Origin of the sequence: Pseudarthrobacter sulfonivorans (genome assembly GCF_014712225.1) — a bacterium.
Taxonomy (GTDB): Bacteria; Actinomycetota; Actinomycetes; order Actinomycetales; family Micrococcaceae; genus Arthrobacter; species Arthrobacter sulfonivorans.
Genome location: NZ_JACXBW010000025.1, coordinates 1 through 48,282, shown reverse-complemented (window position 1 = coordinate 48,282; position 48,282 = coordinate 1). Strand labels below are relative to the sequence as shown.

The window sequence follows — 48,282 nt, the reverse complement described above, 5'->3', positions numbered from 1 at the left end:
TGCGGGGTGCTTAGGCGAGGACTGCCAGTTTGTTGTTCATCCGGCCGAACAGTGCGCGGTCCACCGAAATGCGGCCGGCGCCGGTGAGGGCCAGCGCCAGGGCGGCTGCACCCAGGAGCAGCACGAGTTCGTACCCGCCCTTGTCGGCGTAAACGCCGGCGGCGGCGTGTACCAGGAAGAGGGCGCCGATCATGTCCACGGCCAGCAGGGCCGCAACAACGCGGGTGAGTACGCCCAGGATGAGGGCGATGCCGCCGGCCAGTTCGAGGCCTGCGACCAGGGGGGCGGTCAGGTTGGCTGCGGGCACGCCCATCTGGGCAAAGGCGGCCTGGGTGCCCGCGATGGTCCACTCGTTGAACTTCTGCCAGCCGTGGGCGGCAAAGAGGAAGCCGAGGGCGACGCGCAGGATGGTCAGGGCGGAGGTGGTAAGGCGTGACTGGTTCATGTTTCGAGTGTCCCGCACGATTGGTTGAAGTGTCAACCAATCCGGGGCTTTTGTGTTCTTTGTCATGACTCGGGGCGTCACGGAAGCCGGGCACCCATGCCAGGCCCGCCGTTAAGCTGGCAGTGTGCCGAACCAATCCTCCGTTGCTGCCGCGGTGCGCCCCGCCAGCCCCGCCCGGGACATTCTGCGCCTGGCGGTCCCCGCGTTTGGTGCGCTGATTGCCGAGCCGCTCTTCCTGCTCGCCGATTCGGCCATCGTGGGACATTTGGGTGTTGCGCAGCTGGCCGGAGTGGGGCTTGCCTCCGCGGTGCTGCACACCGCCGTCGGCCTGATGATCTTCCTCGCCTACTCCACTACCCCTGCCGTGGCCCGGGCAATGGGCCGCGGCCAGTTGGCCAAGGCCCTCGCCGCAGGGCGCGACGGCGTCTGGCTGGCTTTGCTGCTGGGGATTGTCCTGGCAGTGGCAGGGTTTTGGGCCGCCGAACCGCTGGTAACCCTGATGGGGGCGGAAGGAGACGTGCGGACTTTCGCCGTGGACTACCTGCGCTGGTCCATGCCCGGCCTGACGGCGATGTTGCTGATCTTCGCGGGAACGGGGGTCCTCCGCGGGCTTCAGGACACCAGGACGCCGCTGGTGGTGGCCACGGCCGGGTTTGCCCTGAACATCCTGCTTAATCTGTGGCTGGTCTATGGCCTCGGCTGGTCGGTAGCCGGCTCGGCGATCGGCACCAGTGTGGCGCAATGGGCCATGGCTGCCGTCTATCTGGTGATGGTCCAGCGGAATGCAGCCAGGCACGGCGTCAGCCTGATGCCCGATTGGCGCGGCATCCGGAAAATGACCCGCGTCGGTTCCTGGCTGATGCTCCGGACGCTGAGCCTGCGCGTCGCGATCCTTGCCACGGTCTTTGTGGTCACGGGCCAGGGTGCAGTCAACCTCGCTGCACATCAGCTGGCCATGACCATTTTCTCGTTCCTCGCTTTTGCCCTCGATGCCCTCGCGATCGCCGCGCAGGCCCTGATCGGCAAGGAACTGGGGGCGTCAAACCCGGCGAACGCACGGCGGCTGACACGCACGATGATCCGCTGGGGTACCGGTTTCGGCGTTATTACCGGGGCGCTGCTGGCCGTCGCGGCACCGTGGGCAGGGGCGCTGTTCACCTCCGACGCCGGCGTCCAGTCCGCCCTGATGTACGCCTTGTGGATCCTGGCGGCCGGCCAGCCCGTCGCCGGGTACGTTTTTGTCCTGGACGGGGTGCTGATCGGAGCGGGCGACGCCAAGTACCTGGCGCTGGCGGGGGTGGCGAACCTCGCCGTCTATACCCCGCTGTTGGTGGCCGTGGCTGTAGCCGGCGGATCTTCGGTGGCAGGTCTCGCGTGGTTGTGGGCGGCTTTTGCCGTCGGCTACATGGCCGCCCGGGCCGTGACGCTGGGCCTTCGCGCCCGGTCAGACCGCTGGATGGTGCTGGGTTCGCCATAGGACCCCGGCCCACTAAACTGGACCGGTGAACCAACCACTGACCCGTGCCGATACCGCCGGAGACACCGCACAGCAGGCTGACCTGTGGAAGCCCGTATTGCTCCGTTCCCTCGCCGCACTGGCATTCGGTGCCCTGACCGTCTTCTGGCCTTCGCCGTCGGTCCAGGTCATGGGCTGGGCGGGCGGGCTATACCTGCTGGCCACCGGCCTGCTGTTGCTCTGGGGGATCCCGAAGGCGGGCTACACGCGGGACCGGATGCCCGGCAAGATCCTCTCCGCCGCAGGGGCTGCCCTGACAGGCGCGGGCGCTGCGGTGGTATTGCTGCATGGAGACAGGGTCTTCGGCGTGGTCGCAGCCCTGGGCCTCGGCGTGGCTGGAGCTGTGGAGCTTTATTGCGGTATCCGCTACCGCACGCGGCACGTGCTGGCCCGCGACTGGATCGCTTCCGGCGTCATCGGCCTCGGCACGGCCGCGGCTCTCCCCTTCTTCATCAGCCTGGGAGCCCACGCCCTGCTGGGTGTCGCCGGTGGCGGTGCCATCATCTCGGGCGTGTTGTGGGTCCTGTCCGGCCTGACCCTGAGGCACGATGCCCGGGGCGCCTCCCGGAAGCCGTAAACTAGAAGCAGACCGTTCTACCCGGCGTAGAAAATCTGCCGGGCGGGGACACTCAATACATTCGAAACCAGCAGGCCGATCCGGCGTGGCTGTAGGAGGAAATATCGTGGCAGACCAGCAACCAGGCAAACCGCGCAAGCTGCGGACCTCGGTGAAGGGGCCGCTGATGTTTTCCGCGTTCTGGGCCGTCCTCGCCTTCGTATCGGTGTTGATTTTTGCGTCCGGCGGCAGTGCCAAGTCCCCGCGGTTCGATCTTGCCTTCACCGGCGCGGGCATCGCTTTCATTGTCACGCTGGTGATAGCGGCCATGCTGTCCATGAGTTACAAGGAAAACGCCGAACACCTGGGCAAGGGCTCCGGCGTCAATCTCAGTTCGGCCAAAAAGCCTTCGCACGGATTCGGCGGCTCCGGAACACCTAACCCGCCAGCTTCACACGGCGCCCCTGACGACAAGGATCCCCACCAGGCTCCCTGACGTCGGCTGCACTCTCCGGGTCGTGCACGACGGCCTCGATATCCGCGGACGACGGCATCTCCGCGATGTGGTGCGCCAGTCTCAGGGCCAGGCAGACTGCGGTGAAAGTCGGGTTCGCCTCCGCTGAGGTTCGGAGAACGCTGCTCGATGCGATAAAGAGGTTGTCGACGCCGTGGACGCGGCAGTCGCCGTCGACCACACCGTCGGCTGGAACCGCGCTCATGCGGGTGGTGCCGATATGGTGGAAGCCATCGATCGCCTGCTCCCAGACGGCGGCGGCGCGGCCCGCGGGCGGGTAGAGGTACTCGATGCGGCCCCGGCCGGCGCTGCGGAGGCGCTCGTCGAGCACCTCATGGAAACGCAGCACCGAGTCGACGTCACGCTCGGTGTAGCGGAAGTCGATCTCAAGGCTCGGCGTGCCGTCTGCGTTGCGGCCGCCGTCGAGGCGCACCCTGCTGTCGGGGTTGGCGACCTGCTCAGAGTGGTAATGGATGGCGTACGTTCCGCCCGGGTTGCGCAACAGGAAACCGGGCTTGCGCACCTTCGACAGATAGCGGCGGCGAAGGATGTCGGCAGAGTCCACGGTCGCGCGGACCGGGCCCCGCAGGACGTTGACAAGGTGCGGCCAGTAGCGGCGCGGCGCCGGCCCGATGTGGCGCAGACGGATGCCCTCGGCCAGGATGCGACGGCCGACGGGGGCCAGGGCCAGCGCCAGGAAAACTGCCGACAGCGTGGCGTTGCGGTGCCGGTAGTCGTAGAACGGCGGGTTGTCCAGATAAAAGCTGCAGTTGAGCAGCTTATGCTCCTGGAGCGACTCCGCAGGGAGCGAGAAGCGGCGCCGGACGTAGCTGTCGTGCTCGTCGAGCCGAAAGTCCATGTCGGCGATGTCGGCGGGGTCGGTGAGCACCACGTTCGCGATGCTGCCGGTGGCGTGGCCCATATAGTAGCGGCCCAGCGGACCGTCGATACCGCCGAATGCCGCGGGTTGCCCGCGCTGGGCGTCAAGCAGGAGGCGCAGCGTCTCCATTCCACCTGCGGCAAGCACGTACCTATCGGCGCGCACAATGCCCGGCGGGCCGTTGGACAAAATGCGCAGCCCCTCCACAGTCGTCCCGTCGGCGTCGAAGGCCACTCCGACGACGGGCGCGTCGCACAGGAGGTCGATCAAGGGATGCGCGGCCACCAGCGCCGCCAGGCGCGGGCCGAGCTTGGGCTGGCGTGCCCACCGCTCCAATTGCGACATCTTCAGGTCGCCCAGACCTTCCCAGCCGGGTTCGTCGGAAGTGAACCCGCCCGCGCCGCAGTCGAAGTACTCCTGGGCCTTTGCCCGCCATGGTTCGATGGCCGAGAAGTCGATGGGCCAATCAGAATCGGGCACGAAGTCGCGCTGCTCGAAGTCAACGGACTCGTAGGTCACGCAGCGGCCGCCCCACATCCACGAGGCACCGCCGACGCCGACGCGGGTGGTCTGCAGCTCAGGCGCGTGACGATCGGGATCGACGATGGAGTCGTTGCGGCGGCGCCCCGGCGGCTTGTCACGCCGGCCGGTGTCCTCGCCGCCTGCGTCGAGCAGCACCACGCGCAGGCCGGCTTCGGCCGCTTCCAGCGCGAACGAGAGGCCGACGGGGCCGGCTCCGACCACGCACACTGCATAGTTCGTGCCCTCGGAGGGTAGGGTGCCGGAATTCATCGGGTGGCCGCCGTCGTGTGCGCGGGCTGGCTGGCCGTCCCCGGAAGGGTGGACGAGGGGGGCGCCCCTGGCGCCCGCGTCGACGTGTCCTTCTCCCATTGCTGCGTGCCGGTACCCACCATGGGGCGTGACTGGAACCGGGCCGCCGCGGCCAGCGCGGTGTAACACAGTGCGTCGAGCGCAGACGGGAGGCCGCGAATCGTGCCGAGCAGTGCCCGGCCGCGGCCCTGCGACCCGGGGTCGGCAGTAGCCAGCTCGACGTAGCCGCGGCGGTGCCTGCGCAGAATCTGGAGCAGAGCGGCCGTCGTCCGCGGTGCCTGCACACGTGCGGGGACCGTCTCCACGATCGTCTTCTCACCCTCCGCGAAGAGGCCGTCAAACCAGGAGTCATCGGCAGTGACTTCGGGGAAACCAGCGAAGCGTACGTGCCCCGCCTCCGAGACCGCGTACAGGCCCGCGCCCCAGAGGCGGGTGGCCTGCTCGGGAATGCGCGCGCGGGCGCGGTAGTAGGAACGCACGGGGAAACTCGCCCCGCGGGTGTCGACGATGGAGGATGGCCGCGACGCGAGCGGGGCGCCCGGGCGCGAGAGCTCGCGGAAGACGGCTTCGACGGCTGACGCCTCGACCTGGATGTCGGCGTCGAGGTACAGCCGCGGCCAGCGCTCCGTCGCGCTGTCGCCCATGTTCATGGCGGCCGGCTTGGACCCGATGGGCGAATCAAGCACCGTCACACCCGGGTAGCGGCGGGCGACCTCGGACGTGCCGTCGGTGCAGCCGTTGCAGACCACGATGATGTCTACCTCGGACGACGATAGGAGGGGGAGGAGGCCCTCGAGCGTGCGTGCGATGACGCTCTCCTCGTTGTGGGCCGGGATGATGACGGCGCCGGCGGAAACTCCGCCCGCGGGGGGAAATGGATCGGTCACGGTGCGGCCTGTCTCTTTCCGGATGGACGGTCGATGGGCAACAGGAAGGCGAAATTTGTGGTGATCAGCGAAACAGCCTGTCCACCCCAGTGTCGTTCCCGTCCCATCAGGTCGTCCCGAGTACCGGGTACCCGAAATGTTGCAGAGCCGCTACGTGCTGTGATGCCCGGTACTCAAAAAAGGCCGGACCGGCATGCTAGGCAGATGCAGCCTGCCTTGCCCGGTACGCCGCGACATGCGCGCGATTGGCGCAGTTCCCGGTGTCGCAGTACCTCTTGGACCGGTTTCGGCTCAGGTCCAGCACCACGGCGTCGCAGTCGTCCGCCGCGCAGACCAGCAGGCGGTCCATTTCCTTGCTTCGAATGACGTCCACCAGCGCCATGGCGGCCTCCGTGCCCATCCTCTCTGCCAGTGGGGCCTCCCTGGTGGTGGCGTGCAGATGCCAGTCCCAGCCGTCGTGCTTCATCAGCTGGGGCAGCGCGTTGGCCTCGCGCAGCAGCCGGTTGACGCCAGCCACGCAGGTGTCCTCGTCAGCAGTCCACAGCGCCGTCAGCCTGCCGCGCAGCTCGTGTACGCTCGCCACTTCCGCGCCATTGCGGGTCCGGGACCCGCTGAACCGCTCCGCGTTTAGGAAGCGGTCCAGGTCGGCCACCGTGGCTAAGGATTCGCGTCCGTTCGCCGCCGTGTTGATCAGGTTGACCACCGTGCGCAAGGCAACTTCGGTGTCAGGGGCAAAGACCATCTTGACTCCTTACTGAAACCCGGCGTAATGTCAGGACCATTACCCCACTTTACTCCTGACAGGAGGCGCCGGTGTCCGCCGCCCTCAACCCCGCAGCAGTGCGGGGATTCCTTGGCTCCGGCCTGGGGATCGCACTGTTCTCGTCTGCCGTCTTTGGACTCTCCGGCTCCTTCGCCAAAGCGCTTCTGGAGTCCGGCTGGTCACCCGGTGCGGCCGTGACCGCCCGCCTGACCGGCGCCGCGCTGATCCTGGCCATTCCGGCGGTCCTTGCCTTGCGGGGACGGTGGCACCAGCTAAGGGACAACTGGGTCACCATCGCGCTTTTCGGCCTGATCGGAGTGGCCGCCTGCCAGCTCTTCTACTTCAACGCCGTGGCACGCCTCTCTGTGGGGGTTGCGCTGCTGCTTGAGTACCTCGCCCCGGTGCTCATCGTGTTGTGGATCTGGGCAGCCAGCCGCAAACGGCCGCGGGCCTCCACTATCGGCGGAACCGTGCTGTCCCTCGCAGGCCTGGTGCTGGTACTGGACCTCACCGGTGCAGTCAAGATCGACGTCGTCGGGGTCCTCTGGGGGCTGGCCGCTGCCGTGTGCCTGGCCATCTACTTCTTCATCACGGCGAAGGAGAACGATGCGCTGCCGCCCCTCGTCCTGGCATCCGCCGGGCTGCTGGTGGGTGCGGCGGTGATGTGGCTGGCCGCGGCCACGGGGCTGCTTCCCATGGCTTTCAGTACTGCGGACACCCGGCTCGGCCCCTGGATTGCGCCATGGTGGGCTGCCTTGGCCGGACTGGTCATATTGGCGACTGTCCTGGCCTACGTTTCCGGCATCATGGCTGCGCGCGCGCTGGGCTCCAAAGTGGCGTCCTTTGTCTCGCTGACCGAAGTGCTGTTCGCCGTGATCTGGGCCTGGCTGCTTCTGGGTGAGCTGCCCGGCGTCATTCAGCTTCTGGGCGGTGTGCTTATTGTTGCCGGCGTAGTCCTGGTGCGGCTCGATGAGCTGCGCTCCGGTGCTGCCGTTCCCGCCGGCGTGGCCGCGCCGGTGGATCACGCGAACGACGTCGAGCCGGTTCCCTGAGTGCCGCGGCAATAACTGAGTGCCACTTCGCTGACTGAGTGCCACACCGTTAGCAGCCGCGCCGTTAACGCCCGAGGGCCCGGACAGTGTGTCCGGGCCCTCGGTCAAACAAGGCCGGCCTAGCGTGAAGCCTGGTCCTGCTCGCTGGCGTTCCTCGTGGCCTTCTGGCCGGCATCCTTCAGCGCCTGGATGACCTGGTTCAGGGCACTGGTGTGGGTGCCGGACCATTCGCTGCGGAAGTGCTTCGCGTCCGGGCCCTCCCAGACGGTGCTGTCCAGCAGGCGGGTGAGGTTGCTCCGCTGCTGCTCGATCTCCGAAGCACCGGCCTGCAGCTTCGTGCCAAGAGTCCTGAGCTGCTCTACATCTGCGCCCCAAATAGCCATCAGTTTCTCCTCATAAGTAGTTGGATCCGACCCGGGTCGGCATCCCCAGCGGCCCCCGGCTCATCCGGAAGATCCATTGCCCCAAACCTATCCCGGCCCCCGGAAACCCGTCGATGGGCACTGCTGCCCATGCACCACTCCCCATCAGCGTGGACCCTCGGACAGCACGTGACGGGGGTCGATTCCAGGCGCTCCAGAGCCTAGCATGGCCGTATGTGCCGGAACATTCGAACCCTCCACAACTACGAACCGCACGCCACCTCCGAGGAAGTGCACGCAGCCGCCTTGCAGTATGTCCGCAAGATCAGCGGGAGCACCAAGCCGTCCAAAGCCAATGAGGATGCCTTCGAAGCCGCAGTGCACGAGATCGCGCACATCACGCAGCACCTGCTGGATTCGCTGGTGACGCATGCGCCTGCCAAGGACCGCGACGAGGAGGCGGCCAAGGCCAGGGCCCGGGCCGCCGTCCGCTTCGGCACGGCCTAAGCGCTGCTACCTGGTTGGGCCCGGCGCAGCCTACTTGCCGAAGCTGCGCAACCGCAGTGAGTTGGCCACCACCAGGACCGAACTCGCGGCCATCGCCGCGCCGGCAAGCATCGGGTTCAGAAGACCCAGGGCTGCCACCGGAATGCCGATGGCGTTGTAGAAGAACGCCCAGAACAGGTTGGTTTTGATGGTGGCCAGAGTCCGCCGGGAGAGTTCGATCGCCTGGGCCACCTGGCCAAGGTCATCGCCCATGACGGTGAGATCCGCCGCTTCAATGGCCACGTCGGTGCCTGAGCCCATGGCGATGCCGAGATCGGCCTGTGCCAGCGCGGCGGCGTCGTTCACGCCGTCGCCGGCCATGGCAACGGTTGCACCGCCGGCCTGGAGCTTCTTTACCGCCTCGACTTTTCCGGCCGGCAGCACACCTGCGTAAACATCATTGGAGGGAATCCCGACGGCGGCGGCCACCTGTGCGGCCACTGCAGCGTTGTCCCCGGTCAGCAGGACGGGCCGCAGTCCCAGGTTCTTCAGCCGTTCGATGGCTGCCGCCGACCCCGGCTTGATGGTGTCCCGCAGGCTGATGATGCCGGCGGGTACGCCGTCCACCGCAACCCAGATGGCCGTGGCACCGTCCGCTTCCGCGGCAGCCAGCGTTTCCTGCTGCAGTTCGGAGATGCTGACGTCATTCGCAGCCAGCCAGCCCGTACGGCCGGCAACGATGGCGCGCCCTCCCACGGTTCCCGAGACTCCGCCCCCCGGTGCGGAACGGAAGTGGTGGACGGCGGGAAGCCGCCCGCCGTCGTGCCTGGACTGCGCCTGCCGGGCCGCTGCAGCGATGGCGTGGGCGATGGGGTGCTCCGAGGCGGCCTCGACCGCACCGGCGAGCCGCAGCACGTCCCTTCGCTGGTGGCCGTCAAACGCCGAGGTGCCATCCACGGAAAGCTTTCCGCTGGTGACGGTGCCGGTCTTATCGAGCAGGATGGTGTCCACGGTCCGGGTGTCCTCGAGGACCTGCGGGCCCTTGATCAGGATGCCCAGCTGGGCGCCGCGTCCGGTTCCGGTGAGCAGGCCCACCGGCGTGGCGAGCCCGAGTGCGCAGGGGCAAGCGATGACCAGGACCGTGACCGCGGCGGTGAAAGCGGCCCGAAGCTCGGCAGGATCAATCGCCGGGCCGCTGAAGAGGAGCCACAGCCCAAACGTGAGCACTGCGATGACCAGCACGACAGGAACAAAAACGCCGCTGATCCGGTCAGCCAGCCGCGCAATGGGGGCCTTGCCGGTCTGCGCCTGGGACACCAGCCGCGCCATCTGGGCAAGCGTGGTTTCTGAACCCACTCTGGTAGCCCGGACCAGCAGGCGGCCGGAGGTGTTGATGGTGGCGCCGGTGACCTTGCCTCCCGGCCCCACCTCCACAGGGACGGACTCGCCGGTCAGCAGGGAAGCGTCGACGGCGGAGCTGCCGTCGATCACCACGCCGTCGGTGGCGATTTTCTCACCGGGCCGGACCACCACGACATCCCCCACGCGGAGCTGATCTGCGGGGAGCTTATGCTCGGAGCCGTTGCGCAGGACGGTGGCGTCCTTGGCGCCAAGGTTGAGCAGTGCCTTGAGCGCGTCGCCGGCCTTCTGTTTGGCGTTGGCTTCGAGGAACCGGCCCAGCAGCAGGAAGGTGGTGACCACGGCGGCCACTTCGAAGTACAGGCCACCGGCCTCCATCCCCTCCATGCCCGGGTGCTCGGTCATGCGGGGGTCCAGCGCCAGCTGCCAGACGCTGAAAAGGTACGCGGCTGCGACGCCGATGGAGACGAGGGTGTCCATCGTGGACGCAAGGTGGCGTGCATTAACGGCGGCGGCGCGGTGGAAGGGCCAGGCCGCCCAGCTGACCACCGGGAGTGCCAGCAGGCCGGCCACCCAGCCCCAGTCGGGGAACTGCAGGGCCGGGATCATCGAGATCAGGAGGACTGGGACGGCCAGCACCGCGGCGAGGATCAGGCGCGGCCTCAGTTGCGCGGCGGCGCCGTCGTGGGCCATATGGTCACCACCTTGCGCGCCGCCTTCGGCGCCCTGCTCCGCGTGCTCGGTCGTTCCTCCCTTAGACGCACGCTTCCGCATGCCACCGGAGTCGGCGCTGTGCCCGTCCTCCGAACCGCCGTATTGCCTCTGGTCGTGATCGGGGGCGTGCAGCTTCTGCGCGTCGTGACTGTGGGTGGGGGAATGGCGGACTCTTGCCTTGTAGCCGGTGGCGTTGACTGTGTCCACGATTTGCTGGTCTGTGATGTTGGCCGGAACGGTGACGTGGGCGGACTCCAGGGGGAGATTCACGGAGGCTTCCACGCCGTCGAGCTTGCCGAGCTTCCGTTCCACGCGGTTCACGCACGACGCACACGTCATGCCCTCGATGTCCAGTTCAACAACGCGGCTGTCCGTCTGGTTCAGTAGGTGCTCAGTGCTCACGGTTTGATAGCCCGATCTGGGTGGTTACGCGTCGTTGGCCACAACCAGGTAGCCGGCCTCGGCCACGGCTTCGCCGATCTCGGCCGGCGACAACTCCTCGCTGGAGGTGATGGTGACGGTGGAGATGCCCCCGGCGTTGAGGTCGACGTCGACCCCTTCGACCCCGGCGAGGGACTCAATTTCTTCACTGACGGAGGAAATGCAGTGACCGCAGGTCATGCCGGACACGCTGACGGTGGTGGAGACGGTGCTCATGGTTGCTCCTTCATAAGGGCCGGTATAAGGGCCGGCGGGTTGGCCGGGCCCTGGTTGGCTGGCTGGTTAGCGGCGGTGGTGTCAGCGCAGAAGGCGGCCAATGGCTTCCGCCGCCTCTTTGACCTTGACGTCAATCGCTTCCGCCCGCAGGTCAGGGTCAGGCTCGGCGGCGGCTCCCACCACGCAGTGCCCGATGTGTTCCTCCACGAGCCCGAGGCTCACGGCGTGAAGTGCCTTGGTGACGGCGGAAACCTGGGTAAGGATGTCGATGCAGTATTTGTCCTCATCCACCATCCGGGCGATGCCGCGGACCTGGCCCTCGATGCGTTTGAGCCTTCGCAGATAGGCGTCTTTGTTGGCGGTGTAGCCATGCGGCAGCGCGGACTCGGGGCTCGCATGGCCTGGGGCGGTTACCTGTGGGGATTCCATGGATACAATTTATACCCCCAGGGGGTACTCACGCAACTACCCCCTGGGGGTATGCCGGCCTGGTTTCGACACAAAAAAGCTCCGGAGTGCGTTATTGGGGGATACGCACTCCGGAGCAGCCTTTGGGCAGATCTGCCCAGCCCGATGGCCGGATCTCTCTGCTTGAACCAGCTTACTTGCCGGTATGGCTATCCGCCACCACCTCGAATAACTACTTTCGCTTTATTATCCCGGCCGCCCCAGCGGCGGCGCCCACAGGTGCCTCCGGACGCCTCCAAAGAGCTATTCACGGTCCTCGTGCGCCGGCCTCCGGTAGGGGACCACCAGTACGGGCCTGCTCTGGTGATGGGTCAGCCAGAGGCCCACCGAACCGTTGAGCATCTCGGAGATCCGGTGGGACAGGCCGCGTTCGGATGTGCCCACGATGATCATGGGGACGTTGCTTTCCTGGGCGAGCCGGGCGAGGGCGCGGGCAGGGTCGCCCGCGAGGGTGCGCAGGGTCCATTCCACGCGTACACCGTCCGTTCCGGCATTCGCCACCGTTCGTTCAATGGCGGCCTTAATGCCTGTGGTTACCGCCAGGATGTCCTCGTTGTCCTGCCCCGGGTGGAGCGACAGACGGTGGGCCGACCGACCGGGATCCCATTCCACCAGGTAGCTGGCTTCGTCGACGTAGGCGCAGAGCAAAGGCGCCGACAGCCTTGCCGCAAGCTTGGCTGCCGTTGTCAGCACTTCCGGATGCTGATTTGGCATTACCCCCACCAGGAGCGGGGGCGGGCCACTGAACCGTTCAGGAGTCATAACCCCATTTTGTGCCCGGCGGCGGTCCCTGAACAGGCCCCGCCGTACCTTGCCGGCCTGATCGGCGCGCGCGCATCAGCATTGCGGAAGCAATGAATGCATGCCGCCCAGCTTCCGGTACTTTGCCAGCCGTTCCGGCAGCAGCCGGTGGATCCCGGCGTTGGAGAGGGTGGCGAGTTCGTATTCGATGGCCTGCCCCATGCGCGTGCAGAAGGCTTTCGGCTCGAGGGACGCGTCGGGGCGTTCGTCCACGATGTGTTCGATGAGCCCGTGGGCGTGCAGCGAGGCGACGTGGACGCCCTGGGCTGCGGCCATGGACGGTGCGTAGCCGGTGTTCCGGTGAACGATGGCACTGGCGCCCTCGGGGGGCAGCGGTGAAAGCCACGCATGCTGGGCCGCGATGGTGCGGTCCGCAGGCAGGAGCGCCAGGGCGCCTCCGCCCGCGCCCTGGCCCATCAGAACCGAGAGGGTGGGCGAGTTCAGCCCGATGAGGTCGTGCAGTGAGCGGGCGATTTCGCCCGCGAGTCCTCCTTCCTCGGCTTCCTTGGAGAGAGCCGCGCCGCTGGTGTCGATGACCGTGAGCAGGGGAAGCCCGAGTTCCTCGGCCAACCTCATACCGCGGCGTGCCTCACGAAGAGAGGCCGGCCCCATCGCAGTCTGCTGCGATGGCCGGGGCCGGGTGTGGCCGATGACCACGCAGGATTCCTGGCCGAAGCGGGCCAGGGCAAGTTGCAGGCCGGGGTCTTTCTCGCCCTGCCCGGTGCCGTTGAGGGGCAGCACGTCCCTGGCGCCATAGGCAAGCAGTTGGCGCAGGTCCGGCCGTTTCGGATTGCGGGAAACGCCGATGGATTCCCAGGCACCGGCGTCGGATGGTGTGACCGAAAGGGTCCGCGGTGGCTCGAGCCGCGCGTGCGGGCCGGTGATCAGGATGCTGAGTGCGCGGTCAACGACGTCGGACAGTTGCGACGGCGGGACCACGGCGTCGATGAGGCCTTTGTCGAAAAGGTTCTCGGCGACCTGGACGTTCCCGGGGAAGGGGGTGCCATTGATGGCCTCGTAGACGCGGGGGCCGAGGAAGCCCAGCAGCGCACCGGGTTCCGCGACGGTGATGTGGCCGAGGGACCCCCAGGACGCCATGACGCCGCCCGTGGTGGGGTGCCGGAGGTAGACAAGGTAGGGCAGTCCGGCCTGGCGGTGGGCTCGGACGGCCGCGCTGATTTTCACCATCGACAGGAAGGCGATGGTTCCTTCCTGCATGCGGGTGCCTCCCGAGGCCGGGCCCGCCAAAAGCGGCAGGCCTTCAGCCGTGGCGCGTTCGACGGCGGTCACGATACGTTCGGCCGCGGCGAGGCCAATGGAACCGGCAAGGAAGCGGAATTCACTGACGATGACAGCTACCCGGCGGCCGCGGATGTGGCCCTCGCCGGTGAGGACGGATTCGTCCACACCGGTTTTCGCCCGTGCGGCCGCCAGCTCCTCCCGGTACCCCGGACCGGGGTCAGGGTCCACAACGGGGGCATCCCAGCTCCGGTACGTGCCAGGATCGATCACCGCGGTGATGAGTTCGCCGGCGTCCAAATGCTTGGCTTTCTGCTCTGTCAGCATGTTCAGTTCCTCCCCAGTCCGGTTCCGGCGGCGACAGCGCCGGCCGCTGGTCCAGGTGCGCCCGCCGGCACCAGCCCGAGCCACTGCCGGATCTGCTCCCCGTCCTGGTTCAGGAGCGGCGGCGCGGTGTGGGCTGTCAGCGTTGTTTCCGCCGTGTCGGCAGCGCTGAAGAACCGCAGCGGCGGCCCAGGCAGGCTCACGGTGCCGAGGATCTGATGGTCAACGTCGATCACGAGCCCCTGTGAGTGGACCTGGTCCCAGGCGTAGACCTCCGCCAGGGTGCGGACCTTGCCGGCCGGGATGCCGGCGTCGTTGAGTTTGGCGAGCAGCGGCTCGGCCTCAAGGCCGGCGAAGGCCTGCTCCACCTCCTCGATGACTTTCGCGCGGTTGCGGACCCGGTCCGCGTTCGTGGCAAATTCCGGCTGTTCGGCGTCGATGCCGAACGTGGACGCGAACGAGCGCCAGAGCTTCTCGCTCCCCACGCTGATCTGCACCTGGCCCTGTCGGCAGCGGAACAGACCGTAGGGGGCGATGGAGGGATGATGGTTGCCCTGCGCCTCGGGGGTCTCGCCGGCGACCGTTGTCCTGGTGCCCTGGAAGGCATGAACGCCGATGAGCGCCGCGAGCAGTGAGGTCCGGACGATCTGGCCCTGCCCGGTGCGTTCGCGCTGCAGCAGGGCGGCGAGGGTGCCGAACGCCCCGTACATCCCGGACAGCAGGTCGGCGATGGGGACACCCACCCGCTGCGGGTCGTCCGGCCCGGACCCCGTCAGGGACATCAGGCCGGCTTCACCCTGCAGGATCTGGTCGTAGCCGCTGCGGCTGGATTCCGGGCCGTCGTGCCCGAAGCCGGTGATGGACAGGATGACCAGTGCCGGATTGAGCGCATGCATTTCCGCTGCGGAGAAGCCGAGCCGGTCCAGGACTCCCGGGCGGAAGTTCTCGATGACAACGTCGGCGCGTTCCAGCAGTTCGCGCAGGACTGTCCGCCCGTCGTCGGCCTTCAGGTCCAAGGCGATGGATTCCTTGTTGCGGTTGCACGACAGGAAGTACGTAGCCTGCGGATCGTCCTCGGGACCAACAAACGGCGGACCCCAGCCTCGGGTGTCATCCCCGGTGCCGGGGTTTTCGACCTTGATGACCCGGGCTCCGAGATCGGCCAGCATCATGCCGGCGTGCGGTCCGGCGAGGGCGCGGCTCAGGTCAACCACGAGGTACCCCGACAGCGGGCCGTCGGTCTGGGTAATCGGTTCGGTGCTCATAGCGGTAGTCCTCTGTTAGCGGTGTGGGGCTGGTCGTGAAGGCGGCGGGCTACATCCAGCCGGGAACCACCATGACCAGCCAGGCGATCGCGGGTCCTACGGCGACGACGATGCCGCTGTAGGCCAGGATCTGTTTGTAGAACTTGTCCTTGTCCACGTCCTCGGGGGCGTTGGCGAGTACCAGGGCGCCGTTGGTGGAGAACGGGGACACATCCACGATCGTGGACGCGACGGCGAGGGCGGCGATAACCCCAACGGCGCCGATCTCTCCGCTGGCCAGGAACGGCACCGCCAGCGGGATGAGGGCCGCCAGGATGGCGGTGGAGGAAGCAAACGCAGAAACCACGGCGCCGATGTAGCAGATCAGCAGGGCGGCCAGAAGCGGCATGCCCAGCTGGGTCACGCCTGCCGATACGAACTTGATGGTGCCCGCCTCTTCCAGGACGCCCACGAAGGTGAGCATGCCGCAGATGAGCAGGACGGTGGACCAGCTGATCTTGTTCACGGCGCCCTTTTGGGCCGCGGGGGAGACGAGGGCCAGGATGATGGCGATAGTGATGGAGACGAAGCCAACGTCAACTTTGAAGCCGAGGGAGATGACGGCGAGGGCGATCAGGCCCGCGACGGTGACGAGCTGCGGAACCGAGGCCCGGGCGCCGTGGGGTTCCCGGGCGCCGGTCGTGGAGGAGCCGGCTGAGGCCGTTGCCCCGGATCCGGTTGAGGTGCCCTTCGACGAGACGCCGGCAGGGGAAATGTCAGATCCGGAGCCTTGCAGGGTGACGCCGGCTGCGCGGGCGCCCAGACTGACTGACATCCGCTTGGTGGCGGCCTGTTCCACCAGGCGTCCTCCCCGGGTGGAGAGCAGTTTGCTCCCGCCGAGGACAATGAACAGGACCAGGGCGATTGCAAGATTGAAGAAGAAGCTGGCCAGGAAGATCGCCATGGGACTGGCTTCCAGCTCCGTCTTGGCCAGGATGCCGTTGACAGTGACGCCGTAAACCGCGATGGGGGAGAAGCCGCCGGCCTGGGCGCCGTGCACCACCATCATGCCCATCATGAGCGGGTTGATTTTATGCTTGGCAGCAAAGCTCAGCGCGATCGGCGCAATGATGGCGACGGCGGCCGGGGAGAGAGCGCCCACCGCCGTGATGACCGCCGTAATAGCGAACATGACCCAGGGGATGAGCGCTACACGGCTGCCCACCATCCGGACGGCACCTCTGACTAAGAGGTCAATGGTGCCGTTGTTCTGCGCAATGGCGAACAGGTAGGTCACGCCGACGATGGTCAGGAAGAGGCCACCCGGGAAATTGGCGAGGATGTCGGCGGTGGACATCCCCAGCACGACCGTCCCCAGCAGGAAGGCCCCGGCGAACGCCAGGGCCCCCATGTTGAGGGGGAGCACCGTGGCCAGCAGGAACATCGCGGCCAGGATGATGATGGAAAGAACGGGAGCGGACATCTTTGTGCCTCCGGATCGGAATGGGTGTGAAGTGGCTCACTGGCCTAGCCTCCTAGACACTAGGTGTCTTTGTCAATAGTCATCAAGTACTCTTGCCTTGAAGGCCTTGTGAAAGGAAACGCGGTGCCCAAACGGTCAGCAGCACAACAGATCTCCCGAGTCACCCGGCCACGGCTCTACGAACAGCTCGTGGAACAGCTCACGGAGTACATCGAGGCAGCCCAGCTTGCGCCCGGCGATACGTTGCCGGCCGAGCGTGAACTTGCCGAGCGCCTGGGCGTCTCGCGTGCAACACTCGCCCAGGCTCTGGTGGCGCTGGAAGTACTCGGCGTGATTGACGTCCAGCACGGGACCGGTGCGGTGCTCGTTTACCGCCCGAATGTCCCGTCTGTCATCAGGGGCCTGCGTGAGCACAGCAGCCGCCTTCCGGAGATCGTGGAGGCTCGGAGCACACTTGAGGTGAAGCTGGCAGAGCTGGCCGCACTCCGGCGCAGCGCCGAGGACATGAAAGCCATCGACAAAGCGCTCGAAGTCATGGCTGAAGAGGTTGCCTCGGGGGCACGTGGCGCGCACGGCGACGAGCTGTTCCATCAGGCCGTGACCGCAGCCGCACACTCCGCCGTCCTGGCGCAGCTGATGTCATTCATCGCCGGAATGGTCCTGGAAACCCGCCTCGAGTCCCTTGGGCAGCCGGGCCGTCCTGAGCAGTCCCTTGCGTCCCACCGCAAGATCGCCGACGCCATCAGGGTCCAGGATTCCGCTGCTGCGGCTGCGGCAATGCTGGAGCACATCGACCTTGTTTCCGACGTGGCCCTGCTAAAGAACGGCTGAGTGTTAGCCGGTCAATCCGCCGGCTATGCGGCGGCGGGCGACGCCGAGACCACCACGTTCTTCCCCCAGGGATCTTCGGTGTAGCAGCTGATGAGCACAACGCGATTGGGCACCATTTCCCAGATGGGGCTGTCTTTGAGGCCGGCCTTGAGATAGGTGGTGACGGTGTCCACGCGGTAGCGGATGGTGCCGGTTGCCGTGACGACGCTGAACTCGTCGCCTTCCTTCGCGCCGGAGCTGAGGTGGTTGAACGGTGCGTCCCGGTCTTCCCAGCTGTGCCCGATGATGTAGGTGGTGTTGCCCGAGCCGTTGCCCGGAACTCCGAAGGGTGTCAGCCAGTACCCGTCCATGGTGGACGGGGGCACTACAGTGCGGCTGGCCGCCGCTGCGGCATCCGGTTCGAGCGGATGGACCGCGGTATCAATTGCAGCCGCCGGGTAGAGGATGCGAAGCGGCGCCGAAGCGTCCGGGAGGGCCGGTCCCGCGGCGGCTGCAACTGGCGTGGGGCCGGAAGGGGGTGCCGCGCTGCTGGCTTGTTCCGTGGACGACGGCGGTGCAACCGATGGTGCCGCAATTTCGGCAGCGCGGACACCTGCACCCCCGTGGTTGCCGGCGTCCGGATGGCTGAGTACAGGGCCGCCAAAGGTCAGGGACAGGAACCCCAGGACACCGCACAGGAGGATGGCGAGGTCCCCCCGGTTCAATCCGCTGACCCGGTTCCATTTGGAAGTGCGCAAAAGGCGTCCGCGGGCGTTATGCCGGCCAGGTTGCTTCCGCATGATGGTCCTTCCGTGCAGGGTGGTCACGACGCTGGTCAGGTGCAGTTGGTCGGGAGAACGGTGAGGGCGCCCCGCCGGATCGGGCGGGACGCCCTCAATGGAGTCCTCGGACGCTTGGGCCGCGTCAGCCCGCCGTCGGCGATTCTGTCCGGGACCTGCGCCGGACCGAAACCACGGCGCCCGCACCCAGCAGTACCCCCAGCCCGGCCAGCCATGTGGTGCCGCCCTCAGTTCCGCCTACGGCCGTTTGCGCGTTGAAGCCCTGGTTGGTGCCGCGGCTGACAGCCGCCGCCGGAACCTTGGCGACTGCACCCTGAGGGGCGGCAGCCTGGCCGGCCGGTGTCTGCGCAGCCGGCGTCAGAGTGACCGGGGTTACAGGCACCGTGGGCGTAACCGGGGTTTCAGGCACCACTGCTGGCTGCTGTTCGGCAGGCGGCTGTTCCTTAACGGGCGGCTCTTCCTTGACAGGCGGCTGCTCATCCACAGGAGGCTCCTCCTCGCCAGGAGGCTCCTCATCCACGGGGGGCTGTTCCTCGGCCGGCGGGGTAGTAGGGCAGTACTTGGCGTAATCGGCTTGTCCTGCAACAGTCCAGTTTTGTCCCCACTTCAGCACGGAATTGGGCGGCACAATGTCCGCCGTTTCGAGCCTGTGGCTGCCCAGGGCGTTAACGCTGATGAACGTGGCTACGTAGGGGTTGGCCGCACTGCTGGTGGCGTGGCAGACGAGGACTTTTTTTGAGTCCGTGTCTGTGTCCGTCCCCGCCAACGCCGGCGCGGAGACCGTGAGCAATGCCAGCCCTGCGATCCCCAAGATTGGTAAGGCTCGTTTCATGATGTTCTCCCCAGACTGTTGTGAAACGGACCATGACAAGGGGACGGCAGCGTCCTTGTTCCCAGTTACATGGTCAGCTTGCTTGTGACTTCAGGCTAGGGCCGCGGGCGGGTGCGGGTCCTGAGTAGCGTGTACTCGACTTTGCAGGCCATTGACCTGCGCCGATACCTGCCCCTACGCGGAAACGACAGTGCACTACCGGAAGCGAACACTCGTGCCGGTGCCGGTAACCGGCACCCTTGAACGGCGACTTGCCCGCGCCTAACGTTGAGTCATAGGAAAGGTGCGTGACGGGCATGGAAATTTACATGTGGTGGCTGGACGTAAACCTGGATACCAAGGAATGGCTGCGGGAGAACCTCCGCGCGGAGGAGCTTCCACTGCATGTGCTGCAGGGCATCGCCGAAGCGGGCGGCCCGCATCCGGGGACTGCCGTTGCGGTCCTGGCAGAGGCAGATTGGGATTTCATCGAGACGCAGTCGGAATTTGTCGACTGAGCGGCCGCCGCGTCAGTCCAGGTAACTCCACATAGCCAAACTATTGCGGGCTCCGGGCGGGGGTGGTTGCATGGGGTGCATGGCAACCGCAGCGAGCTTTGTTCTGGCGATCGGCACCAAAAAGGGCCTTTGGTTGGCTACCAGCCAGGACCGGCAGCGCTGGTCCTTCTCCGGCCCGCACTTCCTGATGAGCGAAATACCCAGCATCGGCATAGACACCAGGGATGGCAGGACCCGGATCATGGTGGGCGTCAGATCCGAGCATTGGGGCCCCACGGTGGCGCACTCCGATGACCTGGGCGCCACGTGGTCTGAGCCCGAAAAGGGCGCCATCACCTTTCCCGAAGACACGGGCGCGGCGGTGGAACGGATCTGGCAGATCTACCCCGACGCAGAGTCGCGGCCCGGCGTGGTCTGGGCAGGGGCGGAGCCCATTTCGGTTTGGAAGTCCACGGACGGCGGCGAGCACTTCGAGCTCAACCGCGGGCTCTGGGACCATCCTCACCGGAGCGAATGGGGCGCCGGCTACGGCGGCGCAGCAGCCCACTCCATCGTGGTGAACTCCGCGGGGGACAACGTCCACATCGCCATGAGCACAGGAGGCGTGTACCGTTCGCTCGACGGCGGCACCTCCTGGGAGCCCCGGAACAGGGGGATCTCGGCCTACTTCATGCCCGATCCCAACCCCGAGTTTGGGCAGTGCGTGCACAAGATTGCGGCCGACGCCGGCGTCGAAGGCCGCCTGTACGCGCAGAACCATCACGGCGTGTACCGCACGGACGATAACGGCGAAAACTGGAACTCCATCGCCGAAGGCCTTCCGGCCGACTTCGGTTTTGTGATGCTGACGCACCCCCGCCGGGAAGGGACCGCCTGGGTAGTGCCGTTGAAGGCCGACGGCGAGCGGATCCCGCCGGAGGGCAAGCTTGCGGTCCACCGCACGGACGACGCCGGCGCCACCTGGAAACGCCTGGATTCCGGGCTGCCCACCAGCGAATACAACAGCGTGCTGCGCGACGCCGCCGCGGTTGATTCCGCTGAACCGGCCGGCGTCTACTTCGGCACACGCGGCGGCACGGTCTATGCCAGCGCTGACGAAGGCGAAACGTTCACCGAGGTGGCATCCCACCTGCCGGACGTCCTGTGCGTCCGGGCGGCCCTGATCACTGATGCGGCGCTGCCGGTTCCGGAAACGGCAGCGGCCCACGGTGCCTGACATCAGTGTGGTGCTCCCCAGTGTGCTGCAGTCGCTGGCCGGCGGGCAGTCCATCCTGACTGCGCCCGCCGAAGGGCCGTTGACCGTGGGGAAGTTGCTCGAAACGGTGACCGGGGACTACCCGGTGCTCGCCCGGCGCCTGCGGGACGAAACCGGGGCACTCCGCCGCTACGTGAATATTTACGTGAACGGCGACGAAGTGCGCAGGCTCCAGGGTCTGGAAACCGAGGTGGCCGCTGGTCAGGAGGTGCTGGTCATCCAGTCAGTGGCCGGCGGCTAGCCTCAGGCGACCCGCCACACGCTGCATTCGTCCGCATTGATGGCTTTCCGCAGTCCGGTGTGCCGGTCCATGATCCACACGACGCCGATGCCGGGCGCGGTTTCCTGCACTCTGCCGCGCCGGATGACCACATCGTCGTAGTTCGGGCCCACCGACAGGCGGGCTTCGATTTCGTCGCCGCGGTGGAGTTGGTCCAGGGCGCGGACCCGGGTCACATGGGCTTTGGCTTCCTTCAACATGGTGGCCTCCTGGCTGGAGCTGGTGCCTGCACTTGCCGGCACTTCCAGTGTGGCTGCGCATTGTTGCGGAAGGGTTTCCTGATGGTTATGGCCCTGTTAGTTCTCTGCACCGGTACGGTTTCGGTGCCGCGGCAGGATGGTGGGCAGGATTGCGGCCGATGCGGAGCATCAGGCGCATAGGGTGGTTGCATGGAAATCGCCGGCGGGATCTGGACTGTCATTCTGGGCGCGGCGGCAGTGGCCCCGCTGGCCACATTTGGCGTTGTCCTGGTGGCGTACCTGACCTACCGGCAGAAATCGCACGCGGACAAACGCGACCAGTGGTGGAAGCGCGCCCAGTGGGGCATCGACTCGGCCCTGGACGATGCCGATCCGCAGAGACGGCTGGCCGGGATCAAGGTCCTCGTCCAGCTCATTGGCAGCGATCTTGCCACGCCGGAGGACGCTGACCTGATGAGCTCACTTGCCGTGGGCATCCAGGACCAGGAGCTCGACCGGCACGAGCTTGCGCACACACTGCAGGAGGGCGTGATCCCGGGGACGCGCCCCGGGGCCCGGCAGGGTCCCCGTCACGAAGTGCGGCTTGGCTCCCGGGGCAGGACGGCAGTGGTGGATTCGGTGGCGGCGGCCCGCATACTCCGCGAAGCCGAACTGCTCCTCGCCGCTGACGTGCGGCGATCTCAAGCCTAGGCCTACCGCCGGCGCGGCCGCCGGGCAACAATGTTGCCTATGAAACTTCCCGTCATGCCTCCTGTCCCGCCCATGCTCGCCAAGGCCGTCAGCGGCGTCCCCGACGGCGAACTGAGCTACGAACCCAAGTGGGACGGCTTCCGGTCCATCATTTTCCGTGACGGCGACGACCTGGAAATCGGCAGCCGCAACGAGAAACCCATGACCCGCTATTTTCCCGAGCTCGTGGTTGCCCTGAAGGAGAACCTGCCGCCACGGTGTGTGGTGGACGGGGAGATCATCCTGGTGGGGGCCTCCGGTCAGCGGCTGGACTTCGACGCGCTGCAACAGCGCATCCATCCCGCCGCCAGCCGGGTGAAAATGCTGTCCGAGCAGACGCCTGCCAAATTCGTGGCCTTTGATCTGCTTGCCCTGGGGGACGAGGACTACACCGGACGGCCCTTCGCGGATCGTCGGGCCGCGCTCGAAAAGGCGCTCGCCGGCAGCAAGGCTCCCGTCCACGTCACCGCCGCGACCCGGGACAAGGCCACCGCCGAACAGTGGTTCCAGCAGTTCGAGGGCGCCGGCCTGGACGGGATCGTGGCCAAACCGCTGGGGGGCACTTACCAGCCGGACAAGCGCGTGATGTTCAAGATCAAGCACGAACGCACCGCCGACTGCGTGGTGGCCGGTTACCGGGTGCACAAAAGCGGGCCGGATGCTATCGGCTCGCTGCTGCTCGGCCTCTACAAGGACGACGGCGGCCTGGCCAGTGTGGGGGTGATCGGCGCCTTCCCAATGAAGCGCCGGCAGGAACTCTTCGAACAGCTCCAGCCACTGGTCACTGACTTCGATGACCACCCCTGGGCCTGGGCCAAGCAGGCTGAAGGCGAGCGGACGCCCCGCAACGCGGAAGGGAGCCGGTGGAGCGGGGGCAAGGACCTGTCCTTTGTGCCGCTGAAGCCGGAACTTGTGGTGGAGGTCAGGTACGACCATATGGAAGGTGAGCGCTTCCGGCACACAGCCCAGTTCTCCCGCTGGCGGCCGGACCGGGATCCCGAATCCTGCACCTACGCCCAGCTGGAGGAACCAGTTAACTTCGACCTTGCCTCGGTGCTGGAGACCGGCCGGCCGTAGGCACCCAGGGGCCCCGCCGTCGAACGTTTTGCTGCCGGAGTAGCCCATTTTAGGCAAAGGAGAGCCCGCCACTCGGGGGAATGGCGGGCTTTCCGGTGTCAAAACGGGGCTGGTGCGTTACTTCAGACCGAGCTGCTTGGTGGGGACCTTGAAGGTCTCCTTGGCCGTCAGGGCGGAGACCGCCGCGATACCGCAGATCACGGCGGTGAAGATGCTGATCTGGACCCAGCCGCCGGGCTTGATGCCGCCCATCGCGGCCACGATGGCCGGGGCGAAGCCTGCCATTAGGAAGCCCAGCTGCGTGCCGATCGCCAGGCCGGAGAACCTGACCTTGGTGCTGAACATCTCGGCATAGAAAGACGGCCAGACCGCGTTGGAGGCCGCGTAGCCGAAGGAGAAGAATCCGATGGCAGCGACGAACATCAGCGGGATGCTTCCGGATTCCAGGCTGAGCAGGAACACCGGGGTGAGGATCGCGCTGGCCACGGCACCGTAGACGAAGACCGGCTTGCGGCCAATCCTGTCGGCGAGCATGCCGAAGAGGGGCTGGGTGCCGAGTGCCACCAGGTTGGCGCCAACTACGAGCCACAGGGTGGTGGTGCCGTCAACGCCGGCGACGGTCTTGGCGTAGCTGATGGCCAGGGTGCCGAACACTGTGGAGACGGCGGCGATGAACGCGCAGGCGATAACGCGGAGGACGTCGCGCCAGTGTCCCTTGAGGAGATCCGCAACGGGAAGCTTGGAGATCTGGGCCGTCTTCTGGGCTTCCTCGAAGGCGGGCGGTTCGTGCAGGGTGCGGCGGATGAAGAACGCAACCATAACCACGACGGCGCTGAGCCAGAACGGGATGCGCCAGCCGATGCCGTACTTGATCTCGTCCGGGAGGGCCAGGACGGGGATGAAGACGAGCGCTGCGAGGATCTGGCCGCCCTGGGTGCCGGTGAGGGTCCAGGAGGTGAAGAAGGAGCGGCGGTTGTCCGGTGCGTGCTCCAGGGTCATCGAGGAGGCGCCGGCCTGCTCGCCGGCTGCGGAGAGGCCCTGGCAAAGGCGTGCCAGCACCAGCAGGGCCGGAGCCCACCAGCCCACGGTGTTGAAGTCGGGGAGGCAGCCGATCAGGAAGGTCGAGGCGCCCATCAGCAGGAGCGTGAACATCAGGACCTTCCGCCGGCCCACCCGGTCACCGAAGTGACCGAGGATGACGGCGCCCACCGGCCGTGCCACATAGGCAAAGCCGAAGGTGGCGAAGGACATGACGGCCGCGTTGGCGCCGGCGTCCGGGAAGAACACCGTGGGGAAGATCAGTGCCGCCGCAGAACCGAAGATGAAGAAGTCGTAGTACTCGACGGCGCTGCCGAGGAAGCTGGCGAGGGCTGCTTTCTTTGGCGTCCCGGCCGGGGCAACGGTGCCCGGCCCGGCGGACGGAAGTGTCTGGCTCATTGTGTTCCTTTGATGTGACGACGTTGTCGCGGATGGATCTGGGAAGCGCAGCCGCACCTGCCTGTTGCGGCGGAGCGGTGCGGCTGGTGTCCGTGGAAAGACCCGGACCAGTAGCCACATGGTGGGAGCTACTTGTGCGATATAGCAATGATGGCTGTGAGCACAGTCACTTGTCAAGAAAATAATCACCATCTAGAAATAGTTCCCACGATGTGGCAACATCAAAGGTATGAGTGTGAACCAAACCACAGCGGACGATGACGTTGCCGCCGAACTAAAACCCAAGGGCGACCGCACCGACATGGTGGGCAAGGCCCTGGGCCTGCTGGTCCTCCTGGGGGATGAGCCCCGCGGTGCCAGTGCCGCCGAGATCTCCCGCCGCGCCGAGCTTCCCTTCAGCACCACCTACCGCCTGCTGGGCTCCCTGACGCGGGACGGCTTTGTGGACTACGAGCCGGACGGCCGCCGCTACCACCTGGGCCTGCGCATCTTCCAGCTCGGCCAACGGGTGTCACAGCATCACGGCTTCGCCGGCGCGGCCATGCCGGTCCTTCGCCGCGTGACCGAGCAGACGGGGGAGGCCACCATCCTCAGCGTCCGTGACGGGCACCATCACCTGACGGTCAACAAAGTGGACGGTCCGCAGATGTTCCGCGTCACGAGCGACCCCGGGCATCTGGGCGCCCTGCACGCCACCGCGGTGGGCAAGGCCCTGGTGGCGTTTGCCGAGGATGCGGAGCGGGAAGCCCTGATCGAGGAACTGGAACTGGAACCGCTCACCGGGCACACCATCACGGACCGTGCCGTCTTCCGCGCCGAAATGGACCTGGTCCGGCGCCAGGGTTATGCCGTGATGGATGAGGAAAACGAGAACGGGATGCGCGCGGTGGCCGTGCCGCTGCTCAACTCCCAGGGTCACGCCTTCGCCTCGCTGGCCACGGCTGTCCCCGTGTTCCGGCTCAGCATGGAGGCCCTGCTGGCGCACGTTCCGGTGCTTCGGGATGCCGCCGCCGAACTCGCCGCGCGGCTGCCGCAGCGGTAAAGCAACTGCGCAATTGTTCGCATGTAGAACAAGCGTGCGATAAGTGAACATCTACTGTACTGTAATCCCTATCACCTGGCCCGCCGCGTCCGCCTTGAGCGCCGCCGCCCGTCACGTGCCGTATCAAAGGAGCTGCCCGGATGAGCAATCGAACTGAGTCCTACCTTGTGGGACTGGTCGGCGACGGCGTTATGCCGTCACTCACTCCTCCCATGCACGAACGCGAAGGCGATGTCCAAGGCCTGCGCTACCTCTACCGCCCCATCGACCTGCTGGAGCTCGGACTGTCCGGCGACGCCGTCGGGGATCTGCTCAAAAGCGCCCGCAGCCTCGGTTTCAACGGGCTGAACATCACCCATCCCTGCAAGCAGCTGGTCCTCCAGCACCTGGACGAGGTCTCGCCGGACGCCCTCCGGCTCGGCGCCGTCAACACCGTGGTGATCGAGGACGGCCGCTTCATCGGCCACAACACTGACTTCTCCGGCTTTGCCGCCGCCCTGGCTTCCGGGCTTCCGGGCGCGCGGCTGGACCGCGTGGTCCAGCTCGGCGCAGGAGGCGCCGGGTCCGCCGTCGCCTACGCCCTGCTCACCGCCGGCGTGAAGGTCCTGGACCTGGTGGACACCGACGCCGCCCGTTGTGAGGCACGTGCCGCAGAGCTGGGCGGCTTCTTCCCGGACCGCACCATCACACCGCGTACGACGGCGGAGCTGCCGCAGCTGATGCCGCTGGCCGACGGCCTGGTGCATTGCACGCCGGTGGGCATGGCCGCCCATCCGGGCGTTCCGCTGGACCTGGACCTGCTCGAATCCCGGCACTGGGTGGCGGATATCGTCTACCGCCCCATCGAGACCGAGCTTGTCCTGGGTGCCCGCGCCAAGGGCTGCGAGGTCCTGGACGGCGGCCGCATGGCCGTGGGCCAGGCGGCGGACTCCTTCCGGATCTTCACCGGAATGGAAGCCAACGCGGAGCGCATGCGCGGCCACTTCCTGGAGCTCGTGGCCCAGGAAGAGGTGGCTGCCTGATGCGCACCGGAATCGCCACAGTCTGCCTCTCCGGCACGCTCAAGGAAAAGATGCAGGCCTGCGCCATCGCTGGCTTCGACGGCATCGAAATCTTTGAGCAGGACCTGGTCACCTCACCTGTGACGCCCGAGGACGTCCGAAAGATGGCGGCAGACCTGGGCCTCACCCTGGACCTCTACCAGCCGTTCCGCGACTTTGACAGCGTGTCCGAGGACCTCCTCGCCGCCAACCTCCGCCGGGCCGAAGCCAAATTCAAGCTCATGGCACGGCTGGGCATGGACACCATCCTGGTCTGCTCCAACGTGGCCACCGCCAGCATCGACAGCGACGACCTCAGGGCTGAGCAGCTCGGCCGGCTAGCTGCGCTGGCCGGGGACCACGGCGTCAAGGTTGCCTACGAAGCTTTGGCCTGGGGCAAGTATGTCAGCGACTACGAGCACGCCCACCGGCTGGTGGAAGCCGTGGACCACCCCAATCTGGGCACCTGCCTGGACTCCTTCCACATCCTCTCCCGCAACTGGGACACGGCCCCCATCGAAGCCTTCACCGCAGAGAAGATCTTCTTCGTCCAGGTGGCGGACGCCCCGAAGCTGTCCATGGACGTGCTCTCGTGGAGCCGGCATTACCGGGTGTTTCCGGGCGAGGGCCAGTTTGAGCTGGCCAAGTTCATGGGCCACGTGGTCCGTGCCGGGTACAGCGGTCCGGTGTCACTGGAAATCTTCAACGACGTCTTCCGCCAGTCGGACGTGGAGCGTACGTCCGTTGACGGCATGCGCTCGCTCATCTGGCTGGAGGAGCAGAGCGCCAAATGGCTGGCGGCGAACGCGCCGGCTCTTGCCGCTGCGGGCGCCGGCGCCGGGAACGATTCCGGTGCGCCGGGCACACAGGCGCCCGCCCGCCGTCGTTATCCGATGGAACTGGCAACGCTCCCGCAGGTGGCCGAACCGGCAGGCTACAACTTTGCCGAGGTCAAGGCCGCCGACACCAAGGGCCTGGAATCAGTCCTGGGCCAGCTCGGCTTTGAGTTCAACGGCCGGCACCGCACCAAGGACGTGCAGCTGTGGACCATGGGCCACGCCCGCGTGATCGTCAACGAGGCATCGCCGGCCGCCGACAAGGCCGCGGACGCCTCACCTGCCATCGCCGCGTTGGGGTTCGACGTCGACTCCCCGGTGATTGCCTCCGCCCGGGCCCGGCAGCTCAAGGCCCCCGCCGTTCCGCGCAAGAGCCAGGCCAACGAGGAAGTGTTCCAGGGCTTCGCCGCGCCGGACTCCACCGAGATCTTCCTCTGCCAGGGCAGTCCCGACGGCACCGCCGCGTGGACGAGCGAGTTCGGTGAAGGGCTGGAGGTGCCCGAGGCCGCGGCGAGTGCAGTGATCGACCACGTCAACCTGGCCCAGCCCTGGCAGCACTTTGACGAGGCCGTCCTCTTCTACACCAGCGCCTTGGCCCTGGCGCCCCAGCCCTTCGCGGAGGTGCCCAGCCCCACCGGTCTGGTCCGCTCGCAGGTGATGGTCACCGAGGACCGCTCCGTGCGCCTGGTGCTCAACCTGGCGCCGCTCATCCAGCAGGATGGTGCCTCTGGCGACGCTGCCGATTCCGACGGCGGACGCTGCGGGCAGCGGAAAACATACCAGGAACACATTGCCTTCGCCGTGGATGACCTGGTGGCCACCGCCCGGGACTGCAAAGCGCGCGGACTGGAGTTCCTGGAGATCCCGGCGAACTACTATGAGGACCTGGATGCCCGGTTCGGCCTGGCACCGGAGTTCCTGGCCACGCTGCAGGAGCTGAACCTCCTCTACGACAGGGATGACGACGGCGAATTCCTGCACTTCTACACCGCCACCGTGGGCAGCGTGTTCTTCGAAATGGTGGAGCGCCGCGGCAACTACGACGGCTACGGGGCGCCCAACGCCCCGGTCCGGCACGCAGTCCAGTACGACCTCCTGCACCGCCGCTAAGAAACAAACCCGACCTGAACAAAGCCAAACCACCAAAGCAACCACGAAAGGAGCCAGCCGTGCCGCAAGACATCAGCACTAAACAGCCTGAGACCGACGAGCTCGTACCGGCCGCCGAACCCCACGCCGCGCACCTCCCCCTGGACCGCGCCATCGAAACCCAGGCCGATCTCAGTGCCGAGATCAACTCCCTGGGTGAGGCCTACGCCCGGGCCCTCAAGGACGGCGCCGCGGCCGAAACCCAGCCCCGGCTGGACTATGCCCCCTACCGCAGCAGCATCCTCCGCCACCCCACCAAGAGCCTTCACCATGCGGACCCGGAGACCATCGAGCTGTACTCGCCGGCTTTCGGGCACCAGGACGTGCACGCGCTCGAAGCGGACCTGACCATCCAGCACAACGGCGAACCCCAGGGCGAGCGGATCATCGTGGCCGGCAAGGTCCTGGACGGCGACGGCCGCCCCGTGGCGGGCCAGCTTGTGGAGATCTGGCAGGCCAATTCATCCGGCCGCTACATCCACAAGCGCGATCAGCACCCGGCGCCGCTGGATCCCAACTTCACCGGCGTGGGCCGCTGCATCACCGGCCCGGACGGCTCCTACAAATTCACCACCATCAAGCCCGGCGCCTACCCGTGGAAGAACCACCTCAACGCCTGGCGCCCCGCGCACATCCACTTCTCGATGTTCGGCACCGAGTTCACCCAGCGCATCGTCACCCAGATGTACTTCCCGGGCGACCAGCTGTTCCCGCTGGACCCCATCTACCAGTCCATCGTGGACCAGGACGCCCGCGACCGCCTCGTGGCCAATTACGACCACGACCTCACCGAGCCCGAGTGGGCCCTGGGCTACAACTGGGACATCATCCTGACCGGTTCCAAGCGGACCTGGACTGAAAACGAAGCGCTGGGCGCAGCAGGAGACGAGGAATAACGTGACCACCACCAAACTTGTTGCCACCCCCGGCCAGACCGTTGGCCCGTTCTACGGCTACGCGCTGCCGTACGAGAAGGACAACGAACTCCTGGCACCCGGCTCGGCCGGCTCCATCCGCCTCCAGGGCACCGTGTACGACGGCTCCGGCGAAGCGATCCCGGACGCCATCCTGGAGATCTGGCAGCCCGACGCCGACGGCAGGATCGTGCAGCGGACAGGCTCCCTGGTCCGCGACGGCTACACCTTCACCGGGTGGGGCCGTGCCGCCGTGGGCAACTCCGGCGTGTACACCTTCACCACCGTGAACCCGGGCCGCACTGAACAGGTCCCCGGAAAACCAGCAGCCGCACCGTTTATTTCCGTGGCCGTCTTCGCCCGCGGCCTGATGAACCGGCTGTTCACCCGCGTTTACCTGCCCGAGAACGAGGAAGCCCTCGCCAAGGACCCGCTGCTCAGCTCGCTGGACCCGGAACGCCGGAAGACGCTGATCGCCCGCCGCGACCCCGATGGCGGACTGACGTGGGACATCCGTTTGCAGGGTGAGGGCGAGACAGTCTTCCTGGACTTCCAGTGAGCGCCGCCGCCCTGGAGTCCGCAAGCGCGGCCGACGGTGACGTCGGCCTGCTGAGTCCCGTCTCGGCGTCGCCCCTGGTGGCGTCGCTGACCGGCGACAGGGCTGTGCTCGCGGCGATCCTCGCCGTCGAGTCCGGCTGGGCCGCGGTGCTGGAGAAGGCAGGGCTGGCACCTGCCGGGTCCGCCGCCGTCGTGGCTTCCGCCGCGGAAGCGGGCCGCTATGACGCAGCAGACATCGCACTCCGGGCCCAGGGCGGCGGCAACCCTGTTATCCCCTTGCTGGCTGACCTGCGGAAGCAGGTTTCGGCGCTGGATGCGGCCGGCATCGGCGCCGGGGAGGCCGTCCACACCTCGCTGACCAGCCAGGACGTTCTTGATACGGCACTGATGCTGATGGCGCGGAACACTGTGAAGGCGCTCCTCGGCGACCTGAAAACCACGACGGCGGCGCTTGCCGCCCTGGCGGAACAGCATGCGGACACGCTGGGCGTGGGCAGGAGCCTGACCCAGCACTCCCTCCCGTTTACGTTCGGGCTGCGGGCGGCGCAGTGGTTCCACGGCGTGGCCGCCGCAGGCCGACAGCTGGAGAGCGCCACGTTCCCGGTGCAGTTCGGCGGGGCCGCCGGAACCTTGGCGGCCGGAACCGTGCTGACCGCCGGCGCATCCGCCACCCCTTTCACCCTGGCCGATTCCCTGGCCAGACAGCTTGGCCTGGCCACTGCCCCCGCACCCTGGCACACGAACCGGCTGGCAGTTACGGCCCTCGGCAATGCGTTGGCCGCCGTGCTCGGCGCCGCGGGCAAGATCGCCACGGACGTCCTCTTTATGAGCCGGCCCGAAGTAGCCGAGCTCGCCGAACCGCGCGCTGCGGGCCGCGGCGTATCCTCCGCAATGCCGCAGAAGCAGAACCCGGTGCTGTCCGTCCTGATCCGCAGCGCCGCCCTCCAGGCTCCGCAGCTTCTGGCCCAACTGCACCTGGCCACCGCCAACTTCAACGACGAACGCCCGGACGCCGCCTGGCACACCGAATGGCCGGCACTCCGGCAGCTTCTTCGACTGGCTTTGGGAGCGGTCGGCCACCTCCGCGAACTGGCCGAAGGCCTCCAGGTTTTTCCGGTTGCCCTGCGCCGCAACCTCGAACTGGCCGGACCGTTGCTCCTGGCCGAAGGGGTGGGCGCCGCCGTCGCCCCGCTCCTGGCGGAGAAGGCCGGCCGCACGGGCAAGGAGCAGCTGCAGGACGTGGTGGACATGACCCTTGCCGCGCCTGCTGCGGAGCAGGGTCCGACCTACCGGCGGCTGCTCCGCGAGGCCGTTCCCGCGGGCGCGCTCACCGATCTGCGCCTCGATGAACTTCTTGACCCCGCGAGCTACCTCGGCCAGGCATCCGAGATCTCCCGGCGCATCCTGGCCGAGTTCCCTGACTTCGCCCCAGCCCTTGCCGTGTCTGCCGACCCGGCGTCATCAGTAACCCCCGACCGGAATGGAGCCAACCGTGGCTAAACCAACCCTGAAGGCAGTTCTGCTTTCGCCCCAACGAGCCCTCGGCGAACGCCCGCTCCTCGTAGTGGGTCCCTCCCTGGGCACCTCCTCAGCTGCCCTGTGGAGCGGTACGGCGGCGCTGCTGGCCAATGAGTACGACGTAGTGGCCTGGGACCTGCCCGGCCACGGCGTGTCGCCGAAGGCCGCCGAGACCTTCGACGTCGCCGGCCTGGCGGATTCGGTGGTGGATCTGGTGGACTCGATCGCCCCCGGCGAGTCCTTCCACTACGCCGGTGTCTCGCTCGGCGGGGCCACCGGCCTGCAGCTTGGCATCAAGCACGGCGAACGCCTCAAGAGCCTCTCCGTGCAGTGCTCCGGCGCCAAAATCGGCACCCCGGAAGGCTGGCTGGAGCGCGCGGAACTGGTGCGCGGCCAGGGCACGCCCGTGGTCATCCAGGGCTCGGCGGAACGCTGGTTCGCACCGGGATTCATGGACCGCGAGCCCGAGCTGAGCAGCCGGCTCCTGCACTCCCTGCGCGACGCCGACCGCTTCAGCTACGCGTTCTGCTGTGAAGCTTTGGCAGCCTACGATGTGCGCGCCGAGCTCGGCAGCATCTCGGTCCCCACCCAGGCTGTGGCGGGGGTGGCCGATACTGTTGTGCCGCCGTCGTTCGCGGAAGAAATCGCTGCCGGCATCACCGCCGGGGGAGGCACGGCGAACGCCGTTTCCCTGGAAGGTGTGGCGCACCTGGCCCCCGCGGAGGCACCGGCCCACGTTGCCGAACTGCTGCGGAGCCTCATCACCTGGACTGAATCGCGGGGAGCAGCCAAGTGAGCAGGCTCAGCAGCGCTGAACGGCACGGCGTGGTCCAGCCGGACGCCAGCAGCCAGGAGATTTACGACGGCGGCATGGTGGTCCGCCGCGAAGTGCTCGGCGCCGCGCACGTGGACCGGGCCAACGCCAACAAGGATGAGTTCACCGAGGACTTCCAGGACATGATCACGCGGATCGCGTGGGGCGGCATCTGGACCCGGCCCGGCATTTCCCGCCAGATGCGCTCCGCGGTGACCATCACCGCCATGGTGGCGCACGGGCACTGGGAAGAGCTGGCCATGCATATCCGCGCGGCCATCACCAACGGCCTGAGCAGGGACGAGATCAAGGAAATCCTGCTCCAGACGGCCATCTACTGCGGCGTCCCCTCCGCGAACACAGCATTCAAGACCGCGCAGCAGGTCTTCCGCGACCTGGACGCCGCCACAGACACCCCCACCGACGCACCCGCACCCAACACCCCGCCCAACTAGGTAGCAGCAGATGTCGTTATGAGCCCTCAAAACGACATCAACTGCTACCTAGTTGGGACCGCACGAAATTAAGAGGAGCACCATGAATCAGGCTTTTGTGTACGCCGCCGTGCGCACCCCGTTCGGGAAGTTCGGCTCCGGCCTCGCGGCCGTCCGTCCGGATGACTTGGCCGCGCACGTGATCAGGGAATCCGTGAAGCGCGCGCCGGGGCTGGACCCCGAGCGCATCGACGAGGTCGTGTTTGGCAACGCCAACGGCGCCGGCGAGGAGAACCGCAACATTGCCCGCATGGGCACCCTGCTCGCGGGCCTGCCGGTCTCGATCCCGGGGACGTCCGTTAACCGGCTCTGCGGGTCATCCCTGGACGCCGCGATCATCGCCTCCCGCCAGATCAACGCCGGCGACGCCGAGCTCATGCTCGTCGGCGGCGCCGAATCCATGTCCCGGGCACCCTGGGTGCTGCCCAAGACGGAAAAGCCCTACCCGGCCGGGGACATGACCCTGGCTTCCACCACCCTGGGCTGGCGCCTGGTGAACAAGGCCATGCCCAAGGACTGGACCATCTCCCTGGGCGAGGCCACCGAACGGCTCCGCGAGAAGTACGGCGTCACCCGCGAAGCGCAGGACGAGTTCGCCGCGAACTCCCACAACCTCTCCGCCGCCGCCTGGGATGAGGGCTTCTACGACAACCTGGTCACCCCGGTCCCGGGCACCGACCTGGTCCGCGACGAAAGCATCCGCGCCGGCTCCTCCGCGGAGAAGCTCGCCGGGCTCAAGACCGTGTTCCGTGCCGAGAACGGCACCGTCACCGCCGGGAACGCCTCCCCGCTGTCCGACGGCGCCTCCGCAGCCTGGATCGGGAGTGAGAACGCTTCGTCCATCCTGGGCCTGGAGCCGCTGGCCCGCATCGCCGGCCGCGGCGCGCACGGCAACGATCCCCAGTTCTTCGGCTACGCCCCGGTGGAGGCCGCGAACAAGGCCCTCGCGAAGGCGGGCATCGGCTGGGACCAGGTGGGCGCCGTCGAACTTAACGAAGCGTTCGCCGCCCAGTCCCTGGCGTGCATCAACGCCTGGGGCATCGACCCCGCCATCGTGAACGCCCATGGCGGCGCGATCGCCATGGGCCACCCGCTCGGCGCGTCCGGCACCCGGATCCTGGGCACCCTCGCCCGCTCCCTGCAGGCCTCCGGGCAACGCTGGGGCGTCGCCGCGATCTGCATCGGCGTGGGTCAGGGCCTCGCCGTCGTCCTCGAAAACGTCACCGCCGGCACCGGCACTGGAAAGGCATAACCATGCTGAATTTTGTTGATTCCGTCAACGAGGCCGTAGCCGGCATCAAGGACGGCTCCACCGTGATGATCGGCGGGTTCGGCAATGCCGGCCAGCCGTTCGAACTGATCGACGCCCTGATGGACTGCGGCGCCAAGGACCTGACCGTGGTGAACAACAATGCCGGCCAGGGCGATCAGGGCCTGGCCCTGCTGATCAAGGAAGGCCGGGTCAGGAAGATGATCTGTTCCTTCCCGCGGCAGTCCGACTCATGGCACTTCGACGCCAAGTTCCACGCCGGCGAGATCGAACTGGAGCTCGTCCCGCAGGGCAACCTCGCCGAGCGGATCCGCGCCGCCGGAGCTGGCATCGGCGGGTTCTTCACGCCCACCGGCTACGGCACCATGCTGGCCGAGGGCAAGGAAACCCGCATCATCGACGGCCGCGGCCAGGTGTTCGAGACACCCATCCACGGCGACGTCGCGCTGATCAAGGCCCTGAAGGCCGACGGCGTGGGGAACCTCGTGTACCGCAAGACCGCCCGGAACTTCGGCCCCATCATGGCAGCCGCCGCCAAGCACACGGTGGTCCAGGTGTCCGAGATTGTCCCCACCGGCGGACTCGACCCGGAAAACGTCGTCACCCCCGGAATCTACGTCAACAGCATCGTGAAGGTGGCCTGAGCATGAGTACCGCAACTTCCATCCAGACCAGTGACAAGCCCCTGGGCCGCAATGACCTTGCCGAGCTCGTGGCCCGGGACATCAAGCCCGGCTCGTTCGTGAACCTCGGCATCGGCCAGCCCACGCTGGTGTCGAACTACCTCAAGCCGGAGCAGAACATCACGCTCCACACGGAGAACGGCATGCTTGGCATGGGTCCCGCGGCGGAGGGTGACCAGATCGACGGCGACCTCATCAACGCCGGCAAAATCCCCGTCACCGAACTCCCGGGCGCATCCTACTTCCACCACGCCGATTCGTTCGCGATCATGCGCGGCGGCCACCTGGACATCTGCGTCCTCGGCGCCTTCCAGGTCTCGGCCACGGGCGACCTTGCCAACTGGCACACCGGCGCCCCTGACGCGATTCCCGCCGTGGGCGGCGCCATGGACCTGGCCACCGGCGCCAAGGACGTCTTTGTGATGATGACGCTCCTGACCCGTGAGGGTGCCTCCAAGATCGTGGACGCGTGCACCTACCCGCTCACCGGCGTCGGCTGCGTTACCCGCGTGTACACCGACAAGGCCGTCTTCCTCACAGGGCCCGACGGCGTCACCGTCCGCGAGACCTTCGGCTGCACCCTTGAGGAACTCCAGGAACTGGTGCCCGTCCCGCTGAAGGCCGCAGCCTAATCACGTTGCGGGGCCCGCACTACGTTCCCGGGCGGCATCCCGGGGAGCAGAAGGGGCCCCGCAGTCGGTGGTAGAGCCTCCACCCCCCTCTAGGATTGGTAACCATGACCAACGCACCGGCAGCTGCACGCACCGCTCCGCAGGCGAGCGACCAGTACGTGCAGTCGCTGGCGCGCGGCCTGGCCGTCATCCGGGCCTTCGACAACGACCACCCGGTGATGACCCTCACCGAGGTGGCGGCCCGGACCGACCTGACCAGGGCCACCGCACGCCGGTTCCTGCACACCCTCGTTGAGCTCGACTATGTCCGGACCGACGGCAAGACGTTCGCGCTCACGGCCAAGGTCCTGCAGCTTGGCTACGCCTACCTCTCCGGGCTGTCCCTGCCCCAGCTCGCCCAGCCGCACCTGGAGGAACTCTCCCTCAAACTGGGCGAGTCCACCTCGGCGGCCGTGCTGGACGGCACGGACATCGCCTACATTGCCCGGGTGACCACGCGCCGGATCATGAACGTCGGCATCACGGTGGGCACCCGGTTCCCCGCCTACGCTACCTCCATGGGGAGGGTGCTGCTTGCCGCCCTGCCGCCCGACCGGCTCCAGGCCTACCTTGCCGCCGCGGAGATCAAGCCGCTGACGCCGCGGGCGCTCGGAACCGTTCCGCAGCTGACGGCGGTGCTGGACACTGTCCGGGCCCAGGGCTGGTGCCTGCTGGACCAGGAGCTTGAGTTGGGGCTGATGTCCGTGGCGGCTCCGGTCTACGACGGCCCCACCAAGGTGGTGGCGGCCGTCAATGTGTCGCTGCAGGCCCAGTCCGTGGCGGCCCGGCCGGACCCGGAAGCGTACCTGGCCTCGGTTGCGCAGGAAATTGTGGCCACGGCCAAGCTCATCTCGGCGGACCTGACCGCGAGGCGGTAGCCCGGCGGCGCCGAAGCCCGGGCGCCCGCACAGCCCGGCGCTGAACGACCGGCCATCCGAACGGCCAGCGCCAAATGAGTGCATATCCCGCCCGGGGGGTCATAGACTCGAGCCAACTACGTCCGTAAGGGAGCTGGCGGTTGAAACTGGGCATACCGCGGGAACGGCATGAGGGTGAGCGCCGTGTTGCCGCCACACCGGAAACGGTCAAGCAGTTGGCGGGGCTGGGCCTTGAAGTCCTGATCGAAACGGGCGCCGGGGCCGCCGCCGGCCACCCCGACCACGAGTACGCCCAAGCCGGGGCCCGAATCGTCCCCAACCTCGATCCTGCTGACCTGGACGTCCTCGCCCATGTGCGGCCCTTGGAACCCGCGACGGCGATGGCCCTGAAGAGCGGCGCCGTCACCGTGGGCCTGGCCTCGCCGTCGTCCGAGCTGGCCACGGTGCAGGCGCTGGCGGATGCCGGCGTCACGTCGTTCGCCCTGGAACTGGTGCCCCGCATCTCCCGCGCCCAGTCCATGGATGCGCTCAGTTCCCAGGCCCTGGTGGCCGGCTACCGCTGCGTGCTGGAGGCGGCCATCCGGTTTCCGCGGTTCTTCCCGCTGTACATGACCGCGGCCGGAACCGTCCCGCCCGCCCGCGTGCTGGTGCTCGGCGCCGGCGTCGCGGGGCTGCAGGCCATCGGCACCGCGAAACGGCTTGGCGCCCGCGTTTCCGCCAACGACATCCGGCCCGCCTCCGCCGACGAAGTGGCGTCCATGGGCGGCACGTTCATCAAACTGGACCTGGAAACAGCGGAGGCTTCGGGCGGTTACGCCCGCGAACTCAGCGCAGACCGCGGCGCCCTGCAGCGTGAACTCCTCGCCCCGCACGTCGCCCAGGCCGATGTCCTGATTACGACGGCGGCGGTCCCCGGCAGGCGCGCACCGCTCCTGGTGAGCCGCCAGATGGTGCAGGGCATGCGCCCCGGTTCGGTCGTCGTCGACCTCGCCGCGGAGTCCGGCGGCAACGTGGAGGGTGCCGTTCCCGGCGAGGACATCCTGGTGCCCACCGCCGACGGCCACGGCCACGTCACCCTGGTAGGGCTCAAGGACGCGCCGTCCGCGATGGCCTCGGACGCGTCCCGCCTTTACGCGAAGAACGTGGCCAACCTGCTCGCGCTGATGACCCGCGACGGCACGGTGGCCCCCGATTTCGACGACGACGTGATCGCGGGTGCCTGCCTCACGCACGACGGCGCCGTGCGGCATCTGCCCACGGCCGAGGCACTGGCGGCACTCATCCCGGCACTGCCCGACCATGCGCCGAGGATCCAGAACGAGGTCCCGGACATCGGCGTCCGGATGGAAGCCGCAAATTACGACGGCATGCAAACCGAAGGGGGAATCTGATGGACGGCATGAGTCTGCTGACCGTCACGGTGCTGGCAGTGTTTGTGGGCTTCGAGGTGGTCTCCAAAGTTTCCAGCACACTCCACACGCCCCTCATGTCCGGAGCCAACGCCATCCACGGCATTATCCTGGTGGGCGCCATCATCGTGGCCGGCCAGGCAGCGGACCCGGGGATTCTTGCCGTGGCGCTGCTGGCCGTGGTGCTGGCCACCGCCAACCTGGTGGGCGGGTTTGTGGTCACTGACCGGATGCTGCTCATGTTCCACGGCCGGAAGGAAGCCGTGCGTACCGGAGCCGCGGGAACAGCCGCCGGAGCCAAGGAAGAGGGAAAATGAGCCTCCTCGATCCGGTCTGGACTTCACTCCTTTACCTCGCCGCCGCGGTGTTTTTCATCCTGGCCCTCCGCGGCCTCAGCTCTCCCCGCACCGCCCGCCGCGGCAACCTGATCGGCGCCTTCGGGGCGCTGCTCGCCGTCGTCACCGTGTTCCTGTCGGCCAGGCTGGAGAACATCCCCTGGATCGTCGGTGCCATCGCGGTGGGAACGGCGGTGGCCGCCCCCGTGGCCCGGCGCGTGAAAATGACGCAGATGCCCCAGCTGGTTGCCCTCTTCAACGGCGTGGGCGGCGGTGCCGCAGCGCTTGTAGCGCTTCTGGAACTCGGCCACAACGAAGACCCCTGGGTACGCCTTGCCATCGTCTTCACGCTCCTGGTAGGGGCCGTGTCCTTCGCCGGATCGGGCGTCACGTTCGCCAAGCTCCAGGAACTGATGACCACCCGCCCGGTGGTGTTCCCCGGCCTCCCTGTGGTGATGGCGGCGGTGCTGCTCGCCGCGGTGGGCACCGCCGTCGCCGTCGTCCTCACCGGCTCCCTCGCGCTCGCGGTGCTGCTGATGGTGCTGGGACTCGTTGCCGGCGCACTGCTGGTGCTGCCCGTGGGCGGGGCCGACGTGCCAATCGTCATCTCCCTCCTGAACGCTTTCACTGGCCTTGCGGTGGCAGCGTCCGGCGTGGTGCTGGGCAATGTCCTCCTGGTGGTTGCGGGCACGCTGGTGGGTGCCTCCGGCACCATCCTCACGCGGGCCATGGCTGCGGCGATGGGCCGCAGTGTGGCGGGCATCCTGTTCGGAGCCTTCAAGGGAGGTTCGACGGCTGGATCCACCGCCGTCAGCGAACGTCCGGTCAGGTGCTCCAGCGCGGAGGACGTGGCGGTGCTCCTGGGCTACGCGCAGCGGGTCATCATTGTGCCGGGCTACGGCCTGGCCGTGGCGCAGGGCCAGCACACCGCAGCGGAGCTGGCGCTGGCCCTCGAATCACGCGGCATCGTCGTGGACTTTGCCATCCACCCCGTGGCCGGCCGGATGCCCGGGCACATGAACGTGCTCCTGGCCGAAGCCAACGTGCCATATGAGTCGCTCAAGGAAATGGGTGAGATCAACCCCGAATTCCGGACCGCAGACGTGGCGCTGGTGGTCGGCGCCAACGATGTGGTGAACCCGGCGGCGAAGACATCCTCCGGCTCGCCCATCTACGGGATGCCCATCCTGGAAGTGTCCGACGCCCGCCAGGTGATCTTCCTGAAGCGCTCCATGCGTCCCGGCTTCGCAGGGATTGAGAACGAGCTCCTGTACGAACCGCAGACGTCCCTCCTCTTCGGCGACGCCAAGGATTCACTGGCCAAGGTGCTCGGCGCCGTCAAAGCCTTGTAGCAAGTAGCCTTTCCATAGGCATATTCAACTTCACCGAAGGACACCCATGACTGCCAACGGCTTCACGGACCTCAAACGGCCGGCCATCATCGTCAATCCCGCCAAGCCGGTGGAGGTTGACGTTAAGGCACTCGCGGCCAAGCACTGCTCCGAGAACGGCTGGGGCGAGCCCATCTGGCTCGAGACCACCAAGGAGGACCCGGGCGTCGGCCAGGCGAAGGAGGCACTCAGGCAAGGGGCCGACGTCGTTATTGCTGCCGGCGGCGACGGTACGGTGCGGTGCGTGGCGGAGGTGCTGGCCGGCGGGGACGTGCCCATGGGGCTGCTTCCGTTCGGCACGGGCAATCTCCTGGCCCGCAACCTGGGGATGGACGTCACGGACTTTGACGGCGCCATGGCCGGGGCTCTGGCGGGAACTGAGCGGAAGATCGACGTAGTCCGTGCCCGCCGCAACGACCCCGACAAGGAGCAGCTCTTCCTGGTGATGGCCGGAGTGGGCTACGACGCCACCATCATGGCCGACACCAACGAGGACCTTAAGGACAAGGTGGGCTGGCTTGCCTACGTGGACGCCGGGATCCGGAACCTGCCCGGCAAGCCGGTGAAGGCCACCATCGTGATCGACGGCAAGGACGTGGTGCACCGCGGCATCCGCAGCGTCATGGTGGGCAACTGCGGCAAGGTCCAGGGCGGGCTGGAGATCTTCCCCGACGCCAAAATGGATGACGGCCTGCTGGACGTGGCGGTGCTGGCCCCGCAGGGGAAGCTGGGTTGGTTCTCCGTGATCGCCGGCATGATCGGCAAGGGCCGGGGCAAGGACACCTCCGTGGAGTATTACCAAGGCAAATCCGTGGAAATCACGCTGGAACACAACGACGACTACCAGCTGGACGGCGACCACGAGGGCGAGGGCAAACACGTCGCAATGACCATCGAGCCCGGGGCGCTCACCATCCGCCTGTAGCTCTGCCCAACTGGGTAGCAGCAGATGCCGTTTTGACGGCTCAAAACGGCATCTGCTGCTACCTACATGGGGGAGGCGGGGGCCGGGCGGTGGGCCAGGATTTCAGCGAGCTCGGCGAGCCGGTGGGCGCGCGCTGATTCGGCTGGGGTGAACGGCTCGCCGGGACGGGCAAAGGTGATGGGCCCATGCCAGGCGGTCGGGACCTTGAGGACGGTCCCGGCGTCGGGCGTTTCCACGGCTGCCTCGGCCGGCGTGAGGATCCTCGCGCGCAACAGCTCGGCCACAGCGAGCGGCAGTTCGCCCGGTGCATCGGCCACCCTGGCCGCGAGGCTGAGCGCCCTGGTCTGGCCGTCCGCCATGGCCAGGGCGGTGGTGGGCCAGACGTGGGATCGTGAGCCGCCGGCGTCGTCCAGTGCCTCCAGCAGTTGACGTTCACCCAGGTCCCCCGGCGCGGACAGCACAAACTCGTCCAGCACTCCGCCGGCGACCGGATGGACGTGGATGCTGAGGATGTTGGTGTCCAGGCGGGCCAGCGCCCGGGTGACCTTCTGCAGCGCACCCGGCTGGTCCTGCAGGACCGTGCGGGCCCGCCATAATGCCGCTGCGCTGCCCAGCTTCTTCCGGTGCCGAAGCGCCGGCGCGTGCAGCCAGCCGCGGAGGACCCGGGCAGCGGAAGGTTCAGCCACCCAAATCACCAATACGGTGGCCGTCAGGGTGAGGACAAGCACTTTGGCCACGTACGGCAGGTGCGTCTCCACCACTAACGCATGGACCAGCAGTTCAATGGGAAGCATCACGGCCACGTTGGCCACGGTCAGTCGGGTCTTGGTGGGCTCGGGCATCAGGCCGCAGACTTCGCAGCTCAAATCAGAGGCGGCCGGGTTACTTGCGGTGGGCTTCATGTCCCAAGGATCACAGCACGGTGTTTCGGCCGTGTTGCCCTGCCGTTCCGGTTATGCGAAAGGTCCGCGGCATAGGATCGAAAGGAACGCCGGTGCTGCCGCTCCAGAATGGCACTGCTTGCCAGCGGTCTACAGAGTGAAAGGCAGTTTCCGCACGTGAAGATCCTTGCCGGAATGTTCAGCATTGCCCCGGCCAACAAAGACCACCACCCGGCCATCCGATGCGCCGTGGGAATCTTCGTGCCGCTGATCACGCTGGTCGTACTGGGGCGGCTGGATCTGGCGATCTTCGCGTCCTTCGGTGCGTTCGCCGGAATCTACGGGCGTGGCGAACCCCACGGCACCCGTTTCGTGCTGCAGCTCCGCGCGGGACTTCTGATGCTCTTGGTGATCCTCCTGGCCACGCTGACTGCGCGACTTGGCCCTGCGATCGGGCTCGACCAGATGGCCATCGCCTGGCTCCTGGTCCTGACCACAACCCTGGTGGCTGGTGCGTGTTCGGTGGCCATCTCCCTGCTGCGCCTGCGTCCGGCCGGGTCCCTGTTCCACATCTTCGCTTTTGCCGCCATCGCTTCCGTTCCACATCAGCCGCCCGCGTGGCAGGCCATGCTGGTGGCCGTCCTGACCACCATCCTGTCCCTGGTCATCGGTTTCTCGTCCCGGGTCCTGCCCAGCCACCGCACGCCCTGGGTTCCGCCCGCCCGCATTCGGCGGACCGCCGACGAACGCCGCGCCGCCTGGCTGGAGGGCCTGGGGTATCTCGTGGCCGCCGGGCTGGCGGGCTCGCTGGCAACACTTGCAGGGCAGCGGCTCGGGTTTGGACACGCCTACTGGGCCATGGTGGCGGCGGTGGTTCCGCTCGTTGGCCACAGCACCGTGCATCGCGTCCGCCGCGGCGTGCAGAGGATCATCGGCACCGTCCTCGGACTGGCCTTGCTGGCCGCCATCCTGCTCATAGGGCTCACCCCCTGGCAAACGGTTCTGGTCATCGCGCTCTGCCAGTTCGGCGCAGAACTGTTCATTGCCCGCCAGTACGTCCTCGCGCAGCTCTTCGTGACGCCGCTGGCGCTGATCTCCACGCTGCTGGTGGTGCCTTCCTCGCCCACTATCCTGCTGCGCGACCGCATCATCGAGACGGTGATCGGCGCCGCCGTCGGTGTTGCCGTGGTGCTGGCACCGGCCCTGTGGCGGCGTCAGCGAGTGTAATCTGGTAGTCGCACCATTGAATGGAAGGGAGCGCTGTGGCCAACTCACTCTCCGGCGACTCGGTGGTGGACCGTGTGGTCCGGGTCATCTCCGCCTTTCCTGAAGGCGTCAGCAGCCTTCAGCTGTCCGAGCTCGCGGACCGGGCCGGGCTGCCCCTGACCACCGCGCACCGGCTGGTCCGGCAGTTGGCTGAGCATGGACTGCTGGAAACGGTCGACGGCGGGGCGGTGCGGCTGGGGCTGCGCCTGTGGGAGTTGGTCAACCGCAATTCGCCCACGCTCGCGCTGCGGCAGGCCGCCATGCCGTTCATGGAAGACATCCAGCAGGTGCTGAACCAGAACGTGAACCTGGCGGTCCTGGACGGCTGGGAAGCGCTCTTTGTGGAGCGGCTCTCCCGGCGCGGTTCCGTTGCCAACAGGGCCAGGGTGGCCGGCCGGATGCCCGTCCATGTTTCCTCGGCCGGGCTCGCCCTCATGGCCTACCAGGACAAGCCGGTGCAGGCCGCGTACCTTGACCAATTCTCCGATCCTGAGGGCCGGGTGACAGGGGAGGTGGTGCGCGCACTGCTGAGTGAAACGGCCCATCAAGGGTTCGCTCAGCTCGCGGGCGTGGTGGATCCGGACACCTGGGGCATAGCCGTCCCGGTGCTGGACGGACGGCAGCGTGCCGTGGCCGCGCTCGGCGTCGTGGTTCCCCTGCGGGAGATGCGGCTGCAGGCCCTGGTGCCCGCCCTGCAGACTGCAGCGCGAGGCATCGCCCGCGGGCTCAGCGACGCCGGAATCTGAGCTTCAATTCCGTTGAACGGAATCACTATTACGCCAGTCACCTTTAGCCCGGCACACTGGTAGCCAGACGAACCGACCAGGCTCTGCAGACAGTCAGAGCCCCCGCAACGAAGCGAGGACCAGCCATGGCACAACGCAAAATCATCACCACCCAGGTGGCCATCATGGGCGCCGGCCCCGCCGGCCTGATGCTCTCCCACCTGCTGGCCAAGGCCGGCATCGAATCAACCGTCATCGAGGTGCGCAGCCACAAGGACATCTCCGAAACGGTCCGCGCCGGAATCCTGGAACACGGCACCGTCAACCTGCTGGTGGACAGCGGTGTTTCGGACCGGGTCCTGCGCGACGGCGACCGGCATGACGGCATCGAGCTCCGTTTCAACGGTGAAAGCCACCGCATCGACTTCAAGGACCTCGTGGGCGAATCCGTCTGGCTTTACCCGCAGACGGACGTCTTCCTGGACCTCGCCGCGCGCAGGGAGGCCGACGGCGGCGACATCCGTTACAGCGTCACGGACACTAGCGTCCACGACCTCGAGGGCAAACCGAAGGTCTGGTTCACCGACTCGGAAGGAGTCGAGTACGAGATCCAGGCCGAGTTCCTGGTGGGCGCGGACGGTTCACGCAGCCACTGCCGCTTCCAGATCCCCGAAGCCCACCGCAAGTGGTACTTCCACGAGTACCCGTTCGCTTGGTTCGGCATCCTGGCGGAGGCCCCGCGGAGCTCCGATGAGCTGATCTACGCCAACTCGGACAACGGATTTGCCCTGATCAGCCAGCGCACCGAGACGGTGCAGCGGATGTACTTCCAGTGTGATCCCAAGGAGAACGTGGCCGAGTGGGATGACGACCGGATCTGGGCTGAATTCCGCAGCCGGGTCAACGGCAACGGCTTTGAGCTCAAGGAGGGCCCGGTCGTCGACAAGATGGTCCTGCCGTTCCGCAGTTTTGTGCACACCCCCATGCGCTACGGAAACCTGTTCCTGGCCGGCGACGCCGCCCACACGGTTCCCCCCACCGGTGCCAAGGGCCTGAACCTGGCCATCCACGACGTCAAGATGCTTTTTGAGGGCCTGGACAGCTACTACAAGTCCGGCTCCAAGCAGTTGCTGGACTCGTTCAGCGACAGCGCCCTCGAGCGGGTATGGAAGGCGCAGCAGTTCTCCTACTGGATGACCACCATGCTCCACACCCCCGCCGACGCGGATGACTTCTCCCGGGCCCGCCAGCTCGGCGAACTCAACTCGGTAGTCTCTTCCAGGCACGGCATGGCCTACCTGGCCGAGGCGTACACCGGCTGGCCCGGGGCCCGCTAGGCGCTGACGCGGGGCTAGGCGCTGACGCGGGGCTCGGCCTAAAACCCGAGCCGCCCGTTAGGCCCCCAGGCGTCCGCCGGATGCCTCGAGGTAGCAGGAACCGCACAGGGATTCGTACCAGACGTCCTGGCCATCTATGGCAACCTGGTCGCCGTCGAAGACCACGTCGTTGCCTGCGCGCCGGGTGTTGAAGATGGCCTTGCGACCGCAGCGGCAGATCGTCTTCAACTCCTCCAGCGTGTGGGCGACCTCCAGCAGCCGGCGCGACCCGGGGAAGGCGTGCGTCAGGAAATCCGTCCTGATGCCGTAGGCGAGCACCGGCACGTTGTCCAGGATTGCGATGCGGAACAGGTCATCAACCTGCTCCGGCGTGAGGAACTGCGCTTCGTCCACCAGCAGGCACGCCACCGGCTTCTGGTCCACGTGCTTCAGGAGGGCGTCGGGGTCATCGCCTGCTGCGTGGGCGGCGAAGAGTTCCCTGACGGACGTGGCGGGCGAAATCAGGAAGTCCACGGACCGCGTCATCCCCAGCCGGGACACGATGTCGGTGTCACCTTTGGTGTCCACGTCGGGCTTGGCCAGCAGGACGCGCTGGCCCCGCTCCTCATAATTGAAGGCGGCCTGCAGCAGTCCGGTCGATTTACCCGAGTTCATGGCGCCAAAGCGGAAGTAGAGCTTGGCCAAGATGGTCCTTTCAATGGGTCCGGCTATCGATCCTATGCCGAATGTCCGCGGCCATGGCAGCCGGCCGGAAGGCCTCATTCCCATGCCCCGGTTGGACCAGGCGGCATCAGGCAGTCAGAACAGGAGAGGCGATAGCCGTGACGTTAGTTCCCGGGCCGCATCCGCGTGCTCGGAGATTGTGGCGAACCGTTCTGCGGGACCGGTGAGGCAGAGTGCCCCGCCGGCTGACCCTTTGGGCATTCGTACCGGAAGGGCCAGGCTGGCGGATCCTGATTCAAATTCATTGATTTCCGAGGCCTGGCCTGTGAGCCTTATTTCCGCGAGTTGCTCGTCCAGCCGGCCACTATCGGTAATGGTCTGCTCCGTCAACTTCACCAACTGGCCGCCTGGAAGCGGGAAGACCGAATCGCCAAGTTCAGCGAGCATCAGTTTCCCCGCTGCGGAGGTGTGCGGATACCGGAGCAGCTCGAATACCGAGTGGAGCGGATAATCAGGATCTTCATCGGCGATCCTGAGGGAAGCACCCCTGAACATGAAGAGGTGCACCGCGAAACGGTTTCCCCGCCGGAACTCTTCTATGACGGTGCGGGCCGCGGTGGGAACGGTGGGCGGGGCAGCAGCAGCCACCAGATCTGAAATCGCGTGTCCGAGTGCGAAGCCACGGAGATCAGAAGTGCGGACCAGATATTCGTCTCCCACAAGCGCATTCAAGAGCCTGTAGGCGGTCGCCGGAGGCATGCGCAGGGCATCAGTGATCTCTTTCGCCGTTGTCCCGGTGCCGAAGCGTGCCACGATTTCCAGGATTCTGAGCGAATTTGACGCTGGGCCGGAACCGGCGTGTTTTGGCCTGTAGTTCATTTGACCGGCCCGCCATGAAACAGGTCTGATTCCCGGGTCTCGTCGTAGATGCCCACTGACGCCAGGCGCAGGGGTAACCGGCGGTGAAGGTACATGGCATAAACGACGCTGGTTGCGAGGACGCCGCCGTAGATGAGGGTCTGCAGGTTGCCCGATCTAATCGATGTTGTTGCAGCCGTCCAGAGCACTGCTCCGAGGACCAGGGAGGTTGCTGCTCCAAGTATCCAACTGCCGTACGTGTTCTCCCCGATCCTGCGCAGGAAAAAGGGCAGGGAAGCACTGGCTAGGACATAGGACCCCAGATATCCGTAGGCGCCCAGTGTGAAGAGGTTGGCGAGGCCCTGCTCAGGTCGTGCTCCGGAGAGGACCATCGCAATGGGAACGATGGCAACAACCGGCATGACGGCAAGGATCGCCGTCGAGGGTGTCCGAAAAATGCGATGTGTCCGGCCGACTGCCCGTGGGGCAACGCCTTCTCTGCCCATGCAGAAGAAAATCCGGGCCAGAGCGTTCACGGATGCGATGGCGCACGCAAACCACGATGCAGCGATTCCCAGGTCAAGGAGTGCGGCGAACACCGGGGAAGTCTGCGAAAAAAGGTCAGACAACGGTGTGGGGCTGGCTGTGATGTCCAACGGTGCATCTTTGAGGGCTACGTCCTGGGCGGTCGCGGCGAGGAGATAGAGAACGCCCGCAAGGATGGGGGTCCAAGTGATGGCCCGTGGCACGCTGACGAAGGGTTTCTGCGCCTCGCCTCCGAGCGTGGTTGGGCTTTCAAAGCCAACAAACGCACTGACGGCCACCACGATTGCGATCGATAACGAGTCAAAATGTCCGTTCCACGCAAACACAGTCCCGAGATTGACGTTCGGCTCGTTGAAGGCGAAGTAGACCACCATGAGGACGGCAAGGATCCCGATTGAAATGGTTTCCATCAACAGTGTGGCCCACGCGGATAACTGGATCCCCCTAACCATAAGGAAACAGGCGGCGCCTGCGGCCGCAAGAATGACCAGCGCCGTGACAAACCTTGCATCGGCCACGCGGATGCCCAGGTTGATGAACAGCTCAATGGCATATGTGCCAACAGCCAACAGGCTGGCCATGGCCACAAGGCCGTACCCGAAGATGGCCGACCAGCCGGCGGTAATTGCTGTCCGTTGGCCAAGCCCCTTGGCTGTGTAGCTGTATAGCCCGCTGACGGCAGCCATGCGCTTTGCCATCGGTCTCAGGCATAAAGAAACCAGGATCATGACCGCCATGGCTGCACCGAATGTCAGCACAAGGTTCGGTCCGTCGGACCCAAAGACAAGACCCGGAAAGATCAGGGCCGGAATGACCGTCATCGCACCCGCGGGTGCCACGTTGGCTATTGACTGCGCGAACACCGGCAGGAAGGAAAGCTTCCGCCGCCTCAGACCCTCCACTGGAGAGCGGCGTGTGATGAAGCGATCACCGCGGGCAGGCACTGGGACCAACTTTCCCTCCGGCGTGCAGGCTCGTCGTTGATTTCGCGTGACATAAGTCACTGGCCAGAGGTGCAAAACATTAGCATTCCCTGCTCACGATGACGGCCGCGGTCGCGTTTGTGAATGTTTCCAACATGTTAACTGCGGTGAGAAAAATCCGGATCGATTTTCCCATCCCCTGGTGCTTCCCGGCCCGCTCCCGAATGTTTCCAGCATGTTAACTGGGGTGGGAAAATGCCTCCGTGAATTTCCCACGCAGATATCCCGAAAAGGCTCGCCCCGGGTGAGTTGCATGACGTAGTTTTTCTTCCACAGACGGAATGCAGGTGATCGACATCACGCCAGCAGTGCTCAAAGCAGAGCGCGGCTGACACTCCTGAAATTGAGGATGCCGATTGCAAGTGATCCCTCCTCTAGCCTCATCCGGTGTCGGGAATGATCTTTAGCGCAGCAGCACATGCACAAGGGAATTGACGGTTCTGACAAAACTAAAGATGAGTAGTTCTGTTATTCCGCGATCTTTTGTGGCTATTTATTCCGCAATGGCAATTCCACCGGCATCAGCCGGGAAAGCCGCGCCGGACGCTATACCGTGAGCCCTCATTTTGAAAAGAACAAGGAGAAAACCATGACTCTG

At 66.6% G+C, this 48,282-nt stretch carries 50 protein-coding genes; 30 read left to right on the top strand and 20 right to left on the bottom strand.

Going from position 1 to position 48,282, the window contains the following annotated elements:
* Positions 1-10: 10 nt before the first annotated feature.
* On the bottom strand, positions 11-445 hold the full coding sequence (locus IAQ70_RS21575) for a DoxX family protein (RefSeq protein WP_190992000.1): 435 nt from the start codon (positions 443-445) through the stop codon (positions 11-13).
* Positions 446-569: 124 nt separating this feature from the next.
* On the opposite strand from IAQ70_RS21575, the gene IAQ70_RS21570 reads away from it, so the two are divergent.
* From IAQ70_RS21570 to IAQ70_RS21560, 3 genes are all read left to right on the top strand, one after another.
* Positions 570-1,922 (top strand): MATE family efflux transporter, encoded by a 1,353-nt coding sequence (locus IAQ70_RS21570; protein WP_317983739.1) that lies wholly within the window; start codon positions 570-572, stop codon positions 1,920-1,922.
* Between the two features lie 25 nt (positions 1,923-1,947).
* Positions 1,948-2,538 (top strand): hypothetical protein, encoded by a 591-nt coding sequence (locus tag IAQ70_RS21565; RefSeq protein WP_190991999.1) that lies wholly within the window; start codon positions 1,948-1,950, stop codon positions 2,536-2,538.
* 106 nt (positions 2,539-2,644) lie between these two features.
* Positions 2,645-3,013 (top strand): hypothetical protein, encoded by a 369-nt coding sequence (locus tag IAQ70_RS21560; protein ID WP_190991998.1) that lies wholly within the window; start codon positions 2,645-2,647, stop codon positions 3,011-3,013.
* On the opposite strand, the gene IAQ70_RS21555 is transcribed toward IAQ70_RS21560, so the two are convergent.
* From IAQ70_RS21555 to IAQ70_RS21545, 3 genes are all read right to left on the bottom strand, one after another.
* Positions 2,955-4,703 (bottom strand): GMC oxidoreductase, encoded by a 1,749-nt coding sequence (locus tag IAQ70_RS21555; protein WP_190991997.1) that lies wholly within the window; start codon positions 4,701-4,703, stop codon positions 2,955-2,957. The two genes, IAQ70_RS21560 and IAQ70_RS21555, sit on opposite strands and share 59 nt — an antisense overlap.
* Entirely contained in the window at positions 4,700-5,629 is a 930-nt protein-coding gene (locus IAQ70_RS21550) for a glycosyltransferase (protein WP_190991996.1), read from the bottom strand. Before IAQ70_RS21550 ends, IAQ70_RS21555 begins: the two co-directional genes overlap by 4 nt.
* Before the next feature lie 196 nt (positions 5,630-5,825).
* On the bottom strand, positions 5,826-6,371 hold the full coding sequence (locus IAQ70_RS21545; RefSeq protein ID WP_190991995.1) for a CGNR zinc finger domain-containing protein: 546 nt from the start codon (positions 6,369-6,371) through the stop codon (positions 5,826-5,828).
* Positions 6,372-6,442: 71 nt separating this feature from the next.
* Between IAQ70_RS21545 and IAQ70_RS21540 the strand changes: the two genes are divergently transcribed.
* Positions 6,443-7,444: an EamA family transporter gene (locus IAQ70_RS21540; protein WP_190991994.1), complete on the top strand. Its 1,002-nt coding sequence runs from the start codon at positions 6,443-6,445 to the stop codon at positions 7,442-7,444.
* Positions 7,445-7,563: 119 nt separating this feature from the next.
* Here IAQ70_RS21540 and IAQ70_RS21535 read toward each other — a convergent pair whose 3' ends face one another.
* Positions 7,564-7,827, bottom strand: coding sequence for a WXG100 family type VII secretion target (locus IAQ70_RS21535; protein ID WP_190991993.1), 264 nt, complete (start codon positions 7,825-7,827; stop codon positions 7,564-7,566).
* A gap of 213 nt (positions 7,828-8,040) precedes the next feature.
* Here IAQ70_RS21535 and IAQ70_RS21530 point away from each other — a divergent pair, with 213 nt between their 5' ends.
* Entirely contained in the window at positions 8,041-8,313 is a 273-nt protein-coding gene (locus IAQ70_RS21530) for a DUF2277 domain-containing protein (protein ID WP_190991992.1), read from the top strand.
* 30 nt (positions 8,314-8,343) lie between these two features.
* Here the strand turns inward: IAQ70_RS21530 and IAQ70_RS21525 are convergent, their stop codons facing one another.
* The 7 genes from IAQ70_RS21525 to IAQ70_RS21495 all read right to left on the bottom strand — a co-directional run bounded on the left by IAQ70_RS21525 (position 8,344) and on the right by IAQ70_RS21495 (position 16,581).
* Complete coding sequence (locus tag IAQ70_RS21525; RefSeq protein ID WP_223860510.1) at positions 8,344-10,704, bottom strand: heavy metal translocating P-type ATPase; 2,361 nt, start codon at positions 10,702-10,704, stop codon at positions 8,344-8,346.
* Between the two features lie 87 nt (positions 10,705-10,791).
* Positions 10,792-11,022, bottom strand: coding sequence for a heavy-metal-associated domain-containing protein (locus IAQ70_RS21520; RefSeq protein WP_190991990.1), 231 nt, complete (start codon positions 11,020-11,022; stop codon positions 10,792-10,794).
* 81 nt (positions 11,023-11,103) lie between these two features.
* Entirely contained in the window at positions 11,104-11,451 is a 348-nt protein-coding gene (locus IAQ70_RS21515; RefSeq protein WP_190991989.1) for a metal-sensitive transcriptional regulator, read from the bottom strand.
* A gap of 282 nt (positions 11,452-11,733) precedes the next feature.
* Entirely contained in the window at positions 11,734-12,252 is a 519-nt protein-coding gene (locus IAQ70_RS21510; protein ID WP_190991988.1) for a universal stress protein, read from the bottom strand.
* 75 nt (positions 12,253-12,327) lie between these two features.
* Positions 12,328-13,857, bottom strand: coding sequence for a carboxyl transferase domain-containing protein (locus IAQ70_RS21505; RefSeq protein WP_190991987.1), 1,530 nt, complete (start codon positions 13,855-13,857; stop codon positions 12,328-12,330).
* Positions 13,858-13,859: 2 nt separating this feature from the next.
* Complete coding sequence (locus IAQ70_RS21500) at positions 13,860-15,119, bottom strand: CaiB/BaiF CoA transferase family protein (protein ID WP_190991986.1); 1,260 nt, start codon at positions 15,117-15,119, stop codon at positions 13,860-13,862.
* A gap of 49 nt (positions 15,120-15,168) precedes the next feature.
* On the bottom strand, positions 15,169-16,581 hold the full coding sequence (locus IAQ70_RS21495) for an SLC13 family permease (protein ID WP_190991985.1): 1,413 nt from the start codon (positions 16,579-16,581) through the stop codon (positions 15,169-15,171).
* A 123-nt stretch (positions 16,582-16,704) separates the two neighbouring features.
* Between IAQ70_RS21495 and IAQ70_RS21490 the strand changes: the two genes are divergently transcribed.
* Positions 16,705-17,412, top strand: coding sequence for a FadR/GntR family transcriptional regulator (locus IAQ70_RS21490; protein WP_190991984.1), 708 nt, complete (start codon positions 16,705-16,707; stop codon positions 17,410-17,412).
* 23 nt (positions 17,413-17,435) lie between these two features.
* On the opposite strand, the gene IAQ70_RS21485 is transcribed toward IAQ70_RS21490, so the two are convergent.
* Positions 17,436-18,191 (bottom strand): class F sortase, encoded by a 756-nt coding sequence (locus IAQ70_RS21485; RefSeq protein ID WP_190991983.1) that lies wholly within the window; start codon positions 18,189-18,191, stop codon positions 17,436-17,438.
* 124 nt (positions 18,192-18,315) lie between these two features.
* On the bottom strand, positions 18,316-19,023 hold the full coding sequence (locus tag IAQ70_RS21480) for a hypothetical protein (RefSeq protein ID WP_190991982.1): 708 nt from the start codon (positions 19,021-19,023) through the stop codon (positions 18,316-18,318).
* A 296-nt stretch (positions 19,024-19,319) separates the two neighbouring features.
* Here IAQ70_RS21480 and IAQ70_RS21475 point away from each other — a divergent pair, with 296 nt between their 5' ends.
* From IAQ70_RS21475 to IAQ70_RS21465, 3 genes are all read left to right on the top strand, one after another.
* Positions 19,320-19,520, top strand: a complete 201-nt coding sequence (locus tag IAQ70_RS21475; RefSeq protein ID WP_190992003.1) for a hypothetical protein — start codon at positions 19,320-19,322, stop codon at positions 19,518-19,520.
* A gap of 70 nt (positions 19,521-19,590) precedes the next feature.
* Entirely contained in the window at positions 19,591-20,736 is a 1,146-nt protein-coding gene (locus tag IAQ70_RS21470; RefSeq protein ID WP_190991981.1) for a WD40/YVTN/BNR-like repeat-containing protein, read from the top strand.
* Positions 20,690-21,016, top strand: coding sequence for a MoaD/ThiS family protein (locus IAQ70_RS21465; protein ID WP_407682611.1), 327 nt, complete (start codon positions 20,690-20,692; stop codon positions 21,014-21,016). The genes IAQ70_RS21470 and IAQ70_RS21465 overlap by 47 nt, the downstream gene beginning before the upstream one ends.
* Before the next feature lie 2 nt (positions 21,017-21,018).
* On the opposite strand, the gene IAQ70_RS21460 is transcribed toward IAQ70_RS21465, so the two are convergent.
* Entirely contained in the window at positions 21,019-21,255 is a 237-nt protein-coding gene (locus IAQ70_RS21460; protein WP_190991979.1) for a hypothetical protein, read from the bottom strand.
* A 189-nt stretch (positions 21,256-21,444) separates the two neighbouring features.
* On the opposite strand from IAQ70_RS21460, the gene IAQ70_RS21455 reads away from it, so the two are divergent.
* The gene (locus IAQ70_RS21455; protein ID WP_190991978.1) at positions 21,445-21,945 is read left to right on the top strand and encodes a hypothetical protein; all 501 of its coding nucleotides are present in this window, start codon (positions 21,445-21,447) and stop codon (positions 21,943-21,945) included.
* Between the two features lie 39 nt (positions 21,946-21,984).
* Positions 21,985-23,061: an ATP-dependent DNA ligase gene (locus tag IAQ70_RS21450; protein WP_190991977.1), complete on the top strand. Its 1,077-nt coding sequence runs from the start codon at positions 21,985-21,987 to the stop codon at positions 23,059-23,061.
* Positions 23,062-23,178: 117 nt separating this feature from the next.
* Here the strand turns inward: IAQ70_RS21450 and IAQ70_RS21445 are convergent, their stop codons facing one another.
* Entirely contained in the window at positions 23,179-24,498 is a 1,320-nt protein-coding gene (locus IAQ70_RS21445) for an MFS transporter (protein WP_190991976.1), read from the bottom strand.
* 229 nt (positions 24,499-24,727) lie between these two features.
* Between IAQ70_RS21445 and IAQ70_RS21440 the strand changes: the two genes are divergently transcribed.
* The 16 genes from IAQ70_RS21440 to IAQ70_RS21365 all read left to right on the top strand — a co-directional run bounded on the left by IAQ70_RS21440 (position 24,728) and on the right by IAQ70_RS21365 (position 40,425).
* The gene (locus IAQ70_RS21440) at positions 24,728-25,540 is read left to right on the top strand and encodes an IclR family transcriptional regulator (protein ID WP_190991975.1); all 813 of its coding nucleotides are present in this window, start codon (positions 24,728-24,730) and stop codon (positions 25,538-25,540) included.
* A 140-nt stretch (positions 25,541-25,680) separates the two neighbouring features.
* Positions 25,681-26,562, top strand: coding sequence for a shikimate dehydrogenase (locus IAQ70_RS21435; RefSeq protein ID WP_190991974.1), 882 nt, complete (start codon positions 25,681-25,683; stop codon positions 26,560-26,562).
* Positions 26,562-28,526, top strand: a complete 1,965-nt coding sequence (locus tag IAQ70_RS21430) for a bifunctional sugar phosphate isomerase/epimerase/4-hydroxyphenylpyruvate dioxygenase family protein (protein ID WP_190991973.1) — start codon at positions 26,562-26,564, stop codon at positions 28,524-28,526. The genes IAQ70_RS21435 and IAQ70_RS21430 overlap by 1 nt, the downstream gene beginning before the upstream one ends.
* Positions 28,527-28,585: 59 nt before the next feature.
* Positions 28,586-29,461 carry a protocatechuate 3,4-dioxygenase subunit beta gene (gene pcaH, locus IAQ70_RS21425; RefSeq protein WP_190991972.1) on the top strand — a complete coding sequence of 292 codons (876 nt, stop codon included), beginning with the start codon at positions 28,586-28,588 and terminating at the stop codon, positions 29,459-29,461.
* A gap of 1 nt (position 29,462) precedes the next feature.
* The gene (gene pcaG, locus IAQ70_RS21420; RefSeq protein WP_190991971.1) at positions 29,463-30,038 is read left to right on the top strand and encodes a protocatechuate 3,4-dioxygenase subunit alpha; all 576 of its coding nucleotides are present in this window, start codon (positions 29,463-29,465) and stop codon (positions 30,036-30,038) included.
* Positions 30,035-31,537, top strand: coding sequence for a lyase family protein (locus tag IAQ70_RS21415; RefSeq protein ID WP_317983738.1), 1,503 nt, complete (start codon positions 30,035-30,037; stop codon positions 31,535-31,537). The genes pcaG and IAQ70_RS21415 overlap by 4 nt, the downstream gene beginning before the upstream one ends.
* On the top strand, positions 31,530-32,351 hold the full coding sequence (locus IAQ70_RS21410; RefSeq protein ID WP_190991970.1) for an alpha/beta fold hydrolase: 822 nt from the start codon (positions 31,530-31,532) through the stop codon (positions 32,349-32,351). Before IAQ70_RS21415 ends, IAQ70_RS21410 begins: the two co-directional genes overlap by 8 nt.
* The gene (gene pcaC, locus IAQ70_RS21405) at positions 32,348-32,824 is read left to right on the top strand and encodes a 4-carboxymuconolactone decarboxylase (protein WP_190991969.1); all 477 of its coding nucleotides are present in this window, start codon (positions 32,348-32,350) and stop codon (positions 32,822-32,824) included. Before IAQ70_RS21410 ends, pcaC begins: the two co-directional genes overlap by 4 nt.
* Before the next feature lie 82 nt (positions 32,825-32,906).
* On the top strand, positions 32,907-34,115 hold the full coding sequence (locus IAQ70_RS21400; protein WP_190991968.1) for a thiolase family protein: 1,209 nt from the start codon (positions 32,907-32,909) through the stop codon (positions 34,113-34,115).
* A gap of 2 nt (positions 34,116-34,117) precedes the next feature.
* A complete protein-coding gene (locus IAQ70_RS21395; protein ID WP_190991967.1) occupies positions 34,118-34,777 on the top strand; it encodes a 3-oxoacid CoA-transferase subunit A in 660 nt (219 codons plus the stop codon).
* Between the two features lie 2 nt (positions 34,778-34,779).
* Positions 34,780-35,448, top strand: a complete 669-nt coding sequence (locus tag IAQ70_RS21390; protein ID WP_190991966.1) for a 3-oxoacid CoA-transferase subunit B — start codon at positions 34,780-34,782, stop codon at positions 35,446-35,448.
* A gap of 104 nt (positions 35,449-35,552) precedes the next feature.
* Positions 35,553-36,365, top strand: coding sequence for an IclR family transcriptional regulator domain-containing protein (locus IAQ70_RS21385; RefSeq protein WP_190991965.1), 813 nt, complete (start codon positions 35,553-35,555; stop codon positions 36,363-36,365).
* Between the two features lie 140 nt (positions 36,366-36,505).
* Complete coding sequence (locus IAQ70_RS21380) at positions 36,506-37,756, top strand: Re/Si-specific NAD(P)(+) transhydrogenase subunit alpha (RefSeq protein ID WP_190991964.1); 1,251 nt, start codon at positions 36,506-36,508, stop codon at positions 37,754-37,756.
* Entirely contained in the window at positions 37,756-38,091 is a 336-nt protein-coding gene (locus IAQ70_RS21375; protein WP_190991963.1) for an NAD(P) transhydrogenase subunit alpha, read from the top strand. Before IAQ70_RS21380 ends, IAQ70_RS21375 begins: the two co-directional genes overlap by 1 nt.
* Positions 38,088-39,461 carry an NAD(P)(+) transhydrogenase (Re/Si-specific) subunit beta gene (locus IAQ70_RS21370; RefSeq protein WP_190991962.1) on the top strand — a complete coding sequence of 458 codons (1,374 nt, stop codon included), beginning with the start codon at positions 38,088-38,090 and terminating at the stop codon, positions 39,459-39,461. Before IAQ70_RS21375 ends, IAQ70_RS21370 begins: the two co-directional genes overlap by 4 nt.
* A gap of 46 nt (positions 39,462-39,507) precedes the next feature.
* Positions 39,508-40,425, top strand: a complete 918-nt coding sequence (locus tag IAQ70_RS21365) for a diacylglycerol/lipid kinase family protein (RefSeq protein ID WP_190991961.1) — start codon at positions 39,508-39,510, stop codon at positions 40,423-40,425.
* A 62-nt stretch (positions 40,426-40,487) separates the two neighbouring features.
* On the opposite strand, the gene IAQ70_RS21360 is transcribed toward IAQ70_RS21365, so the two are convergent.
* Complete coding sequence (locus IAQ70_RS21360) at positions 40,488-41,327, bottom strand: ACT domain-containing protein (RefSeq protein ID WP_190991960.1); 840 nt, start codon at positions 41,325-41,327, stop codon at positions 40,488-40,490.
* Between the two features lie 156 nt (positions 41,328-41,483).
* Between IAQ70_RS21360 and IAQ70_RS21355 the strand changes: the two genes are divergently transcribed.
* From IAQ70_RS21355 to IAQ70_RS21345, 3 genes are all read left to right on the top strand, one after another.
* Positions 41,484-42,533 carry an FUSC family protein gene (locus IAQ70_RS21355; protein ID WP_190991959.1) on the top strand — a complete coding sequence of 350 codons (1,050 nt, stop codon included), beginning with the start codon at positions 41,484-41,486 and terminating at the stop codon, positions 42,531-42,533.
* A gap of 35 nt (positions 42,534-42,568) precedes the next feature.
* Positions 42,569-43,318, top strand: a complete 750-nt coding sequence (locus tag IAQ70_RS21350) for an IclR family transcriptional regulator (RefSeq protein WP_190991958.1) — start codon at positions 42,569-42,571, stop codon at positions 43,316-43,318.
* Positions 43,319-43,443: 125 nt separating this feature from the next.
* Positions 43,444-44,634 (top strand): 4-hydroxybenzoate 3-monooxygenase, encoded by a 1,191-nt coding sequence (locus IAQ70_RS21345; RefSeq protein WP_190991957.1) that lies wholly within the window; start codon positions 43,444-43,446, stop codon positions 44,632-44,634.
* A 57-nt stretch (positions 44,635-44,691) separates the two neighbouring features.
* Here IAQ70_RS21345 and IAQ70_RS21340 read toward each other — a convergent pair whose 3' ends face one another.
* From IAQ70_RS21340 to IAQ70_RS21330, 3 genes are all read right to left on the bottom strand, one after another.
* Positions 44,692-45,318, bottom strand: a complete 627-nt coding sequence (locus IAQ70_RS21340) for a thymidine kinase (protein ID WP_190991956.1) — start codon at positions 45,316-45,318, stop codon at positions 44,692-44,694.
* A gap of 114 nt (positions 45,319-45,432) precedes the next feature.
* Positions 45,433-46,176 carry an IclR family transcriptional regulator gene (locus IAQ70_RS21335; RefSeq protein WP_190991955.1) on the bottom strand — a complete coding sequence of 248 codons (744 nt, stop codon included), beginning with the start codon at positions 46,174-46,176 and terminating at the stop codon, positions 45,433-45,435.
* A complete protein-coding gene (locus tag IAQ70_RS21330) occupies positions 46,173-47,645 on the bottom strand; it encodes an APC family permease (RefSeq protein WP_317983736.1) in 1,473 nt (490 codons plus the stop codon). Before IAQ70_RS21330 ends, IAQ70_RS21335 begins: the two co-directional genes overlap by 4 nt.
* Positions 47,646-48,282: the final 637 nt, after the last annotated feature.

Coding starts and splice junctions, on each gene's coding strand:
- IAQ70_RS21575 (WP_190992000.1), bottom strand. CDS start 445: ATGAACCAGTCACGCCTTACCACCTCCGCCCTGACCATCCTGCGCGTC.
- IAQ70_RS21555 (WP_190991997.1), bottom strand. CDS start 4,703: ATGAATTCCGGCACCCTACCCTCCGAGGGCACGAACTATGCAGTGTGC.
- IAQ70_RS21545 (WP_190991995.1), bottom strand. CDS start 6,371: ATGGTCTTTGCCCCTGACACCGAAGTTGCCTTGCGCACGGTGGTCAAC.
- IAQ70_RS21535 (WP_190991993.1), bottom strand. CDS start 7,827: ATGGCTATTTGGGGCGCAGATGTAGAGCAGCTCAGGACTCTTGGCACG.
- IAQ70_RS21530 (WP_190991992.1), top strand. CDS start 8,041: ATGTGCCGGAACATTCGAACCCTCCACAACTACGAACCGCACGCCACC.
- IAQ70_RS21525 (WP_223860510.1), bottom strand. CDS start 10,704: ATGACGTGTGCGTCGTGCGTGAACCGCGTGGAACGGAAGCTCGGCAAG.
- IAQ70_RS21520 (WP_190991990.1), bottom strand. CDS start 11,022: ATGAGCACCGTCTCCACCACCGTCAGCGTGTCCGGCATGACCTGCGGT.
- IAQ70_RS21515 (WP_190991989.1), bottom strand. CDS start 11,451: ATGGAATCCCCACAGGTAACCGCCCCAGGCCATGCGAGCCCCGAGTCC.
- IAQ70_RS21510 (WP_190991988.1), bottom strand. CDS start 12,252: ATGACTCCTGAACGGTTCAGTGGCCCGCCCCCGCTCCTGGTGGGGGTA.
- IAQ70_RS21505 (WP_190991987.1), bottom strand. CDS start 13,857: ATGCTGACAGAGCAGAAAGCCAAGCATTTGGACGCCGGCGAACTCATC.
- IAQ70_RS21500 (WP_190991986.1), bottom strand. CDS start 15,119: ATGAGCACCGAACCGATTACCCAGACCGACGGCCCGCTGTCGGGGTAC.
- IAQ70_RS21495 (WP_190991985.1), bottom strand. CDS start 16,581: ATGTCCGCTCCCGTTCTTTCCATCATCATCCTGGCCGCGATGTTCCTG.
- IAQ70_RS21485 (WP_190991983.1), bottom strand. CDS start 18,191: ATGCGGAAGCAACCTGGCCGGCATAACGCCCGCGGACGCCTTTTGCGC.
- IAQ70_RS21480 (WP_190991982.1), bottom strand. CDS start 19,023: ATGAAACGAGCCTTACCAATCTTGGGGATCGCAGGGCTGGCATTGCTC.
- IAQ70_RS21475 (WP_190992003.1), top strand. CDS start 19,320: ATGGAAATTTACATGTGGTGGCTGGACGTAAACCTGGATACCAAGGAA.
- IAQ70_RS21470 (WP_190991981.1), top strand. CDS start 19,591: ATGGGGTGCATGGCAACCGCAGCGAGCTTTGTTCTGGCGATCGGCACC.
- IAQ70_RS21465 (WP_407682611.1), top strand. CDS start 20,690: ATGCGGCGCTGCCGGTTCCGGAAACGGCAGCGGCCCACGGTGCCTGAC.
- IAQ70_RS21460 (WP_190991979.1), bottom strand. CDS start 21,255: ATGTTGAAGGAAGCCAAAGCCCATGTGACCCGGGTCCGCGCCCTGGAC.
- IAQ70_RS21455 (WP_190991978.1), top strand. CDS start 21,445: ATGGAAATCGCCGGCGGGATCTGGACTGTCATTCTGGGCGCGGCGGCA.
- IAQ70_RS21450 (WP_190991977.1), top strand. CDS start 21,985: ATGAAACTTCCCGTCATGCCTCCTGTCCCGCCCATGCTCGCCAAGGCC.
- IAQ70_RS21445 (WP_190991976.1), bottom strand. CDS start 24,498: ATGAGCCAGACACTTCCGTCCGCCGGGCCGGGCACCGTTGCCCCGGCC.
- IAQ70_RS21440 (WP_190991975.1), top strand. CDS start 24,728: ATGAGTGTGAACCAAACCACAGCGGACGATGACGTTGCCGCCGAACTA.
- IAQ70_RS21435 (WP_190991974.1), top strand. CDS start 25,681: ATGAGCAATCGAACTGAGTCCTACCTTGTGGGACTGGTCGGCGACGGC.
- IAQ70_RS21430 (WP_190991973.1), top strand. CDS start 26,562: ATGCGCACCGGAATCGCCACAGTCTGCCTCTCCGGCACGCTCAAGGAA.
- IAQ70_RS21400 (WP_190991968.1), top strand. CDS start 32,907: ATGAATCAGGCTTTTGTGTACGCCGCCGTGCGCACCCCGTTCGGGAAG.
- IAQ70_RS21395 (WP_190991967.1), top strand. CDS start 34,118: ATGCTGAATTTTGTTGATTCCGTCAACGAGGCCGTAGCCGGCATCAAG.
- IAQ70_RS21390 (WP_190991966.1), top strand. CDS start 34,780: ATGAGTACCGCAACTTCCATCCAGACCAGTGACAAGCCCCTGGGCCGC.
- IAQ70_RS21385 (WP_190991965.1), top strand. CDS start 35,553: ATGACCAACGCACCGGCAGCTGCACGCACCGCTCCGCAGGCGAGCGAC.
- IAQ70_RS21375 (WP_190991963.1), top strand. CDS start 37,756: ATGGACGGCATGAGTCTGCTGACCGTCACGGTGCTGGCAGTGTTTGTG.
- IAQ70_RS21370 (WP_190991962.1), top strand. CDS start 38,088: ATGAGCCTCCTCGATCCGGTCTGGACTTCACTCCTTTACCTCGCCGCC.
- IAQ70_RS21365 (WP_190991961.1), top strand. CDS start 39,508: ATGACTGCCAACGGCTTCACGGACCTCAAACGGCCGGCCATCATCGTC.
- IAQ70_RS21360 (WP_190991960.1), bottom strand. CDS start 41,327: ATGAAGCCCACCGCAAGTAACCCGGCCGCCTCTGATTTGAGCTGCGAA.
- IAQ70_RS21345 (WP_190991957.1), top strand. CDS start 43,444: ATGGCACAACGCAAAATCATCACCACCCAGGTGGCCATCATGGGCGCC.
- IAQ70_RS21335 (WP_190991955.1), bottom strand. CDS start 46,176: ATGAACTACAGGCCAAAACACGCCGGTTCCGGCCCAGCGTCAAATTCG.